The organism is Leucogemmata humicola, from assembly GCF_055379415.1.
On record NZ_AP040875.1, the window covers coordinates 575,557 to 633,227 of the forward strand.

The following is a 57,671-nucleotide window of genomic DNA, read 5'->3' on the forward strand; positions in this document are numbered from 1 at the left end:
ACACGATCGAAACGTCGGGTCTCACCGGTTCGTGCGGACTCGGCATCGAGCTTGACACGTTCCTGTCCATATCGTCGCAAGCGGGAACGGTGATCGGTACGAACGACAATTTCTCGTCGACGAACAGCCGCTTCTGTTCGCGCTTGCAGCCGACGCTCGCCGCCGGGATCTACTACATCACGGTCACGGGCTCGAGCGCATCGGGTCTGGCGAATCACGGCCGCTATCGGTTGCAGATTCGTACCGGCACCTGAGTAGTGCGGTAGCAGGTATCTGAGAGATTGAAAACGAAAGAGCCGGATGCATCGGAAACAGCCTGATCTGGCCATTTCCGATTCATCCGGCTCTTTCGTTTCATCGACTTCCTAGATCTCTAAGCGCGCCAATACAGAGGTCGGTCGCTTGCGCTTCCTCGCGTGTCGCATTGAACGCGTGGTTTGCGCAATCAGGATACACGGGCCAGATGAAGGCGATGGGCCGAAACATCGGCCGTTCGCGCGGCGTAGAGACCGACTTGCCGTCTGGCGTTGGCTGTGGAACGCCGATTCCACGCGCGGCGGCGAAATCTGGCCGCAGATTCAGCGCGTGGACCAAATCGCAACACCCCGATTCAGGACCCCGCCGAGTGAGCCGATACTCAGTCGTGCGGGCGGAACGGGCCAATCCTAGCTACTGCAACGCTTCGGAACATCCGGGGTATCAGTAGTCGTAAGCAGATCGACGGAGGTCTCACGATGTCGAAGTTCTGTTTTTCCGTGAGTGGAACCGATTCGAGACACGAAGGTGTCATCGAAAGCGAGTCATTTCTCGCGGCTGTCGACGCTCTTGGCGATCACGTTACCGTGCGCCGAGGCGATGTTTTGGAGATCGGTGTGACTGGCTTTCCGCCGGCCCGATACGAGTGCGTCGGTGAATTGAAGAGTGTACCTGTCTGGATGCCTTCCGGCGCTCAAGCTGCCTAGGTCCGCATCCGCCTCGTGAATGACGTGAAGGGCCGCTTTCCTCGTGCAGGGAAAGCGGCCCTTCCTTTTTTCTAGCGCCGCGTCTCGATCATTCCCGCCATCTCCAACGCGTTTGTCGTCCCATAGTTCGCGTAGCAGTTGTTGAACACGACGTGCACGCGTTCAGCCTGCTCAGCCAGCTCGAGGATGACGGCGAGCCAGTCCTCGAGCTCGTCTTGGGAATACAGATACCTGTATTTCTCCACCACGGGCGCATCGCGCGCACCCCAGAGCTCGCTTCGCCGGCCGTGCAGTCTGACGATCGCCAAGTTCGGCGTGGTCACAGCTGGTACCAATGGCAGGCTCGTTGGCGTACCGGGCGGAGTGTCTGCCACCACGTACGTCATGCCGTGATCGCGAAGCTGGCTCCAGAGCCGCTCACGAAGTCGCGGTTCGAGCCAACTCGGGTGCCGAAATTCTACGGCGATCGGAAGGTCGCCCAACTGCTGACGCGCTCGCGTGAGCATTGCCGGCGTGTGGCGCGTTGGAAGAATCCATGGCGCGAACTGCAGCAGTACCGCGCCGAGTTTGCCCGCGTCGTGTAGCGGCTCCGCGGCAAGTCGGAATTGGCGCCACACCTCGTCGCGGATTTCAGGCGCGAGATCCTTCGCATAGACGCGCGGTCCGATGTCGGGCAGCGCAGAAATCTCATCGCGAATCGAACGGGGAAGCCGGGCCACTTCCGTTGGATGACCAGTCATCAACGCATGTGCCTTCACGTTGAAGACAAAGTTCGGCGGCGTGCGTTCGACCCAGCGCTCTGCAGTCTGACGATCGGGAATCGCATAGAACCCCGCGTCTGCCTCGACCATGGCGAAGCGCGACGCGTAATAGCGAAGGCGCGCCTCGGGCGTCTTGGCGTCCGCCGGATAGAAGACGCCGCGCGCCGTCATCGTACGATCCGTCCAACTCGCCGTGCCGGTGCGAATTTCTCCGCGACCGACGTGCATCGGCGCCGCGATCGCGTCGTCACTCACGCGCTTCGCTGCCGCTTCCGATCCTGGGTCGTGTTGGACGTCGGTCATCTGCGTCGCTTGTTGATCCGCCCGGAAAGTAGCATTCTGGTGCGCATGATACTCCCACCCGTCGCTCTCCGCCGGCTGCGTCGATGCGCGTTGCTGGCCGGCCTCGCGCTCTCGGGCGTGCAATCAACCGTCGGCGCGATCGTGCCGCGCTTTCAGATCACCTTCGCGTCATCGGCGCACGCGGGTCCGGTTACCGGACGTCTCGTCTTGGCCATCGCGAGGGCACGCGACCTCGAGCCGCGACTCCTGATCTCACCGCGCGGACCCGCGTTGTTCGCGATCGACCTCGATCAACTTCGCCCGGGACAGTCCGCGACCGTCGATCAGTCGTCGCTCGGCTACCCGTCGTCGCTCGTTGATCTGCCGCCGGGCGACTACTTCGCGCAGGCGGTGATCAACGTCTATGAGCAGGTGCATCGCGCGGACGGAAAGACGGTTTGGCTGCACATGAACGATGGGACGGTCGAGTTCTTCAGCAACGCGGTCGGGAATCTGTACAGCGATGTCACGCCAATTCACGTCGGCGGCGACGGTGCTATCAAGATCGACATCACGCATGTCATTCCACCCGTGCCGCGACCGCAGGACACCGAATGGCTCAAGCACGTGACCATTCAGAGTCAGAAGCTCACCAAGTTCTGGGGCCGCCCAATATTCATTCAGGCGCATGTTCTGCTTCCCAAGGGCTACGCGGAGCATCCTGATGTTCGCTATCCCACGGTCTACACGCTCGGCCACGGTCAGACGCCGCTGTCGTTCAGCACCACGCCGCCGCGGTCTGGATCACCAACGGCCGTCAACGCGGCGACCGGACTTGAGAGCGGCTACGCGACGTACCAAGCCTGGAACGGCGACGCGTTCCCTCGCGTCGTCGCGATCACCCTGGAACAGCAGACGCCGTACTTTCCCGATTCGTATTCTGTGAATTCGGCGAACAATGGTCCGTACGGCGACGTGATCGTGCAGGAAGTCATTCCGTACCTCGAGGAGCACTTTCGCCTGATTCGTCAGCCATATGCACGACAGCTCGAAGGCGCGTCGACGAGCGGTTGGCAGTCGCTGGCCATGCAGTTGCAGCATCCAGATTTCTACGGTGGCGCGTGGATCTTTCAGCCCGATCCGATCGACTTCACGCGCTATCAGATGACCAACATCTACACCGACACGAACGCCTTTGCGGTCGCGACGGGTCCATTCACGACAGTAGAGCGTGGCTTTCAGCGCACGGTCGACGGCCAGACTGTCATCAGCACGCGTGCACTGAGTCGGTTCGAGGAAGTGCTAGGCACGCGCGGGCGGGCGGGTTATCAGCTCGAGGCGTGGGAGGCCGTCTACGGTCCCGTCGGCGCCGATGGGTATCCGGTTCCACTCTGGAACAAGCTCACCGGTACGATCGACCGGAATGTCGCGAATTACATGCGTGACAACGGCTACGATCTTCGCGCCTATGCCGAGAAGCAGTGGCCGACGATTGGATCGCAGCTCGTGGGGAAGCTGCACTTCTCGGCTGGTGACATGGACGACTACTGGCTCAATCTGGCCGTTTATAAGTTCGAGGATTTTCTCAAGACCACGGCCAATCCGCACTACGAGGGTGATTTCATTTACGGTCGGCCGATGAAGGGGCACGCGTGGCATCCGACCACGTGGGCGGATTTCATTCGCAAAGTGGGCGCGTCGGTCAAGGCGGCTGCGCCGGCAGGGCAGAGCACGAACTCCTGGAATTACTGAGAACTCTCACGAGGCCTGACGTATGAATCAGCTAGAGCGCGACGTTCGATTCCTCAAGCGATACTCGATTGTGATGACGGTGATGCTGCTCGTCGTCTCGGCGGCGGCGTTCGTGCGGCCGCCGCGGCATGAGAAGTTCGGTGAGATCGATGTCGAGCGAATCAATGTCGTCGAGCCAGACGGCAAGTATCGTCTCGTCATCTCGAACACGCCTCGGTCGATCGGACCCATCTACAAGATGAAGCCGTTTGGCTACAAGGGTGGCAATCGCCCGGGTATGATCTTTTTCAACGACGAGGGCACCGAGAACGGTGGTCTGGCGTTCGGTGGAACCAAGAAGCCCGACGGCACCGTCGACGCTCAGACACACATGTCCTTCGACCAATTCAATCAGGATCAGGTCCTCAACTTCGACTACATCGAGCGCAACGGAAAGCGAACGGTTGGTGTCTCGATGTATGATCGCGCCGACCTCGATATCATGGATCTCGTCAAAGAGCAGGAGGAGATCATGAAGATCACGGACACAGTCGCCCGGAATGCCGCGCTGAGAAAGTGGGCCAGTCCGCGCAATGGTGTGCCGATGGCGGCGCAGCGGGTATTCATCGGTCGGGATCCGGAGAAATCGGCGATCGTCAATCTCCGTGATCCCAACGGGCGCGCCCGGCTCCGTATGCTCGTCGACTCACTGGGTGGCGCCCGAATCGAGTTCCTCGACGGCGCCGGCAAGGTGACGCACACGATCCCCTGAAGCCTTCCGGGGTGCCAGTCGTGGGTTGAAACAACCTTCTTGCCCAAACCGTTGTCCAAGCCTAAGAACCTTATGCCTAAGGTTCTTAGGCTTTGTCGCCCTTGGGAGCCACTCATGGAGCTCGACCTCGTTCGCGGCACACTCGATCTGCTCATTCTCAAGTCCCTATCCTGGGGACCGATGCACGGTCTCGCCGTGCTGCGTTGGATCGAGCAGACAACCCGAGACCAACTCCAGATCGAAGAGGGCGCGCTCTATCCCGCGCTCCATCGCATGGAAGACAAGGGTTGGCTCGACTCCGAGTGGGGACTCACCGAGCGGAATCGTAAGGCCAAGTTCTATCGCCTCTCGGCGAAGGGACGCAAACAACTCGCGTCCGAGCTGACCCGCTGGTCCCGCTACACCACGGTCGTCGGCCTGGTCGTCGCAGCGCGGAGCGGCGGCGCGGGAGCGGCGAAATGAGTTGGGCCAACGATGGTTGGGACCGCCTGCGGCGAGTGTTCCGTCTTCCGCCCACGCGTCGCCGCATTCGCGAAGAACTCGACGACGAGCTGCGCTTCCACCTCGAAGGGCGTATCGACGACCTCATGGAGCGCGAAGGTCTCTCGCGCGCCGATGCAGAGAGCGAAGCGCGTCGACGGTTCGGCGACTATCAGGCCTATCGAAGCGAAGCACGATCGATCGACGACACGATGCTCGACCGGAGAAATCGCATGGAACTGTTCGACGCTTTCCGCCGCGAGACACGCCACGCGCTTCGTTCGCTGCTACGCGCGCCCTCCTTCTCGCTGATCGTGCTCGTCACGCTGGCCCTCGGTCTCGGCGCTTCAACGACGATCTTCACTCTACTCGACCGTGTGGTTCTGCGGCCGCTGCCATATCCGAACGCCGATCGCATGATCCACATCGGCACGCTGTGGCCGAAGGTGAAAGCGGGCGAAGAATACGCCATCTCGCGTGGCCAATTCCTCTACTTCAAGAAGAACAGCGCCGCGCTGGCGAATCTTGGACTATACGACACGGGCATCCTGCCAATTCCCGGCGACGGCGACCACGCATCGGAGCGCGTGCCATTCCTCCAGGTCAGCACGAGTCTCTTCGAGATTCTTGGCATTCGTCCTGAAAAGGGGCGGCTCTTCCACGCGGAAGAAATGTTGGTCAGCCAGCCAGCCGTTGCTCTGATCACCCATGCTTATTGGGTCAGGCGCTTTGGAAGTGATCCGGCGATCATTGGAAAACGCTTGCAGCTTGGTGGCAGCTCGTCGCTGGAGATCGTCGGTGTGCTCCCCGTTGGAAGTGGCGTTCCCGATTTCAAAGGCGACGTGTGGACGCCGCATTGGCTCGATCCAAACACGCCGCCGCAAAATGAGCATACGCATCACGCGATCGGCGTACTGAATCCAGGCGTTACCGTCGCCGCTGCCGCCGCGGACATCAAGCGCTTGCAGGATTCGTTCGCCAAGGAATATCCAAATGTCTACCCGCCTGCCTTCATCGAGCGAGTCGGCTTCGCGATGAATGTGACGTCGCTGCGCGATTCGGTGCTCGGTCCAACCATCGCGCGCGCTCTCTGGATCATCTTCGCCGCCGTCGGCGTCGTGCTGCTCATCGCCGCGGCCAATGTCGCAAATCTCTTTCTCGTGCGAATCGACGCGCGGCGTCGCGAGGTGGCAGTCCGCACCGCACTTGGCGCCGGACGGTCGCAGCTCGCTGTGCACTATCTCGCCGAGAGCATGATGGTCAGTCTCGCGGCCGGCGTGTTCGCCATCGCGCTCGGCTACGGATTGCTCCACGTCGTACTCGCTTATGCTCCGCAGTCGCTGCCGCGACTCGAGGAAGTCACGTTCGACGCGACCGGCGTCGCGTTCTGTCTCACGAGCGCACTGCTCTTCGGTATCGTCTTTGGCGTGCTGCCGCTCGGGTCGACCAATGTCGATGTCGCGACGCTCCGCGAAGGCGGACGCGGGATGACCACGTCTCGTCGACGCGATTTCGCTCGGCGCGGACTCGTCATCTCACAGGTGGCCATGGCGATCGTGTTGCTCAGCGCCGCGATTCTCATGGTTCGGAGTTTTTTCAACCTCCGTAATGTGAAATCGGGCATCGACCCCGTTGGCGTGCAGACGATGACGGTTGCGCTGTCGTACTCTCGCTATAGCCAATACCAACAGGTCGAGCAGTTCTGGCGAGATCTTGCGCAGCGAGTGGAAGCGTTGCCCGGTGTGAAACGCGTCGGCTACACGAATGCCTTGCCGCTCGACGGCGGCGCAGGATGCAGCGCCGTCGGTACCGACGCTGGGCGAACGACGCCAGCGCAAGGGCAATGCATGCCGATCATCTACGTGAGCCCGGGCTACTTCGAGGCGATGGGCATTCGCGTTGCGGGCGCCTCGCCGACTTGGTCGAGTGTGGAAGGACTCGAGGGGCCCGTTGTCGTCAGCGAAGCGTTCGCTAGGCGCTTTTGGGCCGACGAAAGCGCAATCGGGCACCACGTTCTTCCGTACACCAACACCCAGTTCCCGCCCTTTCCAGTCGTTGGTGTTGCTTCCGACGTGCGCGCCGACGGTTTGCAGAAGGCGCCGATCGAGGCGGTGTATCTGCCGCTGATGCCAACGGCAGGCTCGCCCGGTTGGAATCCACCGCGCACGATGACGTTCGTTGTCCGCGCGCCGAACGTCGATCAGCGAATACTCACAGCGTCGGTCCGCCAAATCGTGGCGCAGATGGACCCGAGTGTTCCGGTCGCCGACATCGTTTCGATGGAGAACGTTGTTTCGCGGTCGATGGCGCAGATGTCGTTCACGATGCTTCTGCTTCTCATCTCGTCGTCGATCGCCGTCACGCTCAGCGCCGTCGGCATCTACGGCGTCATTGCGTATGTCGTCAGTCAACGCCGTAGCGAGATCGGCATCCGCATGGCACTCGGCGCACAAATCACCCAAGTCGCTGGAATGGTTGTCAAACAGTCCGTGACGCTCGCCATGATAGGCGCCGCGGTCGGCGTTACCGCGGCGCTGGTTACCATGCGCCTACTCCAGTCGCTGTTGTTCGAAGTGCGTCCAACAGATCCAATCACCTTCATTGGAACGTGCGCTGTCCTGATGCTCGTCGCACTTCTCGCGAGCGTCGGACCCGCGCGTCGCGCCGCCAAAGTCGACCCGGTTGAAGCGATGCGCGGATAGCGAGCTCTATCCTCGAAGCGCTTCGAGCGGATCAACACGCGTCGCGCGACGCGCTGGCAGCCAACTCGCCAATGCCGCGACGACGAGCAATCCAATCGCGACTACACCAAACGTGAGCGGATCGTTTGGCGTCACGCCATACAGCACACCCTGCATGAGTCGCGTGAGTAGTAGCGCACCAACGAGACCGATCCCGACGCCGAGCACTGCGAGCCGCAACCCACTCGATACCACCATGCGACGCACATCGCTCGGCTGCGCGCCGAGTGCGAGTCGCACGCCAATCTCGCGTGTGCGCTGCGTGACGAGATACGCGAGCACGCCATAGATGCCCAGTGCACCAAGTACGAGTCCCATGGCGCCGAAGAGTCCGAGCAGAACGGTGAGCAGTCGCGGGCGCGCAACCGCCTCACTCACGACGTCGTCGAGCGCGAACGCGCCGGTGATCGTTTGCTGCGCGTCGACCGTGCGAATCCCGTCTTCGATGCGTTTGATCATCATGGCCGGCTCTTCACGTGTGCGGACGACCATGTTGACCTTCACGCGAAAGACTTGATACACGCTCGCGTAGATCCGCGGCGCCGGCGCTTCGTCCACGGTGGTTTGACGAACGTCCCCAACCACTCCGACGATGGGGAAATGCTGGTTACCGAAACCGAGTGTCTGGCCGATCGGATTCCGGTTTGGGAAATACTGCTTCGCCATTGCTTGGTTGATCACGAGCACCGTCGGCGCATCTCCTCGATCGGTCGGTGAGAGATCGCGACCCGAGAGCAGTGGAATTCCCATGGCGGCGAAGAAGCCGTCGCTCGTGAACATCAGCGTGGCGGTCGGCAGCTGCCCGTTCGAACCGGGCGTTGCTCCCGGCGGGAGGAACGGCACGGTCTCGCCATCGCCGCGGAAGGGAAGGTCGCGAATGGCGCCGGCAGCAACCACGCCCGGCACCGTGCGCACTTTGTCCAGCATCTGCCGATACGTCGACTGCATCTCGGGGCCGGTCGCATGTCGCGTCGTGGAGATTGTGTAATTGATCGCCAGGCGATGCTCAGGAACGAAGCCGAGGTCCACGTTCATGAGCTTCACGAAACTGCGCGTCATCAATCCGGCGCCGATTACGAGAATCATCGCCAGCGCGACCTCGGTAACGACGAGCGCACTCCGCAAACCGCCGGTGATTGCCGTTGCACCGCGTGCGCCTTCGCGAAGTGACTGTTGCAGTTGGGGCGACGACGCGCGGATTGCCGGCACGAGTCCAAACACCACGCCCGTGATGATTGCTACGAGCGCGGTGAACAGGAGCACATGACTGTCCACGCCAACATCCTCGGTGCGCGGTAGTTGTCCGCCGGCGAGGTGTAGCAACAATTGCGCGCCGCTCTGCGCGATGAACATCGCGAGTACGCCGCCAACAATTGCCAGCACCATGCTTTCGGTAAAGAGCTGGCGGATGAGTCGCGACCGTCCCGCGCCGAGCGCGGCACGAATGGCCAACTCACGCTCGCGCGTGGTCGCGCGAGCAAGCAGCAGACTTGCGAGGTTGACCGCCGCGATCAACAGCACGAACGCCACGGCGCCGAGGAGCACGAGCAAGCTGCTTCGCACCTTGCCGACGATTGATTCCTGCAGCGGCGCCACAGAGGCGGCCGCGGCACCGCCGTTGTCGCCCGGATACTGCTCGGCGAGCGCTCGCGCGATCGAATTCAACTCGGCGTTCGCCTGCGTCACCGTGGCGCCTGGCTTCATGCGCGCGACCATGCTGAGAATCCGCACGGGACGAATTCGCGGAATCGAGCCGTCGGGGATCGTCGAGAAGGGGATGTAGACGTCGACATGCGCGGATGGAAAGCGAAACGATTCGGGCATCACGCCGACCACTTCGTACGATTGGCCGTCGAGGTTCACATGCTGGCCGATCAGGGACTGGGCCGCGCCGAACTGTCGTTGCCAGAAAGCGCGACTCAACACGACGAGCTTGTCGTTCGAGCCGCGAACCATTTCATCGTCGCGCGGAACACGGCCGAGCATTGGATTGACCGCGAGCGTCGTCCAGAAACCGGGAGTCACGAACGCGGCTGCGAGGCGCTGCGGCTCACCGGCCCCGACGAGATCAGTTCCGCTCTGACCGTCCGAGAACCAGTAGCCGCCGATGTCTGCGAGCACTCGGCGCTGCGCTCGCCAGTCGTCGAGATTCACGGCCGAGATGGGGCCGGGCTGGTTCGACTCCTTCGTCGTCGTGTTCTGCCACACGCGCAGCAGCCGCTCGGGCTGCCGGAAGGACAGGGGCTTGAGTAGAACCCCGTTCACGACGGTGAAGATCGCGCTGTTGGCGCCGATGCCGAGTGCGAGCGTGAGAATCGCGACGGTGGTGAAGCCGCGGTTCTTGGCCAGTGTTCGGAACGCGAAGCGAACGTCCTGCTTCAGCTCGTCGAACCGCTCAGACCAACGGCGTTCCTGAGTCGTTGCCATGCGCGCCCCCAGCTCGGTTGTGGTGAAATTTCAGCACGCCACATATTACCGAGTGCACCGCTGAGGGCAAGCCAGGATTCTGTCAGCTCTTTCGAAGTTCGATCGTGCCGTTGCCGGTCGACAGGCGCATGAGCGAGCCGCCGCTGCCGATCGTCCCACGGACGTGGCGTGAATCGAGGCGGCCGACGATGCTGATCTCGAAGTCGGAGCTGAGATTGCCGTTGCCTGTGGTCGCGTCGATTCGGCCATTGTAGTTCGACGGCAACATCACGCGGATGGAACCGGAGCCGGAGTTGAAGCGCATGTCGCCGTCGACCGGCAGCGCTTTGATGCGCACGTCGATATCGCCACTGCCGGTCGTCGCATCCACCGCGCCCTTTGACGTAGCCACGAACACTCGGCCATTTCCGGTCGTGACGTTCACTGGACCGTTGGCCCCGTCGACCTGAACGTCGCCGTTGCCGGTGGACACCTGGACGCGACCTTCGGTCTGGCCGACTGTGACACGGCCGTTCCCCGTGGAGGCCGACACGTCGGCGCCAGCGCGCTCGATGCTGATTTCGCCGTTACCCGTTGCGACCTTTAGTCGCAGCGATCGCGGAACGACGACCGTGTACTCGACGCGAACGCGCGAGTTGTTCGAGCCACCGCGGTCGCGGCACGACGACTGTCCCCCATACAGCGTGCAGATCTCGACGCCATTGGCTGTTTCGCGCACGTCGAATGACACGTCCTGAATGGATCCGCGCGATCGCGGAACTTTCAGCGCGCGGACCTCGACCTTGTCGCTCCCAGACGTCGCTTCGCGAACGGTGATGGGACCGTCGCCATTGAGGACGGTCAGCATCGAGTTCGCTGGAAGCGACTTGTTCCAAGTGAAGGTCGATTCGTCGCGCCCCTGCTGCGCCCCAAGCGGGAGCGCGGCGGCGACGAGCAGAGTGGGAACGAGACGCGAGATGCGCAGCATAGAAACGACCGGGATGCGAGTGGTTACTTCAACTACAACTCAGACAGCCCAAACGCTGCGAATGTTTGAATCGGGGAGCCCATCTAGCCTGGTCTGGCGACTCACCGCTATCGAATCCACGCCAGTGTCGTGATGAACAGCACGAATTTGAACGCGACGATCATGGGGACGATGGTCGCAGCGACCACGCCCGTGCGGATCAGTGCGGCGACGCGGCCGCTGCCGTACATCCTGCGCTGCGCGAGGAATGCATAGACGCCGATCATCGCGACGACGACCGATCCGTAGACGGCCTCGTCGTCGGGCAGCCGGATGCCGCCGACGTGGAGGGCGAGCCAGTTCACGGCGAACGAGAGAAGTCCGGCGAGAGGAATGGCCAGCAGCAGGAACGAAACGAAGTGCGTTGCGAAGACGAGATGTTCAGCGAAGAATCGTTTGGTGCCGACGAACATCGCCTGGAACAACAGCGCATAGAACGGAATCAGAATCACGACGATTAGTTTGCCGATTCCCTCGGTAGCGCCGTCGTACTTCGTCGTGACGGCCCGCTTGAGCGAGTCGCGCACCGCGGCCGGTGTCGTCGCGTCAGCAATGCGCGGATAGCGCTTTGCCAGGACGGACCGCGCGGCGTTGGAGTACGTCATCTCGTCGGCCTGCACTCTGAGCGGTGCCGTGAGCACGGTGACGTGCAGTCGGTCCACCGCCAAGAAATACAGGAGGTTGCACAGGAGAAAAACGCGAAACGGCGGAAGAAAGCGATGCCGTGCGCCGTGGAGATACTCGACCGATAGTTCGCCGGGCCGACCAAGCAGAGAGCGAAAGCTCGCAATCAAATCGGAATCAAAATCCGTGACCGCGAGCGCCGCCTCCTTTAGAAAGTGCTTTACTGAGAGATCTTGTCGTCGACCGAGCGCGCTGCCGCAACTGGCGCAGTACCGCCCGATGCCTTCCGCGCCGCAGCGGGGACACTGCAGCGGCGTGAACGACTGCGCGGCACTCTCGGTCGATCGCGTCACCCGGCCTCTTCGTCGAGCAGTTTGCGCTTGCGGTCGACACCCCACTTGTATCCGGCGAGCTCTCCGTCTTCGCGCACCACTCGGTGACAGGGAATCACGATCGCCACGCGATTCGTTGCGCACGCACGTGCGACCGCGCGCGTCGCCGTTGGCCGACCGATAGCGGCGGCCACTTCGCGATACGTTCTGCGTTCGCCGCTCGGAATGTCGCGCAGCGCCTTCCACACGAGCCATTGAAACGCCGTGCCGTCAACGTCCAGCGGAACGTCTGTGCCGCGCACGTGGTGCGGGTCGCGAATCCGATCGAGCACCGCGCGCACCCAACCGCTATGCGCTTCGTCGCTGCGTTCGATCGTCGCGTTGGGAAAATCAGTGCGCAGCGCTTGCTCCACATCCGCGTTCGTTGCGCCCAGCTCAACGGCGCACACACCGCGGTCGGTCGTTCCGACAAGCACGCGTCCGATGGGCGCGTCGGCGATGACGTACTGAATGCGTACGCCAAGCCCCCCTCGGCGGTACGACGCCGGCGTCATGCCCAGCAGTGCATCCGTGCGCTCATACACGCGACTGCTCGAGCCGAATCCGGCTTCGTATGTCGCACGGCTCACCGTATCGCCGGCGCGGAGTCGCGATTTGAAATTCTGAACGCGATGAGCGTCCTGATATTCCTTCGGCGACAGCCCGACGATTCGCTTGAACGAGCGCTGCAGGTGCGACGTGCTCAACCCCGCATGCGCCGCAAGCTCGCCGAGCGACACGGTGCGGTCCGTGTGCGCGTCGAGAAAGGTCTTTGCGCGTTCAATGGCCCGAACACCCGGCAACTCGTGTACATCGGCGCGCGGATCGCAGCGCTTGCAAGCGCGATAGCCAGCCTGTTCGGCGTCGGCTGGCAGATCGAAAAAGCTCACGTTCTCGCGCGACGGACGCCGCGACGAGCATGACGGCCGGCAATAGATGTGCGTGGAACGCACAGCGTAGACGAAGCGCCCGTCGTAGCGCGCGTCACGCGCTGCAACTGCGCGCCACGCTTCCGGGTCGGTGGGACGGGACATCGGCATCGGCGGTTCAGCTACCATGGTCGCCATGATCTGCTCTCGGTGAGGGGCGACCGCAACGTACGGGAAGCGACGACGGGCCAGCTATCCGAAAAATGCAGTCAAATCCACTCGACTGCCTAGCCCTCGTTTCAGGCGTTCTTCACTTCTGCAACGAGGCCCGTCAGCGATGTTTTGGCGTCTCCAAACAGCATGCTTGTGCGCTTGTCGTAGAAGAGCTCGTTCTCGATACCGGCGAAGCCCGCCGCCATGCCGCGCTTCAGGACGATCACGCTCTTTGCCCGATCGGCATTCAAAATCGGCATGCCGTAGATGGGCGACGACTTGTCCGTACGCGCCGCGGGATTTACGACGTCGTTCGCGCCAATTACCAGCGCGACGTCGGCGCGGTCGAATTCACCGTTGATCTCGTCCATGTCATACAGCTTATCGTACGGAACGTTCGCCTCGGCGAGGAGCACATTCATGTGGCCGGGCATGCGTCCCGCCACCGGATGTACAGCGAACTTCACTTCGCCGCCGCGCTTCTCCACCAGCTCGGCCAGTTCCCGCACCGCGTGCTGCGCCTGCGCGACGGCCATACCGTAGCCAGGAATCACGATCACGAGCTGCGCGTACGCGAGCTGGATCGCCGCGTCTTCGATACCAATTGAGCGCACCGTCAATCCAGTCGCCGACTTTCCGCCTGCGGCCACCGTCTCACTGCCGAATGCGCCGAACAAAACGTTCGTGAACGAACGGTTCATCGCCTTGCTCATCAGGATCGAAAGAATGAATCCCGATGCGCCGTCGAGCGCGCCGCTGATGATCAGAATGACGTTGCCGAGCGCAAAGCCCATCGCACACGACGCGAGCCCGGAGTACGAATTGAGCAGCGCCACGACCACTGGCATGTCTGCGCCGCCAATCGGCATGACAAGCAACACGCCGAACATCAGCGACGCTGCGATCATTCCGAAGAACGCAATCTCGTGAATCGGAGCGACGACTACGTACACGAGCAGCGCGAGAATGCCGAGGAAGATCAGGCCGTTGATGACGTTCTGCCCTTTGAACGTCACCGGTTTGGACGTGATCCACTCTTGAAGTTTTCCCGCGGCCACGATCGTTCCACCCACGGTGATCGAGCCGAGCATGACCTCGAATCCGATCGCCGCCATTTTCGCGCGACTCGGCAGATCGCCCGACGCCACGTCCGAGTGGTACTCGGCGATACCGACGAGCGTGGCGGCGAGCGCGCTGAGCGTGAGCGAGATCGCGATTCGCTGCGGCATCGCGGTCATCGGCACCCACATGCCCATCGGGTAGCCGATGACGACACCGAGAACCAATCCCAAGGCGATCCAGCGGTAATCGATGATCGTGTGGTTCAGTAGCGTGCCGGCGATGGCGAACAACATTCCGACCGCCGCCTGCTGCATGCCACGCCGCGCCTTATCGGGGCGCGTGAGACTGCGCAGTCCGAGAATGAACAGGACTGACGCTATGAGATAACTACCTTCGATGAATAAATCGCGCATCAGCGTGCCGCTTCCTTCTTCTCACTTCCCGCTTTGCCCGATTTGAACATTCGCAGCATTCGGTCGGTGATCAGGAATCCGCCGACGATGTTGCTCGTCGCACACACCACGGCGATGAACCCGAGGATCGTCGCGACGTTATTTCTCGCCGAGCCCGCCGCGATGAGCGAGCCGACGAGCGAAATGCCGGAGATCGCGTTCGTCGCCGCCATTAACGGAGTGTGAAGCAGCGGCGGCACTCGGGAGATGACCATGTAGCCGACGAACGCCGCCAGCACGAAGACGTACAATTCGAGAAGCTGCATTAGCGAAGCACCTTTCCGTCGTGGGTCATCATCATCGCGCCGGTGATTTCATCGCTCACATCGAGCTTGAGCGCTCCATCTTGTACGAGGTGTTTGAGCAACTCGACAATGTTGCGGCCGAACATCTGACTGGCGTGAAACGCTACAGTTGCTGGAAGGTTCAGCGGCGCCACGATCGTCACGTCATGTACCTGAATCGTTTCGCCAGGCTTCGAGAGCTCGCAGTTGCCGCCAGTCTCCGCGGCGAGGTCTACGATCACTGATCCCGCGCGCATCGACGCCACCATTTCCTTCGTGATCAAGCGTGGCGCGGTGCGTCCAGGAATCTGCGCCGTCGTGACGACGAGATCCTGATCCTTGATGTGGTTGGCGATTGCCGCGAGCGTGTTCGCCTGTTCGTCCTGCGTCTGCGCGCGTGCATACCCACCCGCGGCTTCCGCCGACGTGTTCACCAATTCGTTCGCCACGAACGTTGCGCCGAGGCTCAACACCTGCTCGCGTGCCGCAGGCCGAACGTCGAAGGCGGAGACAACACCGCCGAGTCGTCGCGCGGTCGCGATTGCCTGCAGCCCGGCAACGCCTGCACCGATGATGAAGACTTTCGCGGGTGAGATGTTGCCGGCCGCCGTCGTCAGCATCGGCAAGAACTTTCCGAGCGTTTCGGCGCCTATGAGTACTCCCTTATAGCCCGATACTGTACTCTGCGAGGATAGCACGTCCATGGACTGTGCACGCGTGATGCGTGGCACGAGTTCCAACGCGAGCGCGTTGACGCCGCGATCGGCCAGCGCTTTGGCGACATCGGCACTGTGACCCGGACGCAGCAGCGAGAGGAGCGTCGTTCCCGGGTCCATGCGCGCGATTTCGTCGGCGCTCGGCGGCTGCACTTTGGCGACGATGGTCGATCCGGCGAGGGCAGCGGCTGCGTCGGCGACGATCGTGGCGCCGGCGGTCTCGTAGGCGTCATCGCGGAACCCGGCTCGAAGGCCGGCTCCTCGCTGAACGACGACCTCGAGCTTTTGTTGCTTGATCAGCCGTGAGACACTGTCAGGCGCGAGGGCCACCCGCAACTCGCGCGGAGCGGTTTCCGTTGGGACGCTGATTCTCATTGAGTACCGGCTAGACTGGCGCGGCCTGCAACCTTGTCCCTGTACGCGCGCCATTTTTGGAGTGCTGGGACCGGCTAGATACTACGGCTTTCAGACCGGGCCGGCAAAGGCGGGCTGATCGCGGGTTCCCGCCGACAGCCGGACATTTTCCCGACAGTGGGTGTCCGCCAGACGGGCTATTTTTCGCCCGTACCCTTTTTGGAGCACCGCATGCCGCTTTCCGGCGTCCGCTGGCTCGTTCCCGCTGCCCTGACCACGTGGGCAACGCTGGTTTCGGCGCAAAAGGCTGAACTTCCGCTCAAACACGCCCCGCAGCCCACGACGGCCGCCATCACCGCCGCCGACCTCATGACTCGGCTATACATCTTTGCCGATGATTCCATGATGGGCAGAGAAGTGGGGACGCCCTACCACCTCAAGGCGACGGCATACATCGAGCGCGAGGTGCGCCGCCTCGGGCTCACGCCGGGGGGCGACAACGGCACCTTCTTTCAGAACATTCCGGTCTTCGACCATCCGCTCTCGCCTGGCAACACCCTGGTGGTCAACGAGAAGACCTTTTCCGCCCCCGTAGACTACGTCCCTCGAGATAACAGCGTCTTCGGAAAGGTCCGGAGCCTCGACGGCGTCGAAGCGATCTACGGCGGTGTCTACGGCGACACCAGCACCATGGTCAGGCCGGCCGCTGCCGAAGGAAAATTCGTCGTCATGTCGGTGCCGAATGGCCCCGACGGAACGCCAGTATGGGGCGGCAATCGCCAGCAACTCACCGGCTACTACCTCGGCTCCGCCGGTATCGGCGTCGTAAGTCTCGACGCGGTGGACCAAGCGACGCGCATGCAGCTGCTCGAGCCGGTTCAGACGTTCAAGGGCGACGACAGCGACGCGCCGACCGTTCCCGCATTCATGTACGTCTCCAAGGCGATGGGCGAAGCCCTGATGGGTGCGCCCATTGCTGGTCTATCGCGCGGAACCGCCGGAAAGACGATTCACGGTTCTCTAAAGTGGGACGACATTCCCGCTCCCGGGCGCAACGTCGTCGCCATCCTGCCCGGCAGCGATCCAAAGCTCAAGGGCCAGTACGTCGCACTCGGCGCGCACAATGATCACATCGGCTTCAATAGGGAGCCGGTCGATCATGATTCGCTTCGCGCGTACAACACGATCGTTCGTCCGCACGGTGAAGACGATCAGGCGCGTCCGGCCGCGCCCGCCGAGAACGCAAAGATTCGCGTCATCCTCGACAGCCTTCGAAAGATTCATCCGCCCCGTCTGGATTCGATCTACAACGGAGCCGACGACGACGGCACCGGCTCAATGGCGCTACTCGAACTCGCGGAGGCGTTTGCCAAAGGTCCGGACAAGCCGAAGCGCTCATTGGTGTTTGTCTGGCATGCCGGCGAAGAAAAAGGTCTGTGGGGCTCAGAGTATTTCACCGACCATCCGACCGTACCACGCGATTCGCTCGTGGCGCAGCTCAACATGGACATGATCGGGCGGGGCGGGCCGCAGGACGAGAAGGGCGGAGGCCCGGGGTACCTGCAACTCATTGGGTCTCGCCGGCTCTCGACCGAATTGGGCGATTTGGTGGAGGCCGTCGCCAAAACGGAACCGGTGAAATTCCACTTCGACTATCAGTACGACGCCAACGGGCACCCGCAGCAGTACTACTGCCGCAGCGACCATTACGAGTATGCGCGGTACGGCATTCCGATCACGTTCTTTTCGACCGGCGGCCATCGTGACTACCACCAAGTGACGGATGAGCCACAGTACATCGACTACGACCAGCTCACGGGCGTCGCTCGGCTCGTATATGACGTCGCGCTACGCGTTGCGAACCTCGATCATCGCGTGGTAGTCGACAAGGCGAAGCCAAATCCGAAAGCACAGTGTGTACAGTGATCTGAGTTCGCCGAACGTCGTTCGGTGGTTTACGTGCCGGGTGGATAGGTTGTATGTTGGTTTTCCCCGCCTCGAGCTCGTTCCCACCAGAGGTCACCATTCCCACCATCGCCACGCGCACACGATTTAGCCTCACATCCTCGTGGCGACGGTGGGCGCTGACCTTGGCGCTCGCCGTCCCGTTGCAGGCGTGCTCGCATCTTCAGTTGCGTAGCCCGATCACGTCGGTAGAGGGACCGCCCGCCGCATTCGTTCGCACGACGTCCGACGTACGGCTCACGCGCGTGATCGATGTGCGCGACGACGTCGTCAAGGCCGCGGCGTTCAAGGCGGCGAGTGATTTACTCTCGCAGCACTACTCGATCGACATCGAGGATCAGCGAGCGGGTTTTCTGATGACGCCGTGGCAGGCGACGCTCAATCGCAACGGCGCGCCCGATCTGCGCTATCGCACTCGAGTCGTCATTCGCTTTCTTGGCCAGGACTGGCGCCAGGTGTCGGTGCGTGCCGAGGCGAATTGGCAGCGCGGCGATGAGTGGGACACCGGCTTTGATTCGAGACTACTCGACGACGTGATCGCCGAGTTGCGCACCAAGATCGGAAAGACGGCGTAGAACGATTCTCGCGGCGCGCGATGAGCGCGGCCGCGCTTACGGAATCGTCGTCAGGTCGGCGATTTCCCAGCCGTCCTTGTGGCGTGCCAGCGTTGCCCGATATCTGAACGGTGCTGTGCCTGGCGCCTTCGAATCGTGATACGTGAAGCTGACGTTCAATGTGTACTTGAGCTCAGCTTTGTCGCCGTTGATCGTCGTCGTGCCGTATACGGGCTTGGCCGTGACGTTGTCGACCTTCGCCAGGAAGTCCTTCAGTTGGGCGAGGAGCGGGGCCGGCATATCTGGGAACGCGTCGCGAATCGCGACCTCTCCGTGTCCCATGGCGATCGCGAACTTGTCCAACGGCTGATGAACCGCCGCTTCCTCGGTCGCGACGTCTGTCGCCACCGGCGGCGGCGTGGGCGTGGAATCGACCGGAGCTGACGGTTTTTTCACCGTTGCTACCGGCGCTTTGCGAATCGGCGCGACCTTCGGCCTCAGCGACAGCGAATCCGTCGGCGGCTTCGTCAGCGGTGCAACCGTCGGCGACGCGACTGTGATCGGCGGAAGCGTCGGAATGTTCGTTGGCTGTGGTGCGACCTGCAGGGCGCTTTCGTCACGCGACCAGAGCGACCAGAGAAGTAATCCGGCGAACAACGTCCCCGAGCCGAGAATGGTTCCGACGACAATTCTCGTAACGCTCTCGCGGTGACGCTTCATGCGCACCGTCGGACGCATTGCCGGGTCCGATGCGAGTCGCGTGACCTGAGGCGTGGCTCGTGTGCTCTTCACCGACGCGCGCAACGACGACGGATCCCAACCGCTCAGCGCCAGCGCGGGATCGAGTTGCGTCGCAGCTTCTGCGGCGCTCGCCATACGATCGTCGGGCGAGCGCGCGAGCATGTGCGCGATGAGCGTGTCGAGTCGTCGCGGCAGTTCCGGGCGAAGGTCGCGAATGTGCGGCGGCGGCTCGTGCAGTCGCCGACGCAGCATGATTTCGCGCGACTCGGCCTCGAACGGACGCACGCCAGTCAGCATCTGAAAGAGCATGCAGCCGAGTGCATAGATGTCCGTGCGTGCGTCGACCGGATCACCGAGCAACTGCTCGGGGCTCATGTACTCGGGCGTACCGATCACGAGTCCGCTGCGCGTCAGCGAATCCTGCGGCGCATCGGAAACGGCCTTGGCGATTCCGAAGTCGACGACCTTTGCCGTTTCGCGACCATTGCGACGCGAGGCGACGATGACATTGTCCGGCTTGAGATCGCGGTGAATGAGCCCGAGCTCGTGCGCTGCCGAGAGTCCTTCGGCGATCTGCCGTGCGATATCGATGGCGCGACGCGGATCCAACGCACGATCTCGCTCGAGAATCGTCGACAGTGAATCGCCGTCGACGTATTCCATGACGAGGTAGACGATGCGGTCGGCTTCGCCGTAGTCGAACACTGCCGCGACGTTCGGATGAAGAATGCGCGCCGCGTTCGATGCTTCGCGGGCGAACCGCCGCGCCGACTCGCTGTCGTTCATCAGCGACGGGTTCATCACCTTGATCGCGCACTGCCGATTCATCTTCACGTGTTCGGCGACGTACACGCGGCCCATGCCGCCTTCGCCGAGCTTGGCCAGAATCAGGTAGCGATCGGCGATCACTCGGCCGATCAGTGGGTCGCTGCCGCCCTTTGGCTTGAGCGGCGCGCCGTCGCGCGGACAGAACCGGTCACCAGTCTCGTATTCTCCGCCACACTGCGGACACACCTTGGTGACCGTGATCTGCTCTTCGGCCTCCGGGGTGGGTTGCTGCGCGAGCAAGCCCGAGCCGATGCTCGCGTGCAGCATCGGCGTGTCGCTCTCGGTGTTCGAGCCCGACGATACGGAATCCGCCTTGTCTCTGGCGTCCCCGGAATCAGGTATGGGCTTATCGCGACTGGACATGCGTGATTGGAGAATTTCCAAGACTATGCGCCGAGGCGCTCGTCCGCTACCGGCCGGGCACGACTGCCGGCGTTCAGGTTCCTAGATCGTCATCCGCCGCACGCGGCCATGGTCCCGTTCCTGCCCGTGTTTCGGCCGCCATGGGCCTACGTCAGCCGACAACTGAACTCCTCAATACCCGACGATACCCCATTGGGGTGGAAGTCATTCACTCAACTGGCGGGCCGCCACGTACTCACGCCCGCGTGTGGGCCCCGGATCGTTCCAAGGTCGAGTTCGTTGATGAAGTAGGCGGCCGCTCCACCCCGCTGGAAGCGGAGGGTAACGGATACTACTCCGGATTCGTCGATCCCGTCACCACTAGCGGACTCTACCGTTTGCGTCTCGACGGGGGGGACGCCTTTCCCGATCCTGCCTCCCGGTATCAACCCGACGGACCGCACGGGCCGTCAATGGTCGTGGATTCCCAGGCGTACGCGTGGGGAGACGGTGCGTGGCGCGGGGTCCAGATCCAGGGACAGGTAATCTACGAGCTGCACATAGGGACGTTCACAAAAATTGGTTCATACCGGTCCGCCATCGACCGCCTGCCCGACCTGGTGGACCTGGGCATTACGCTGATCGAAGTCATGCCCCTAGCTGACTTTACGGGCCGCTTTGGCTGGGGTTACGACGGCGTGAATCTCTTTGCCCCGTCGCGCCTCTATGGCACTCCCGACGACTTCCGCGCCTTTGTCGATGCGGCCCACCGCCTGGAAATCGGCGTCATTCTCGATGTGGTCTACAACCACTTCGGGCCCGACGGGAACTACCTGCGCGAGTTCGCCAAGTCGTATCTGGGCGAACGTCCGACCGAGTGGGGCGACGCGCCGAACTTCGACGGCCCTGAGTCGGTCGCCGTCCGCGAGTTCATCGTCACCAACGCCCGGTACTGGATCGAGGAGTTCCACCTCGACGGACTTCGCCTGGACGCGACGCAGCAGATCTTCGACTCGTCGCCGCGCCACATCATCGAAGACGTTCGCCAAACGGTGACCGCGGCGTCCGCCGGACGCGGCACGCTCGTCGTCGGCGAAAACGAGCCGCAGGACGCTCGGCTCATTCGATCACGTGCTGATGGCGGCTACGAACTCGATGCACTCTGGAACGACGACTTCCATCACGCCGCCTGGGTGGCGGCCACGGGACGCGACGAAGCGTACTTCAGCGGCTATCGGGGCGTCGCGCAGGAATTCATATCGGCGGCGAAGTACGGCTTCTTGTACCAGGGACAGTGGTTCCGCTGGCAGCACAATCGGCGTGGCACGCCCGCGCTCGACATTCCGCCGACAAAATTCATTGGCTTCACGCAGAATCACGATCAGGTAGCCAATACGGCTGGCGGCAGACGGATGCACCAGGAGACGAGTCCCGGTCGCTGTCGCGCGCTCACGGCGCTCATGCTGCTGCTGCCGCACACGCCAATGTTGTTTCAAGGTCAGGAATTCAACGCGTCGGCGCCCTTTCTATACTTTGCCGACCACGAGTCCGAGCTCGCGGCGTCGGTACGCGAGGGGCGCACGACATTCGTCACCCAGTTTCCCAGCTTCGCCGCGCGCGATCGTGCGTCGCGCGTTGAAGATCCAACCGACGCCGCGTCGTTTGTGAACTGCAAGCTGGACTGGACGGAACGAACGACGAACGCGTGTGTGCTCGCCTTTCACAAAGCTCTAATTCTGTTGCGTCGAGAGGATCCGGTCCTTCGGCGACAGCAGGCGCGCGCCCTCGATGGCGCCGTACTCAGCGAACATGCCTTCGTGCTTCGCTTTTTCGGCGATGCGCTCGGCGACCGTCTGCTCGTCGTGAATCTCGGCGCGCGCTTGCACGCCGATCCGATCGCTGAGCCGCTGCTTGCGCCACCGCTGCATCGCGTGTGGCGAACTGTCTTCTCAACTGACGCGCCCGAATACGGTGGTTGGGGCGCGCCGCCGCTCGAAACTCCCGATGAAGGGTGGTGGATTCCCGGTGAATCCGCCGCACTACTGAGTCCATCCGATGATTCGACGTCTTCTCGATAGAGTTACTCGCCCGCTCGCGCTGCCGGCCGATCCCGAGGCGCGCGCGCGTACGCTGCTCGATACCGAGTGGCTCGTGACCAACGGTTTCGGCGGCTACGCGTCGACGTCGACTGCGGGCGTGGTCACACGGCGGTATCACGGAATTCTTGTGGCTGCGCTTCCGAATCCGGTCGGGCGGGTGGTGATGCTCAACCACCTCGGTGAGCGGTTGATCGTCGGCAATCGCGCGGCGTCGCTGAATATCGAAACGACCGTCGCCGGCCCGATCGATACGTCGGTTGCGGCTGGCGTAGCGTCGTTTCGGCTCGACGCAGGACTTCCGGTGTGGGAATTCGAGTGGGGTGATGTCCGGGTCGAGAAGCGCGTGCTCATGCCGCACAAGCAAAACACCGTTCACGTGTCGTATCGCTTGTTACGGGGCTCCAATGTCACGCTCGAGCTCATGCCGGCTCTGCATTTTCGCGGCTATGAGGATCCTGTAAACACGGCGCGTAACTCGCCGGACACGACGCGATACGTCGTCTCGACATCGGGGAACATGTATGCGATTGCGGCCGAGCGCGATTTGCCTCCGTTGCGGTTGACGTTGAACACCGGAGACGGGGCAATGCCTTCGTACCGGTTCGTGGGCGACGAGCGACGGACGAGCGAGTACGTCTTTCCTGTGGAAGAGAGTCGCGGCTACGAGTTTCGCGGTACGCTGTGGACGCCCGGCCATTTCGAGGTCGAGCTTACGCCAGAGTCGTCCACGACGTTGATCGCGTCGGTCGAGACGGAGGACGTCATGCTCGCGCTGACGCCGGATGCAGCGCTGAGCCTGGAACGCGAACGCCGCCGGCGGTTGATCGATGCGGCACAGCCGCAGGTACAGGACGAGGTGGGTGCGGAACTCGTGCTCGCCGCTGATCAGTTCATCATTACGCCGAAAGGTCGTCTGCTCGATGCGACACGAGCAGCCGCGCTAGGCAACGAAGTGCGCACCGTGATCGCGGGATATCACTGGTTCACGGACTGGGGCCGCGACACGATGATCAGTCTCGAGGGGCTGACGCTGACCACGGGACGAACGCGCGAAGCGCAGTACATCCTTCGAACGTTCTCGCACTATGTGAAATGCGGTCTCATTCCGAACATGTTCCCCGACGGGAGCAATCACGGACTGTATCACACCGCCGACGCGACACTTTGGTATTTCCACGCACTCCAGGCGTACATCCGCCGCACCGGCGACGAAGTGACGCTGCTGCATCTGCTGCCCACGATGGTGGATATCGTTGAGCACCACGTGAGAGGCACGAAGTTCGGCATCGGCGTCGATCCCAAGGATGGACTCCTCAGGCAAGGCGCCGAGGGCTATCAGCTCACCTGGATGGACGCAAAGGTCGACGGTTGGGTCGTGACGCCTCGACGCGGCAAGGCCGTGGAGATCAACGCGCTCTGGTATAACGCGCTGCGGCTGCTCGAAGGGTGGCTGGTTGGCCTGCGCGGCGAAGATGCCGCGCTCGATGTCCGCGCCCGGGCGGATCGCGTCTACGCATCATTCAATGAGCGTTTCTGGATGCCCGACCGCGGCTTTCTGTACGACGTGATCGACGGAGACGATGGCGACAGCCCACTCTGCCGGCCGAATCAACTGCTCGCAATATCGCTCGATCATCCGGTTCTCGAACGAGAGCGATGGGAGCCGGTGCTGAACGTCGTCCAGAAGAAACTGCTCACGCCTTTCGGACTGCGCTCACTCGCCCCTGACGAGAAGGACTACAAGAGCCGGTATTTTGGCGATCTGCGTGCGCGTGATGCGGCGTACCATCAGGGCACTGTCTGGGGATGGCTCATTGGGCCGTGGATCGACGCGTGGCTCAAGCTACATCCCAACGATCATGCTGGTGGCCGCGGCTTTCTCGACGGCTGCATCACGGCGCTCGACGATTTTGGAATCGGCACGATCGCCGAGGTGTTCGACGCCGAGGCTCCGTACACGCCCCGAGGCTGCATCGCGCAGGCCTGGAGCGTGGCGGAGGTGCTACGGTGCTGGGCGAAGACTGCACCCGAACAACTAGAAGGTCAGCCGCCGATCGAGTCGCGAACCTGACGACGGTCCTGACGAAGTTCGCGGCGATCCTTCTTCACGTCGCGCGTGTCGCCGCGCATGTCCTTCTTGTCGGACTGCAGGTCGCGCATGTCGCGCTTCGCTTCCTTCACGTCGCCACTCTTGACGTCCTGACGAACCTCGCGACGATCGAGGCGCACTTCTGCGGAGTCGCGCTTCACTTCGCGTCTATCGAGTCGTAGGTCCTTTCGATCGTGTCGCAGCTCCCGCACGTCCTTGTTGGTCGCAGGAGTCGTGCTCTGTGCTCCCGCCACCCCAGCCGCCGCCATCGTCACCACCGCCCCGAGCACCGCCAATCTCACGCTGACCATACATCCCTCCCAACGTTGTGAATCTGTTGACTCCAATGTCGGGCGCCCGTGCGGCGCCGCGTTCACAGGGATGACGTGCGCCAACGACGAGTGTTAAAGGCGTTCGATCAAAATGTATCAAGTGACCAATGGCGTGTGACCGGTGTCACACCCAGTTGTTCCGCGCGCGGAGATTCGCAACGTGTGCCACGTGATGCTCGCCGTGCCACGCATACATCGCGAGCAATTGATGAAGATTCATCATGCCGTTTTCCGGATGGTTCAGCTGCCGATCGAAGTCAGCCGGCGCGATCGACCGCAGCAAACGAACCCACCGGTCGTGCAGCGATTCGAGAAGTACTAACGACGTTTCGATCGGCGTTGAGCGAACGTCGTCGAGTTTGGCCCATGCGGCCTCGTCATACGGCTTGATGGTCGGAACGTCTTCGGTGAGCGCGAGCTTGAATCGAATGAACGCATTCGCATGGCTATCGGGGACGTGATGCGCGACTTGTCGCACCGTCCAACCCTCGGGACGATACGGCGTGTCGAGTTGCGCATCGTTCAATCCGCGCACGGCGGCGCGAAGTTTGGCTGGCGTGGCAGCAATGCTCTCGATCGCGGCAGCGCGCCGCGAATCGGAGAGTGATTGCGGGCGTTGGAATTTTCCAACGGGATAACGGAGGTCTTCGGACACGGCGAGCTCGGCGGCGAAGATGGATGTTGGAGTGCGGGCGAAGTTTATTGGAGCGCGGCACCCGCGTCGAATGAATTGTACTACTGCAACGAATGAGGAGCGCGCATGGGCGGTCAAGCAGAACTCACCGGGCCTGATCTCACGCAAGGCGTCGACGTCTCGTCCCTCGCGGCTGGCGACAAACTGCTCGGCCACGCCAACGGCGAAGCCGTGCTGCTCGCACGCGTCGGCGATGAATTTCTCGCCATTGGCGCCACGTGCTCGCACTACGGTGGTCCGCTCGCCGAGGGGTTGATCGACGGCGATACGGTGCGCTGTCCGTGGCATCACGCGTGTTTCAGTTTGCGCACTGGCGAAGCACTCGAAGCGCCAGCGCTCTCGCCAGTGTCGTGCTTCACGACCGAACGTCGTGGAGAGAAAGTCGTCGTCACGGACAAAGTCGATCGCGAGCCGCTGTCGCCGACATATCCGATTCGCGCAGATCGTACCGCGACGCCAAAGACGGTGGTGATCGTCGGCGCGGGTGCGGCAGGCAGCGCCGCCGCGGAAATGCTGCGTCGCTGCGGCTACGATGGACGCGTCGCGATCATCGACGACGACACCGGTTCGCCGTACGATCGGCCGAATCTTTCGAAGGACTATCTCGCCGGAAACGCACCGGAAGAATGGATTCCGCTTCGCCCCGAAGGATTCTACGCCGAGCATCGCATCGAGATCATTCGCGGCCACGCAACGCGAATTGATACTGCAGCGAAGGCAATCGAAGTCGAAGGACACGCGCCCCTGAAGTACGACGCGCTGTTGCTCGCCACCGGCGCGGAGCCGATTCGGCTCACGATTCCCGGCGCCGACGCGTCGCACGTGCATGTGCTTCGCACGCTCGCCGACAGTCGCGCGATCATCGAGGCCGCGAAAACAGCAAAGCGCGCCGTCGTCATTGGGTCGAGCTTCATTGGACTCGAGGTTGCCGCGTCGCTTCGCAAACGCGACGTCGCCGTCGATGTCGTGGCGCCCGAGGACGTTCCACTCGCACGCGTGCTCGGTGATCACCTCGGCAAATTCATCCGCTCGTTCCACGAATCGCACGGCGTCACGTTCCACCTCGGCCGCAAGCCGCAGCGGATCGAGTCGGACGCGGTCGTGCTCGACGACGACTCACGTCTCACCGCGGATCTCGTGGTGATGGGCGTTGGTGTTCGCCCGCGCCTTCAACTCGCCGAGCAGGCCGGACTCGCGATCGATCGCGGAGTGGTCGTGAACGAAAAGCTCGAGACGAGCGTCCCCGGCATTTATGCCGCAGGCGATATCGCTCGCTGGCCCGACCGCTACAGCGGCGAGCCTATCCGCGTGGAGCATTGGGTCGTCGCGCAGCGGCAGGGTCAGGCCGCAGCGCGGAACATCCTTGGCGCCGGCCAACGGTACGGTCAGGTGCCGTTCTTCTGGAGCGCGCACTATGACGTCAGCATCAACTACGTGGGGCACGCCGAGAAGTGGGACTCGGTGAAAGTTGATGGCGATGCTGCCAAACACGATGTCGCCGTGGAGCTCATCCAGAAGGGCGATGTCGAAGCGCTCGCGACGATTTTCAGAGACGACGCGAGCCTCGAATTCGAGAAGAACTTGGCGTCGAAGGCAAAGGCCTAGCGCTCGCCTCCAAGGCGGCGCTTGACAAACGACGGTCCTGAGACAAAATATTATCTCAGAGGGATAAGTTCTTATCTAGACGTCGATCATGAGCTCTCGATCCTTGAACCTGAGTCGTCGCGAACGGCAGATCATGGACGTGGTCTACACGCGCGGCCGAGCAACCGCCGCTGAGATCCACGACCGGATTCCCGAGCCGCCCTGTGCGGCTGCGGTCCGTACGCTGCTGCGAATCCTCGAGGAGAAGGGGCATCTGCGGCACGAGAAGGACGGACCGCGTCACGTCTATTTCCCGACGACGCCGCGCAGCGTTGCGCAGCAATCGGCAGTGAAGCACCTACTCGGCACATTCTTCAATGGATCGCGTGCCGCGGCCGTCGCGGCGTTGTTGGACGAATCGGATCGCCCGCTTTCTAGCGAAGAGCGCGAGCAGATCGCGACCGCTGTGAGCCGACTGCGGGCCGAGGGCAAGTAGGACATGATGCCAAGTCCGAGCGACAGCCTGCTGACCGCGTCGATGAGCGCGCGTGCGATCGCGAGCATCTACTCGGTCACGTTGCTCGCGACGTTCGTGCTTGGCGTTGCCGGTACGCTGGCCTGGTTTCTCCGTCGCTCGGGCGCCGAAGTTCGTGCGCTCGTTTGGCGATCGGCGGTCGTTGCCCTGTTGATGGTGTTCATTGGGCGACAGCTGCCGCTTCATTGGATCGCGTGGGTCGTTCCGTCGGTGTTTGCGATGCCGCTGGTAGCGCTTGGCCGAGTGCAGGTTATCGCGCCGTCAGCGCCGACCGCCGGCGTCGATGCGACGCAGCTTTCGGCATCGGCATCCGCGGCGCTCGCGTCTGTCGTCGTGGTCTACCTGGTTGGCGTCGTGCTCGTGTTGCTGCCGACCATTCTGGCGTCCGTTGCCGTGCGGCGTCGGGCGCGTGCGAGTCGCGATGCTGGACCGGAATGGATGACGCTCGTCACCGACGTGCGCGGGACGCTCGGCATCCGTCGATCGGTGCGTGTGCTCATGGCAGACGACGTCATCGTCGCGCAGACGTGGGGCTTTCTGCGACCCGTCATCATGCTGCCGACCGGCGTTGAAGCGTGGAACGATGATCAACGCCGCATGATGTTGCTGCACGAACTCGCTCACGTGCGCGCTGCCGATTGGCTGTTCGGCGTCGGTGCGCGATTCACGTCGGCACTGTTCTGGTTTCATCCGGGTGCGTGGTGGTTGGCGAACGAACTCCGCGAAACGTGCGAGTTGGCGTGCGACGAGCGCGTCATCGCGAATGGCGCTCGTCGGAGCGACTACGCGGAACTGCTCGTGCGAGCGGCCGAGCTGCTGCCTGGCGCGGATGCGTCGCGCGGTGTGGTGCTCGCTCTCGCTCGACGTCGCGGTCTTCGGGCGCGATTGGCTGCAGTGCTCGATTTCAGGTCGGTGATTCACCCGCTCGCCCGCGGGTCGTCAACGGCAACGCTCGTGATCACGGCGTGCCTCGCTGGGCCGATGAGCGTAGTCCAGCTCGCGCCAACGAGAACCGTGTTGACGACGCTGATGCTCGATGCGCAGTGGGAATCGCGCGCGTACGCAGTGCTTGGATTGGCGCAGCGCGCTGATTCCGTCGCCGTCGCTCGAAGCGCGGCAGAACTCGACCCCAGTCCACGAGTGCGTGCGTGGGCGAAGTACGCATTGGGTCGGCAGGGAAGCGTGGACGAGCTCCGCGCCATCCTTCGAGAACAGCAGTAGTCCCTCTCCCTCCGACAGCCACAAACGCATAGCAACGGTGCATCCATGAGCATTCTTGTGTCACGTTCTAAAGAGATAAAAATTTCTCTCTACGCGGCTGCCGCGGTCACGCTCATCGCGGGTTATGCGGACCTCGTGCGCGGGGGAATCACCCTGTCGGCGATCCTGCTTGCGGTCGCGTACTGCGCGTTCATTCCGCTCGCGATCTGGAGTGGCGCAGGTGAGCGAACGCCGAGCGGCGGCGAGGATGCGCCGTCGTACAAAGCAGCGGCGATCACGGCGGCAGGTGTTCTCGTTCTCTACTTGCTCACCATGGCGCCGTCGACCGCGATGTGGGACACGAGCGAGTACATCGCCGCGGCGTACACGTTTGGCCTACCACATCCACCAGGCAATCCGTTCTTCGTCATCATCGGCCGTGTGTTCTCCTTGCTGCCAATCGCATCGACGGTGGCGGCGCGGATCAACGTGCTGGCCGCGGTGTGCAGTGCGCTTTCAGCTGGCGTGTGGTTTCTCGTCGCGGAACACGTTCTTCGCGCTTGGCTGCCGGCGCGGTGGCAACGCATCACGGGCGGCGTTCTCGCGGCAGTGATTGGCGCGACGGCGTTCACGGTGTGGAATCAGTCGGTGGTGAATGAGAAGGTGTACACCGTTTCACTCGCTGGCATCGCACTGATTTCGTGGCTTGCTGTGCGTTGGTCGGATCGCACCGAGGGGCCGCGTGCCGATCGCGCGCTCGTGTTGATCGCCTATCTGTGCGGCCTTGGCTATGCGAACCACATGGCAGGAATGCTCCCCGCGCCGGCGATCGCCGCCGTGGTGCTGCTGCGACGTCCAGCGACCATTCTCCGCTGGAAGTTGCTGCTCGCCTGTGTCGTTGCGCTGTTCGTCGGTGTCACGCCGTTTGCGACGCAGCCAATTCGCGCCGCGTACTTCCCGGTAATGAACGAAGGTGAACCGACTGCGTGCCGAGTGAAGCTCGAGTGGTCGTGTACGATGTCGAAGGCGACGTATGACGCGTTCATGTACAACTTCAATCGCGGTCAGTATGGCAAACCCGATCTCGCGGAACGTCAGGCGACGTTCGGCGAACAGATCGGAATGTGGTGGCTGTATTTCCGATGGCAGTGGTTCCGCGACGCCAAGGGCGATCACGCGTTCTTCCAATCGCTGGTCGCGACGTCCTGTCTGGTGCTCGGTCTGATCGGCGGCTGGATCCACTTTCAGCGCGACCGAAAGAGCTTCTGGTATTTCGGAACGCTCATGTTCACCATGACGCTGCTGCTGATCTACTACCTGAACTTCAAGTTGGGGTGGTCGCAGGATCAGACGTCGCAGGCGGCGCGCGAAGTTAGAGATCGCGACTACTTCTTTCTCTGGAGCTTCTCGGCCTGGGGCGTTTGGGCCGCTGTAGGATTGATGTATGTGTGGGAATCCGTCGCTCAGTTGGCGCGCGCTGGGGCGGCCGGCGCGAAGGCGGCAGTGAATCCGCCAACGCGCAGTTGGTTGGTTGCGTCGCCCGTTGCGCTACTCGCGCTGATTCCGTTGTTCGGAAACGCGTCGACCGCTCCGCGATCGCGCCATCAGGCGACGCGCAACGTTGCGGCCGACATGCTCAACTCTGTCGAGCCGTATGGAGTGCTCGTCACGGTCGGGGACAACGACACCTTCCCGCTTTGGTACGCGCAGGAGGTGGAAGGCGTACGTCGCGACGTCGTCGTCGCAAATACGTCGTTGCTCAATACCGACTGGTATGTGAGGCAGCTGCTCCGCCGTCCGAACTACGACTACGACTCGGTGAAGGGCCCGGCGGTGTATCGCAACAAACATTGGGAAAAGCCGACCAAGCCCGCACTTCAGATGACCTTCGAGCAGGCCGACGCGATTCCCGATCCGTTCGCCCTGCACGAGCCGATGCAATTTCAGGCGCCGGGCATTCGCGCCATCATCGATCCGCGCAACCTTGAGTACGGCATGCTGCGGCGTGCAGACGTCTTCGTCCTCACGATGATTCGCGACTCGTGGCCGCAGCGTCCGATCTACTTCGCGCGATCGGCCGTCGGCTATCCGCACTCACTCGGACTCGGCAACAACGTTCTGACTCAAGGACTCGCGACGAAGCTGTTCGTGCCGACGGCCACGATGCCGCGCGACACGATGTTCGTACAGGGAGACGGTTGGCTCGACATCCCGCGCACGCAAGCGCTGTGGAGCGACACCTTTCACGGACATCAATCAGTTGTCGACGAAGGGCAGTGGGTCGATCGTCCGTCAGCGGGTTTGCCCGTGATGTACCTGTTTCTCGGCGTCGAGTTGACCGAAGGTCTCCGTGCGACCGGAAAGGTCGCCGAAGCAAACGCTGTGGCATCGCTGACGAGGAAGGTCGCGCAGGCGACGGATCAAACTGCGCTCCTCAGAAATCTGTCTGGCGCGTTGGCGCCGGAATCGACAGGCGACTCGGCGCAGGGCGTTCCGCTTCGCTTCGACGCGACGACGCAACCGAAGGTGCAGAGTACTGATCCAGCTGCGCGCAAACCGCGTCCGTAGGACCTACGGCTTTCGATAGAAGCGGAGACCGCTCGTTCCGCGCTTGAATCCCGCGGCGCGGAACGCCTCGAGGTATCGACTGCTTGCCGCGGGTTGACCGTCGATCGTGTCGATCGAGAGATCGCGACTCGTCTGCGCGCCGATGTGCGATGCGAGCGCGCTCGCCGCGCGCGTCACGACGGCGTCCGTCGTGTCAGGCCGGACGACGATTCGCTCGCCGCGTCGTTCGGCGATCATCACGACGACGCCTGCGACGCTGACGAGCAGCGCACCGCGACTGCGCGGCCGCACGAATGCATCGCGCGCGGGATCTTGCGGCATCGGCAGCGAATACACGTTCGCCGGATCGCCGGCGCTCATCACGACACCGGGCGCGTCGTCGTCTGTAGTCGTTGATCGGAGCATTTCGACAGCCTCCGGCAACGCGAACTGCGCGCCGGACAGACCGCGCACGAAGTATCCGCGACGCACTTCGCCGCGGAACTCGAGTCGCTTGAGTTCTCTGTAGATCGGGCGCCAACCAACCGACGGACGCTCGCGTCGCCACATTTCGCGTGCGACGATGCCATATCGCTCCAACCACTGCCGCGCGATGAGTTCGGCCAGCGCGGCTTCATCGGCCTCGGGGCCGAGCACGCGCGGAGTGCGCACGAGCGACCACCGTCCGGGCCAGTTGGTCGGTATCTCGGCGCCTTCGTGGTCGGGCCGCTTCCAGCGCGGCATGCGTCGAAGATTGGGTCGACGTTGAACGATGTGCCGATTCGCCGATGGCGAGTAGTCAGCGGGAAGCCATCGCGTTGGATCGGGCTGCGCGCGATCGCGCGGCGACACGAGCGGTCGCCACTGCACGACCTGGCGCATCGATTCCATCGTGTCGTTGGTGACGAGTCCGGCGCCGGCGAGTTCTTTCAACGCGTCGCGCAAGCCTCGACCAGTGAGTTCACTGGATGCACGCAGCTCGTCGAAGAACGACGCGCCGTCGCGCTCCAGTACAGTGAGCAGCTGCTTGGCTTGGTCGCCGAGTGCGATCGTGTCGGCGGTGGAGATCCAGGCGCGCGCGGAACCGCGGCGGACGAAACGCACCGTCGAGAGATTCGACGGCTCGTCGGGTCCCACAGCAGCACTGCCACCGACCCAGACGAGTTCACCCGCGGCGATGAGACGCGAGATGACGTCGGGGTCGTACGGATCGAGGCGCGCCGGGAGATAGTCGTTCTCCCAGCGCTCGGCGTTGCGCGCGAGCCCGTACATCTGGCGAATGACGGCTGGCGTATCGTCGCCCGAGAGCCGCGCAGATGGATCGAGGTGCTGCCAGCGCTGCATGAAATGCGAGAAGCGTCCGAGATCGACAGCCTCGATCTGCTTTCGCGCCTGTGCGAGTTCGCGCCGACGCGCCTGTTCGAGCAATCGTCGCGACACCCAGCGCGGTGTCGTCGTATCGCCGCGAAATGTTCCTCGAACGAGTTTGCCGGTACGCGTCCACTCGTCGAGTCGCTGATTGATCCATTCGCGGTCGAAGTCGTACCGTGCGAGCACGTCGTCGATCGAGATCGGAGCGTTGAGCGAAACAAAACGCGCGAGTAGTTCGCGTCGAGCTACGAGGGCCGTCACCGCGGGGCGACGCATGCTCTCCGGAATCACGCCGGCGATGGGCCGTGGATCGAACGCGAGGCCGGCATATACCGTGAGCAGATCCTCACCGAAGGCCGCGACAGCGCGCGGAAAGTTCTCGGTGAGAATGATTCGGCGCTCGGTGGTCCCGCCGTGAACAGGAACGTCGATTGCAACGGCGCGCCCGCTGGCGAGAAGTACGTCGAGCGGCTCGTCGCGTCGCCCTTCGTCGAGCGTCGCAATTCGTGCGCGCGCTTCTTCAAGCGTGACGTCTCCTGCGCGATCGATCAGCGCTGCAAGTTCGTCGGCCGTTCGCGCACGCGTACCCGGGGCGGTGCCGCGTCGGCGCGCGAGCATCGACTCGAGCATATCGAGCGTAGAATCGTCGGCGCCTTCGCCGCCCATCAACTCATCGAGCAGTGCGCGGTCGAGCGACAGAAGCGCGGCACGCTGTTCGGCGCGCGGTGCGTCGTCGGCGTACAACCAGTCCATCACGAACCCAAACTGCAACGACGCGGCGAAAGGCGATGGCAGCGACGTCTCGACCGCGCGTAGCGCGATGGTTCCGACCGAAAGCTCGTCGAGCACGCGGGCTAGCGACGTCATGTCGAAGGCGTCTTGCAGCACGTCGCGGTACGTCTCGATGAGGATTGGGAACGAGGGGAATTCCTGAACCGCCTCGAGTAGGTCGAGTGCTTTGAGTCGCTGTAGCCACAGCGGCATGCGTCGGCGTGGATTGCCGCGCGGCAGCAACAGCGCGCGAGCCGCGTTCATTCGAAAACGCGCGCCGAACAGCGACGACGCACCGACTTCGGCGAGCACGCGACGCTCCGCTTCCGATGCCGTGAGTTCGCGAAGCACGGCGACGGGCAGGTTGTCCTTGAGACTCGGCAGACGGAGCATGATGCCGTCGTCGGTCGTCTGGACCTGCAGCTCGAAGTTCGGACCGTCGCCAAGGCCGCGCCCTTGTTCCGAGAGCCATTCGCGAACCCGATTGGCGAGCGCCAATCCCCACGGTGCGTTCACTCGTCCGCCGAACGGTGCGTGAATCACCACGCGCAGTGAATTCAACTCGTCGCGGAACTGTTCGACGATGAGAACACGCTCATCGGGTACGCCGCCGGTGGCAGTGCGTTGCTGTCGGATGTACTCGACGAGCGATGACGTCGTTGCTTCGTCGGCGTTGTACCGCTCTGCGAGCGATGCCATCTGTTCGTCAGTTCGAACGGCATCGAGTTCGCGCCGGAGTTCGCCGACGCGCGGAGCGAGATGGGCCGAGCGTGCTGCGTATTCGCCGTGCCAGAAGGGCATGCGCGCGGGAGCGCCAGGCGCTGGCGTCACGACCACCCGATCGTGTTCGATGGCGTTGACGCGCCAGGTCGACGAACCGAGCTGAAAGACGTCGCCGATGCGTGTCTCGTGCACGAACTCCTCGTCGAGCTCACCAAGTCGGGTGCGATCGGGAAGATTCACCGTGTACAGACCGCGATCCGGGATGGTGCCGCCGGAGATCACCGCAACCATTCGTGAACCGCGTGCTGCCGTAAGCGAATCGGTGACGCGATCCCAACTGAGACGCGCGTCCAACTCGGCGGCGACATCCGAGGGATACTTGCCCGAGAGCATCGACAGCACTTCGTCGAACGCCGCGCGTGAGAGTTGATGGTACGGATACGCCGATCGCACGAGATCGAAGAGCGCGGCACTCGTCCAGTCGTCGTCGATCGCGACGATGGCGACGATCACCTGTGCGAGCACGTCGAGCGCGTTCTGGATGACGCGCGTCGGTTCGACGTCGCCTTCTTTCATCGCGCGGACGACGGCGAGCATCTCCATCGCGTCGTCGCGAAACGTCGGGATGAATACACCCCGACTGACCGCGTCCAGAGAGTGGCCGGCGCGGCCGACACGCTGCAGGCCGTTCGCAACGCGCTTGGGTGACTGCAGTTGGAGAACGAGATCGACCGAACCGATGTCGATGCCCAACTCGAGCGAGCTCGTACTGATCAGCGCGCGAAGCTTCCCAGCCTTGAGCGCTTGCTCGAGAATCAACCGGCGCTCGCGCGACAGCGAGCCGTGATAGGGCAGGGCCAATTCTTCGCCGGCGAGCGCGTTGATGCGCGCCGCCATTTTCTCCGCCTGACCGCGATTGTTGACGAAGACGAGCGTCGTGCGTGCGGCGCGCATTCGCTCGACGACGAGCGGAGTAACGGCCGACCAGATCGTTCCGGACACATGCGCGAGGTCGTCGACCGGCGACTTGATCGAAAGATCGAGTTCCTTGACGAGGCCGCAGTCGACGATTCGCGGCTCTTGCGTAGAGCCTTGGCCCACGAGAAAGCGGGCGACTTCGTCGAGCGGGCGCTGTGTTGCCGACAGTCCGATGCGCTGCGGCTTCGTTTCGCTGAGACGGTCGAGTCGCTCGAGTGTGAGCGCCAGATGCACGCCGCGCTTGGTCGCCGCGATCGCGTGAATCTCATCGACGATCACCGCACGCACGCCGCTGAACATCCCCCGGCCGCGCGTGCTGGTCAGCATGATGTGCAGCGACTCGGGCGTCGTGATGAGAATATGCGGCGCCTTGCGTAGCATGCGCGCGCGGGCGGACGTCGGCGTATCGCCGGTGCGAACCGCAACGCGGATTTCGGGGAACGTCTTACCGGCAGCGATGAAACGTTCGCGAAGCTCGGCGAGCGGTTTCTCGAGATTGCGCTGAATGTCGTTGTTCAGCGCCTTGAGCGGCGAGATGTAGAGAATGTGAACAGCGTTCGACAACGGCTCGCGAAGCCCGTCGACGATGAGCTGGTTCAATTCCCAGAGAAACGCCGTGAGAGTTTTCCCGGTGCCGGTAGGCGCCAGGATGAGCGTATGCGCCCCGCTTGCGATGGCGGGCCAGCCTTCGCGCTGTGGCGGGCTGGGCGCACCGAGCGTGTCGCGAAACCACGCTCGGACGATAGGGTGAAACGGCTTTAGTGCAGGGGGTACGCGCTCACGCACCCTTGAAGATTAACGTCAGGAAATGACGAGCGGCGCGTCGAGCTTGAAGCGCATGGACGCTCCGGCCGGAAGACAGGCCTCCCACTTCTCGCTCACGCGGGATGCCGCGGCGCCGGCCGCTGCACCAGCGGCCGCGCCGATCAGCGTGCCCTTGGTGTTGTGGCCAATCAGCTGACCGAGAATTGCGCCGGCAATGGCGCCACCGGCCACCTTCTTCTTCTCGGCGTTGGGATCGCCATTCGCGACCTTGCTCTGCTCGAGCGCCGTCAGCGGCGACGCCTCGGCGTTCACGTCGTACGACTTATCGTTGATGACGACCGATCGGACGCGGAACGTCAGCTCGGCGCTTGCGGCATCCTTGCCGGGGCGGGCGCTCGCGACTTCGAGAACAACCGTCGAACCGGCCGGGATCACCGCGCCGTTCGAGCCCGTCAGGGCACTACTCAACGTGGCTGTGAGTTTGTCGCCCGGCAGGTTGGAGTTCGTACAGACCTTGGCGCCGCTGGTCATGCCGGCGGCGGCACCGGCAGCGATTTCGGCCGTCGGGGCTGGCAAAGGTGCTGCCGCGACCGGCGCCGGAACGACCGCCGGCTGAGGCTGGGGCGTCGGAGCCTGGGCGACCTGCTGGGGCTTGGGTGCCGGCTTAGGTTCGGTCCGTTTGCGTACCGGGACGGGAGCGTCGGGCTTCTTGGACGGGGTAACCGCCGTGGGAGCCTGAGCCATCGCGGTATCCTTGATCGCGGCTGGCGCCTGGGTCTGAGACCCGGCAAGAGCAAGGTCGCGCGCGAGGTCAGAGTCGGCCTGGGCGTGAGTGTTCGCCGCGTTATCGCGGCAGGCGACACTGAGCAGTGCGGCGCCAAGCGCCAGCTTTGCGAGCGAGGATTTCATGGACGGAGCTCCAAGGGAAGAACGATTCGTCTGTTAGACGAATGATGGTACCCTGTGGTTAGCCCCGAGTTGCGCCGCCCCGCATTACGGAGGCCACGGGCTCGTCGCTAGGGTAGTCTGGCGACGGCGAGCTCACTCATCGAGGCGCTCGGGACCTTGAGCGGGAGATACACCGAGAACGTGCTCCCTTCGCCGTAGGTGCTCTGGACCGCCACGGATCCGCCCAGCCGTTCGAGCAGCTTGCGGGTGATGCTCAGACCCAGGCCGGTGCCGCCGAATTCTCGCGTTCTCGACTGGTCCACCTGGCGGAAATCTTCCCAGATGGCCTGAAGGTCGGCGGGTCGGATTCCGATGCCGCTGTCCACGACGTCGATGCGAATGCCCCCCGTCGCGCACTGCGCTTCTACCGCAACCTGCCCGCGGTTCGTGAACTTCACCGCGTTCGACAGGAGGTTGAGCAACACCTGTTTGACCTTCGTTCGATCGGTGTAGATCGGCGGACAGTCGGACGCGACGTCGGTCGTGAAGTCGAGCTGCTTCTTGCGCACCATTGGCTCGATCTGTTGCGTGACCTCGAGAATGACGTCGCGCAGCGAGATCTCCTCCAGATGGAGCGGCATCTTGCCCGCTTCGATCTTTGCGAGATCGAGAATGTCGTTGATGAGCGCGAGCAGGTGCTCCGCGGCGGCGCGTCCGCGCGTCAGCGCATCGCTCTGTTTCGGATTCACTTCGCCGAGCACACCGTCGAGCAGCAACGCCGAATAGCCGATTAGCGCGTTGATCGGCGTGCGCAGCTCGTGCGACATGCTCGCGAGAAATTCCGACTTGAGCTTGTTGGCTCGTTCGACTTCCTGCGACTGCCACTGGAGTCGTGCATTCTGCTCGGCGAGATCGGCAGTCGCCTCGCGAATACGCTGCTCGAGCTCACTGTTCAGTCGCTTGAGAGCGTCATAAAGCCGCTCGTTCTCGACCTGTTTGGTGAGATCGTGAAGCACGGAAACGATCGCGATCGGTTCGCCGCGTTCGTTCTTCACTTTGCCGGACACGACTTCGACGGGCAGCTCGAGACCAGTGCGCGGATACGACAGCGACATGCGCTCGCGGCGCGAGTCGTCGTCGAGCATTGCGAACTCGGAGATGAACGACGTGAACTTGGTGTCGTTGCCGCGCACCGCGGCAACTTCGCGCCGCGTCCGCGCCTCGCCCTCGCTGATTTGAAAAAGCTGTTCGGCCTGGTCGTTCATCAAAATGATGTTCGACCGCTCGTCGGTGACGAGAATCGGATCTGCGACGTTTTCGAGAATCAGGTTGAGTCGATCGCGCTCGCCGCGCACGGTGATTTCGGCCTGACGTACTCGCTGTACCTGACGCTCCAATTCATTCGCGGCGCGCCGGAGGTCGGTGACATCGCGGAGCACCGAGAGCACGGCATCCTCAGGTCCGACACGCTCGCCGAGCGGGTGTGCGAGTACTTCGAAGAGAAGATCGTTGCCTTCGTCGGGGTCGACGAGGTTGAGCTCGCGAGCACCGGAATGCTGGCCGCCTGTCATGGCAGCCTTGGACAGGAATGACGAGAAGAGCAGGTTGTTCACCTCGATGGCGCGTCGTCGTCCCGACGAGTCGCCATCGTGGCCGTGGAGCAATCGATCGGCGCGCTGGTTCTGCGCGATGATGTCGTTTGCGGCGTTGGTAATGACAACCGGATCCGGGAGCGAGTCGACCATCAGGCGCAGGCGTTCGCGCTGCTGCGTCAACGTGTCGGATACGTTGCTCGCGTGTTCGAGCGACGCGAGTCGTGCGACGACCGGACTCGCGAGCGTGACGATTTCGAGCGCGTCGGCGAGCGGGCCGTCGTCAATGTCGCCTTCGAGGAGCACGACGCCAGCCGGCACCGCCCCGAGGCGTCGTTCACCGCCCGCGAGCGCGTCGACCCTCAGTGTGGCGAAAAGCTCGTTCGCTCGTTGAGCCGAGAGTGGTTCTGGTGCGCCGCGGGACGGCGGCTGCGTCATGGGGATGGCGATCCACGACGAGAGTGGCGCGAACGCGCGCGGTCCGAGCGACGAATTTCCTCGGATCGGTGTCAGCGTGAGCGCGCTCAGGACGAGCGGATTGGACAGATCGCCGAGGGGAATGCTCGCGTCGACGAGATCACCGTCGAGTCCGACGGCGACAACGGCGGAGAGAAACTCATGTGCCGCATCGAGACGCAGCATCACCGCGCGCCGCGCTCCCGTAATCTCTCCGAGCTGCGTCAGAAGAAATGACGCAGCGCCTGGTACGTCCGGGGCCTCTGCCAGCGCGGAAAGGAGACCCGCGACGGCGCGGTCTCCGACAACTGCCATGCTAACCGTGTCCTACGATCTGAGACATTCGTTTGATCTAGACTTCTTCCTTGATCTTTCGTTGGTCCAGCTGTCGCCGGAGCTCTGCGTTCTCGCGCTGCATGCGCTCGAGCTCGTCGCTGGGGCCGATTTCACGCGGGCGCGAAACCGGTCCGGTGATACCCACTGCCTCGGAATACTTGAGGTAGGTGTCGATCGATGCGACAACGATTCGGGCTTCGACGGTCACGAGGTCAATTCCAACCAGCGAAACTCGCACCCAGGCATCGATCACGATTCCCTTGTCGAGTACGCGATCAAGTACGTCGATGAGAGAACTGCCACTGGGCGTACGTTCGACTGCCATGTTGTTCTGTCCTTGGCCTAGGGTTCCGTATACCCGAGCGGAGGTTGCTCGATCGTCAGAGTTAGCGCGGCGACTTCGGTGCGCTCGTCGTGCTAGACTCGGCGAGGCGCGTCAGCTGTGTTTCGATGCGTGCGAGGCGTGCTTCCATTTCGCTCGCCGGCAGTGAAGCGGTGTTGCTCATCGTGAGGCGTGGATCGTTGCGCCACCAGTTCAGCCCGATCTGTTCGGCCTTGTCGATCGAACAGATGAGAAGCCTGACTTGAATCGTCAGGAGCTCCACGTTGGCGAGATTGATCTTGATATCGCCGGCGATGACCAGACCCTTGTCGAGGACACGGTCGAGGATATCGACCAGTCCATGCGTCCGAGTCGGGTTTACGAGGTCAGGCAATCTGGCTCCAGTTTCGAGGGCGGAGTCGGCGCTAGCGCAGCCGGCCCAACGGTCCGAGATCGATGTTGAGATCCTCGTCCGTCAGACCGAAGACCGTCTTCAGCTCGTCCATACGTCCGTTGAGCTTGAGAAGAGCCAAACCGAGCCGTTCGATTTCCTGGTCGGAGAGTGTTCCTCCATCCATTCGACGGACTGCCTGGTGCTCTAACACCTCCCTGAGCAGTTCTATCACGGTTAGCACGAGTCGCGCAAGTCCTTGCTCAACCCGCTCAGGATCGGCGTTGATCCGATCCGGAAGTGCGCGAGCAAGAGCATGAAGTGCGGCCGTGGCCGGGTCGTCAACTTCGACGACTGGTTCCGGCGCGACGGGATCTGAATCGAGCATAGTTCAGTCCGCCAGATTCATGCCGTGGGCGCCGCCCGATTCAGAGAGTGCCGAAAAGCTGTATGGCGCACGAGGACCGATGACGAGAAAGCGGAATTCCGCCGTCTCGTGCACGGAGTCCACCGCTGCCTTGTATTTCGCCAGATCGTCACGCGAAACGAGATGCGAGATCGTACGCAACGGCAGCGGCGTTGCCGTCTGGTGAATGGTCGCGCGGCGGACGAGCGATCCGGCAGCCTCGGTGAGCTCGGTTGCGAGCTCATCCATTGCGATCTTGATTGCCGCCGTCGCCATTTCGCGTTTTCTCAACGTCTCGAGATAGCGGCGGCCAACGCCGTCGGAGTCCGGGTCCACCATTTCTGGGAGGACCGGCTCGAGGTCGTGCACCATTCGCCGCGTGGACGGCGTGATGATCAACGTCATCTCGACGAACCCCTGCACGTCGGCGACCAACGATTCAACGGTACCGGCGCGATTGGCGAGTGCGGCGCGACACGCGTCGTCGTCGTCGAACCGCTGGCCGAAACGCGCCGGCACAGGGGTGGAGCCCGTCTCGAGCGCCGCTTCGACGACGGCGTCGTGCGCACGCACGCCGTCGATCGACACGGGAACATTGCGAGCGACATCGCTGACCCAGGCAACGAGACCGTCGAAGGGGAGCGCGCGTACGCGAGCCCCGGCCAAGCCACTGAGGCCGGGCGGAATCGCGTCGCCAATGTCGTCTGGAAGCACGCAGTACAGGTGTGTCGTCATCGGCCGTCCGGCGGCGAGGCGAGTTGTGTCAACGTGCGGTTGATGCCGTGTCGCATGGAAGTCTCGATCGACGTGAGCAGCAGGCGAAGGTCGAGCATGAGTAAATCTATATCGGCAATGGAGATCGTGACCGTGCCAGAAATCACGACGCCCTTGTCCAGAACATGATTGAGCAAATCGCCGAGGATGACTTGCTCCTCGTCGATGTCATCCGGGTCATGCGCCACGATCGGCCTCGCTCGCAAAATGATACGGAGGCCACGGGCCCGTGAAATCGAAGCGCAACCCGCTCGCGGCGTGGCGTTCGACCAGCTGCGTGAGGATTCGCTGAAACTCTTCCAGCCGTGACGGCGCCACGAGAAATGCGCCGTTGAGCACCATCACACCACGCGTCGCGCTGTCGGCGTCGGCGCGCGGAATGGCAATGCGAACCGACTGCAGCGACGCTTCGTTGAGCGCCGACGCAATCTCCTCGACCAGACGTTGGGTGACCGCGCGCATCTCGGTCTTCTTTTCGCCGTCGAGCTTTCGTTCGAGCAAATACCGCTGCCCAGGCGACGCCGCCGCCGCCGTCGCGGCCATCTCGCCCAACCGCGGACTGAGGTTCGAAATCACCGAGAGCATCTCACCATCCACTCGATACACCCGCAACGCGTATTCGCGCCCTTTGGCAAGACGCGCGAGCGTCGCCGCGAGTTCGGGCTCGCGATCGCGCAGCATGGCGCAGACGGCAGGCTGCCCACTGAACAGTGAGAACATCGGCAGCGGAACCACGGGGCCGAGATCGCTCGCCCAAGTGAGAATGCGATCGTGCGCGACAGCGCGAGGGCCCAACCAGTCGACGTCACCGCTGTTCGTGTCGAGTGTGGGCGGTTCGTACTCGGACGCAGGAAGTGTCGACACAAGTGCAGCGACTTCGCCGCCGCGCTCGAGCAGAACGTCGGCATCGTCCAGCCCGGCCGGCAGCGTCGCAGGCGAAAAGCTTGCCGGAACGATGCCGTACACATACCAGACTGCATTCGATGTCGATGACGCCATTGAATCCTTCAGGAATTCGGAAGCGCGAGTCGCCAGGAGAGCGACCACTCGCGAAGTGCGCGTGCGCCGACCGGCGGTGGCTCGACTTCCTCCGCGACAAATTGGCGCGCCGCAACGGTTGCTGGAAGAGGCTCGAGCACACCTTCGATGCGATTCCAAACGATTGCGCCAACGTCCACGCCGCGCGCGCGCACCGCGGCGGCCAAGCGAGTGGTTTCGCTGCGCACGAGTGGCTCGTCGAGCGACACGAGGACGAGTCCGCATTTTGTCGCGTCGTGAAGTAGCGTGTCGAGCGCGCGCGTCCGCTTGGCGAAGTCCAATAGCTCCTGCGCAGTTTCGCCAAGCCCCACGACATCGCGATACTTGAGCATCAAGCGCATGATGCGATGCGACCAATCCAACGCGATGGCCGGCATCTCGAGCAATCGCAATAGATGGCCCGTTGGCGCGGGATCGACGATGATGCGGCGAAATCGCCCCTCGAACAGCGCATCGCCAAGAGCAGAGAGGGCAAAGAGTTCGTCGACGCCCGGGGGCGCGAGCGCGAGCAGATCGCGCACGATCGCGCGATCTGCCGCGACGTCGACGCCTCGACCGATGAGCGCCTCGAACAGCGCGTCGATGCGCGACTGATAGGTGTCACGCACCCGAGCGAACGCGGCAGTCGCGTCCATCTGTCGCACGACAACGCCCGGAAAATCCGCCAACTCGGCCTCGACGTCGGCGCGAGCCCACGGCGCGTCCGGCTGTCCGAACGCATCGGCGATGGACGGAGCAGGATCGGTGGACACGAGCAGCGTGAGTCCGTCGCCGTCGCGTGACGATGCGATGGCGAGCGCGCACGCGACTGTGCTCTTGCCCACGCCGCCCTTACCACCAACGATGGTGATTGGCCGCACCATTGTTGATGGGTCGATCGTTTTCTCGGTCGCGCGCCTGATCGGTGGCGAAGGAGTGGTCGCGGCGGCCATCGATGGCGTTCGAAGTTCTCGAACCGCAGCGGCGACGGCAGTGATTCCTGTCGGCGGGGTCGGTGCGATCGGCAGCCAGTACGGCGGAATCGATTCGTCGATGCCCTGGATCGTGCTGTCGCCCCTGGCGGCGTTGATGATACACGCGGCAACGCGAACGTGTAGCGCGCCAAGGCTTTCGACATACCGAGACGTCTCCGCCACGACGAGCGGTTCGGCACGCGTGACGACGACTGCGGCGATGGCGCTGCCGTCGGCGAGGAGCGTGCGGATGGTGTCTACGCGCGACCGCATCTCGTCGAGAAACGCGTCGGCTTGATCTCGACGATACCGGTGAGTGAGTGCGCGCACCATGAATCGGTGTTTGTCCTGCATCGCGTCGAACATCGCGAGTAGTGCGCGAAAGGTTTCCGGAAGTGCGAGCAGGCGAAGCGTGTGTCCGGTGGGCGCCGTGTCTACGACGATTCGCGCGTACGGCGAATTTTCGTCGGCGAGCAGTTCGGCGAGCGCGAGCATGGCGAAGATTTCATCGCCACCGGGGAGCGCCGCGTCGACGAGTCCGTCGATGTCTTCGCGGTCGAGATACGTGCCGCGATCGAGGATGTCGCCAATTGTGGCACGCCAACGGTTGAGAAAATCCTCACGGAGATCGTGCGCCGACAGCTGCCGCACGTGGAGGTTCGGCTGCTGCTCCACCGCCGAGGCGTTCGACGAGACCGGAACGCCGAGGGTATCGGCTAACGCCGCGGCGGGGTCGGTCGACAGGAGGAGCGTGGTTTCGCCGCGTTGAGCGCAGATAGCGGCGAGGCCTGCGGCGCAGGTCGTTTTTCCGACGCCTCCCTTGCCGACGACGAGTGATGTGCGAGGAAGACCGGCAATCAGCGCGTCGACCGCGCTCACTCTCCGCTGTCGCGCGCCATGCGAACGGGGCCGCCGCTCGTGCCCTTTCCGAGTCGTTCCCGCCAGGCGCGTACTTCGCGAAGCCGCACCATCAATTCAGCCTCGCGTTCTACGTATTGCGCGTCATCGATGTCGCCAAGCTCGAGCTGCATCTGCAGCTCCATGAGTTCCTGCTTGATCGGCGTGTCGTCGGTGAGCTCCTCCTCGACCACGTTCTGCACTTTTCCAAGCGACCACTTGATCCCGGCAACGGGACCAGCGACTGGAAAGAAGAGGAGTTTGGTGAGAAGACCCATGTCGATGGCGCGGACGAGTCGCTACGCGAGGCGCCGACGTGGCGCGGCCGGCCAGAGCTCCGTTTGCGGAAGCTCGCCGTCGAGCTGCAGCCGAACGCGCCCGGCGATTTCTTCGATCGCCGACGGCTCGTTGAACAGATCGTAGCCGCGAACGTCGATCGACAGAACGGGGCAGTGCCGGAACTGAGCGATCCACCGTTCGTATCGCCCGTGCAGCGCGGCCCAGTAGTCCATGGGCACGTCGCGCTCCTTGGGGCGTCCGCGGTTCGCGATGCGTTGCGCGATCACGTCGAGCGGGCCGTGGAGATAGATGAGCAGGCGTGGCGGACGAGCGGCCGGAGAGTGCAACAACTCCGCGTACAGTCGCCGATACAGCGACCACTCGTCGGACGTCATGAGACTTTGCTCAAACAACCCACGAGCAAAAATCTCCGCATCCTCGTACCACGTGCGATCGAGGATCCAGCTCCCGCCAAGGCCACGCATGCGTCGCATGCTGGCGAAGCGAGTCGCGAGAAAGTGAAGTTGTAGGTGCAGTCCGTACGTGCGCATCTCGTCCGGACCGCCGTAGTAGCTCTCGAGCCACGGGTTGTCGGCATCGACGCTTTCGAGCGCGATTTGCAAGCCGAAACGCGCTGAGAGCGCGTGCGAGAGAGTCGTCTTGCCCGTACCAACCATTCCAGCGACGCCAATCAACATGGATGGCAAACTACGAAGAACCTGCGCGCCGCGAAACGGTTACGTTCGCGTGACAGTCCGGCGCGCGTGATTTAAGCCACAGTCACGGTGTTCGCGACTGGGTCGAAGGTGGCGGTAAGCTGCGCGAGTGGCGCGATTTGTGGGCTGGAAATGCTTGGCCCGCGCAGCACGGAACCGCTTGCGGAGAAAAGCGATCCATGGCACGGGCACTCGAGGAGGCCGGCCCGAACCTCGGTGTCGCATCCCTGATGGGTGCAGATTCTCGAGAGGCCGAGGAACGTGGAGGGACCGGTGCGAACCAGCGCGCGCTCCGATCCGATGTCGACAATCGTTCCGACAGTCGCGAGGCCCGCATTGGCGGGACTACTGAGCTTCACGACCACCGCGGGACTTGCAGGCACGAACGGATTGCCGCCGCCCGATACGTGCGGTATGGTCGGCCCGATCTGACCATCGCCGCAGCCTTCTGCCACGACGAGGCCCACGGCGGCGATCGCCGATTTGGCGAGAAAGTCGCGACGATTGAGACAATCCTGACAGGACATCGCTGATCGGGGATGAGTGTTCCGTGATGCGTCAGACGGTGACAAAGGCGGTCTTCCACGCCGCTTCGTCTTCGTCTTCTTGATGCAGCTTGTCGAGATTCACCACGACGTTGTTGCCATCCTTGCGAACCGCATAGCGGTCGAGGCCTCGCGTAGCGCGACCGCTATCCTTGATGTAGATGCCGTCGGGCGTGAAGCGCGAGTGATGCTTGGGACACTCGAACTGCGCGTCCTTGTCGTACCAACGCAGCGCGGTGTTCTGGTGCGGACAGGCGAGTCCATACACGAACACCTTGCCCTGCCACCGCGTGATCATCGCGTCGTTGTCCTTGTCGATCTGCGTGCCGTCTTTGGCCGGGATCGCGTAGGTCTTTTCCTCGCGCGAGCCGCCGAGTGCAGCCACGAACTCCACGGGTGAGGCCGCAGCAATTGCCGGTGCCGCGCCAAGGGCCACGAGCGTACCCGCCGCCATCGCGCCGGCGGTGCGTAGAAAATCGCGGCGCGCCATCACTGCGCATCCATTGCAGGCGTCCATCTGCGACTGTGCTTCGTGCTTCATATCCGACATCGTTCGTTGATTCAGGAGAAATTCGCGAGCGCCACACCAAAGGCGGCGATCACGAGCCAGAGCGTGAGGCTGGAAACCGCCACACGATGCAGCGTCTTCCATTGCGGCGACGCATCGGCTGCGTCCTGACGCAGCGCATGTTCAGCGCGCGTCATCACATAGCCGTTAATCAGAAGTACAACCACGAGACCCATTTTGGTCCAGTACAGCCACGATCCGAAGAAGGTCTCGATGTCCGAGGTGAACAGCGCGACACCGCTGAGCACGACGATCGTGAGCCCGGTCAGGACCCAGCGATGGACGGCGGCGAGCTCGCGCAAATGTCCGTGTCGCTCCGCTGCGGCCAGGCGAAGCGCGCGCAGCGTTCCTCGGTCGGCGGCGATTGCGAGACCGCCCGCCAGCAGCAACCCGCCAATGTGCAGGAACTGAACGATCGTGATGGTCAGCTTGGAATGACTATAGAAGGCATTCCACGGCTTGAAGAATTGAACGAGTGCGTCAGGAGGCGTCATCGGTTGCGCTATCGATTCCAGAGTTTCATGGCGAGACCACTCACCACGGTCACGCCCATTGCCGACAGCGCCACGGTGCGGTGCTCACGACGTTTGTCGACGCTATTCTCGGCCTCGTCCGACAGCTTGGCACCGGCGTACGTGAACGCCGCATCCGCGCCGAGAATGGAAATAGCGTGAATCGTTCGGAGCACGCGTCCCTGAGCGGTCGATCGGGAGTCCCACCAGTTCCAGGCTCCTGTCACCGTATTCACTGTGAACATTCCAGCGAGTGTAGTTGCGCCAGCGCGGTGCATGGTCTTGGCCCACGTCGGAGCCCCATTACCCTTCTGAAACAGCTGTTCGCCGGCGGCGTACTGGAGGGCGAACACAGGAATGGTGGCGTACGCGACGTATCGATGAATTATGAGCCGGCGACCGTACCACTCGCTGACCTCTACGGCCTTGCGTCGCTTACGCACGGTGTCGCTCAGGTCGAGCGACGTTTCGAGAAGTGGAAACCCTCGCGGAGCGAGTGTCGGCGCAACGACGGGGACTGTGTCGAGGCCCGGCGGCGTGCGCGGCGTTGTATCGCGCACGGGGCCGCCAGCGCCTATTAAAACTTGTAACAGTCCAAGAACGATCATGAGTATCCTGATAGCGAGGATAGTCGTCAAAACTCGGCGACGCGTCATGCGCCTCGTCGGTCCGGTCGATACTAGACACGTGACTGCGAGACTAACCCCGAAAGGTAGGTCACTCGTTCCCAGCTGGCTCCCCTTTGGCCCGATTCGGGCCGCCTCTCCCCAATGAGCTCCATCCACGTGGCTCGCCAGCCGATCTTCGAGCTTGGCCGCGGGCTCTTCGGATATGAACTGCTATACCGCCGCGACGCCGTGGCAGATCATGCAGACGGCGAGGCGGGATATATGAGTGCCGATGTCATCGTCAGTGCCATGCTCGGGATCGGACTCCGGGCTGTCGCTGGCGGTGGCGTCGCCTTCGTGAACTTCTCGCGAAGCCAATTGCTCGGCCATACATGGGAGCTATTCGATCCATCGACCGTGGTGATCGAGTTGCTCGAGAGCGTCGAATGCGACGACGACACAGTCGCCGCGTGCCAACGCCTCGTGAAGCAGGGCTATCGTCTCGCTCTCGACGACTACGTCTACGCCGACGCATCGCGTCCGCTCCTCGAACTCGCATCGATCGTAAAGGTCGACATCCTCGGCCGCTCGGCCGAGGACCTCGAGCAGACGGTTCGCCAGCTGCAGCCAGTAGGGGCGCGTCTGCTGGCCGAGCGAGTGGAGACGACCGCGGTGCGCGACGTGTGCGTGAACCTCGGCTTCGAGCTATTCCAAGGCTATCTCTTCAGCCGCCCGGAAACGCTGAGCAAGACCGACGTGTCGGCAGGGCAGCTGGTGATCATGCGGCTTCTCAACCTGCTGCAGGACCCCAAGACCAGCGATACAGCACTCGACGCTGCGTTTCAGAGCGACGTAGCGCTCGCCTACAAGCTCCTGCGTATCGTCAACGCCGCGTCGGTTGGCGGTCGAGGCATCACGTCGATTCCGCACGCTGTGCGAATGGTCGGCCGCGATACGCTGCACCGATGGCTCGCCGTGATTCTCATCGCGTCGCTCGGCAAGGCTGGTGACGTGAGTCACGAAGTGGCGCTCACCGCAATGACCCGGGCGCGAATGTGCGAACTCCTCGCCAACAATTCGAGCGAGAATCAGCCGGCAGCGTCTGCCTTCATTGTTGGCCTGCTGTCGCTGCTCGACGTGCTGCTCGAGGTTCCGATGGAGAAGATCCTGCTGCGCCTCGAACTGAGCGACGACGTGCGCGGCGCGCTGCTCAAGCGCGGTGGTCCGCTTGCGCCGCCGCTCAAGCTCGTCGAAGCGTACGAGGGCGCGAATTGGGAAACCGCGCTGGGTCTCGCAAGCCAGACGTCGGTTCCCGAGGAAATTCTGCCCGGCTTGTACACGGATGCCCTTCATTGGGCATCCGAACGTGTGAGCCTATCCGCGTAGCGCTTCCATAGGGTCGACGCGCGCCGCTCGGCGCGCGGGCAGCCAGCTGGCGAGAACCGCGACGGCACAGAGCAAAGCGATCACTGCCACGAAGGCGATCGGGTCACTCGTGCTCACGCCGTACACCAGGTTTTTGAGGAGCCGCGCGAATAGCAGCGCGGCGACTCCGCCAATCGCGACGCCAATGCCGGCCATCGTCGCACCCTGACGGAGCACGAGCGCGAGCACGTCGTTCGAACGGGCGCCAAGCGCGAGTCGAACGCCGATCTCCTGCCGTCGCTGCGTGACGAGGTACGAGATGACGCTATAGACGCCGAGCGCCGCGAGCACGAGCGCGGCCGAACCAAAGACGGCGACGAGTACGAGCACGAACCGACGGTCGGCCACAGACGTCGACACCACCGACTCCATCGTGCGAACGACGGGTGACGCGTCTGGGCGGAGCTGCTGCACGATCGACCGGGCAGACGCGATTGCCGATGACGGATCGTCGGCGGTTTGAATGGCGATATGGAGTTGGCTCGAGGCGTGGTCGCGCTGCGGCTGATACGCGTAAAACGTGGGTTGCGCTTCAACGGCGAGGTTCTGATCGCGTACGTCGCCGACGACGCCGACCACGGTGAATGGCCGCATGTCGCCGTCCATGTTGCCGTATTGAATGAACTTTCCGATCGGATTTTCATTCGGCCACTTCGCTCGTGCCAATGACGCGCTGATCACTCCCACGTGCGGCGCGTCAGGCGTGTCTCCCGCTCCAAATACGCGGCCGCGCAACACCGGAATGTTCATTGCCGCGAAGTAGTCGCCGTCGACGACGTTGAAGTTCGCCTGGCCGCTGCGCGTCGGATCCTTCATCAGCTTGGGAATGTCCGCCATGACGAGCGGCTCATCGAGACGTGTGAGAATCAGATACGCGCCATCGTTGCCGCCGCCAACGAGCGGGAAGCCGCTCACGGCGCCAACGGCACGGACACCGGGCAGCGCACGCAGGCGCGCCATCGCATCTCTATAGAACGCCACACGACGCTGCGCTCCCTCGTTGCCTCGCTCGTACGGAAGCTCCGCCGTGAGTACGACTGCGTGATGCGTGCGATACCCAGGGTCGAGATCGAGCAAGCGAACGAAGCTGCGAATCAGCAGGCCAGCGCCAACGAGGAGCACCACCGTGAGCGCCATCTGCGACACGACAAGCGTGCGGCGAACGTTGGCGCTCGATCCTGTGCCGGCCTGTGTGCGTTGCGAAGCCGACAGCGCCTCCCGTATGTCACCGCGCGTGCCCTGCCATGCAGCTAGCAAGCCAAGTGCAATCGCCGCGGCCACTGCGACGCCGAACGCGAACAAAAGAACGGGCCAGCTGATGTGAATCTCGCCGGCGCGCGGGAGATTTCCTGTTTGCGTGGCGAGCAGCAATCGTATGCCGGCCGCTGCGAGTCCAAGACCTCCGACCGCGCCAAGCACCGAGAGTACACCTGCCTCGATGACGAGTTGTTGCACGAGCTTCAGTCGGCTTGCTCCCAGCGCAAGGCGAAGACCGATTTCTGCGCGGCGCACCGTGAGACGTGCGACGAGAAGATTGACGACATTGCCGCACGCAATGAGTAGCAGGAGCGCTGATGCGCCAAGCAGCACGAACAGTGTGTTGCGAACCTTTCCGACCAGCTGATCGCGCAGTGGCGAGAGGTCACCGTCGGACATCCACGTCTCGTCGCCATACTGCTGCTTGAGTCGTCGCGACACGCTGCTCAGATCCTGCTGCGCTTGAGCCAGCGTGACGCCGGAACGGAGCCGTGCAACGACACGCCAACCGTGCGACGTTCGACTCGGCTGCCCGGTTTCGACTTCGAGTGGCATCCAGACATCAACGCCCGCCGGATAGTTCATTTCTGGCGGCATGACGCCAACGACCGTCATGAGTGTCGACTCGATGCGAATCGTTTTACCGAGTGCGTTTTGTGCGCCGCCGAGTTGAGTGCGCCAGAACGCGTCGCTGACGACGACCGACCGCGGCGCGCCTGGACGAAGCTCTTCGTTGACGAAGGTGCGTCCTCTCGCCGGTTTAAGCCCGAACACCGAGAAGAAATCACGCGATACGACGGTTGCTTGCGCACGCACAGGCTCGGCGAGTCCGTTCACCGTAATCGACTGATTTGATTGGACCGCGGCCATCGCGTCGAATGCGCGCGTCTGCGCCTTCCAGTCGTTGAAGTTCGGCACCGAAACGCTCATTCGCTTGCCGTTCTTGTCGACCTGAAAGAGCTGCGTGATCCGTTCGGATGACGGATACGCAAGCGGTTGCAGCAACACCCCATTCACGACGCTGAAAATCGCCGTCGTCGCGCCAATGCCGAGCGCCAGCGTGAATACGGTGACGAAAAAGAAGCCGGGGCTGCGCGTGAGCGATCGAGCGACGTAGCGCAGGTCGCGTTTGAGCGATTCCATGGGCGGCGCGTGAAGGCGTAGGATGTGGTGAATGCGAGAACGGCGCGACCGTTCGGGTCACGCCGCGATCCAACATCCCTACGCGACGCCGAGCGCCGCGTTTCAGCTCTCCGTTTAGCCGCCGCTTGGGCCGCTTTTGTTAGCAGCTGCTGCCGCGGCCTCTTCTGCCGAAGGAGTCGTGAACGGCAGGAAGATCGTGATACGGCGGTTGGACGGGTCAAGCGGATTGCCTGCGTTACGCAGCTCGCGATCCGCCATGCCGCGTACTTCGACGACTCGCGCTGGGTTGAGTCCCGATCCTTCCATCACGCGTCGAGCTGCATTCGCGCGATCGGCTGACAATTCCCAGTTGCTGTAGAGACCGGCGTACTGGGCGGCATCCGTGTGTCCTTCGACGATCAGCGGATTTCGAAGCGGAGCGAGTTCCTGCGCGACGATCTCGAGGGTCTTCTTCATCGTCGGCGTCATCGTGGACGACGCCATGGCGAAGAACTCGTGTCCGGTGGGACCCTCGGCGAGCTCGATGCGCAGACCCGAATTCGTCTCGATGATCTCGATGCGATCGCCGATCGCCTTCAATCCCGCTTCCTTGAGGCGCTCCTTGATCCGACCGCCGGTCTTCTCGAGATCTTCTTCCTCCGTGCGGCGACTGACGAGCTTCATTGGCGTCGTGTGCACGTTCGCCGGCGACGTGCCCGACGACATCGGCGACTTGCCGGCGTTATAGCCCTTCTTGAAGCCGATCGGATTCGTGAAGTAGCCCTCGATGGAGTTCTTCACGTTCTGGTCCATGCCAATGATCCACATGACCATGAAGAACGCCATCATCGCGGTGACGAAGTCGGCGTACGCAACCTTCCACGCACCGCCATGGTGACCACCATGGCCGTGCGCTTTCTTCTTGACGACAATGATTGGTCGCCCGCCGGCACCACCGCCCTTCTTCGACACCTTACGCTGCCTTACGCGTGAGCGCTTCGAGCTCGGCGAAGGTCGGACGTTCGACTGGCTCGATGTTGCGGCGTGCGAACTCCACGCAGGTCATCGGTGAGTCGCCGCGTGCGAACGCGAGCAGCGCGGTGCGAATGCAGCTCATGTAGTCGTGCTCCGCACGGAGGCGCGCTTCGAGCGCACTCGCCGTTGGATTCACGAGACCGTACGAGAGCAAGATTCCAAGGAACGTTCCGACGAGAGCCGCGGCAACCTTCTCACCGATCTCGGCCGCAGTACCGCCGATCGAACCCATGGTGATGACGACGCCGAGTACGGCGGCGACGATGCCGAAGCCTGGAAGCGCGTCACCGATCTTCGAGAGCGCCGCAGGAATCGCGCGCGCCTCTTCGCCCTGACGCTCCAGGTCGAGATCGAGGATTTCTGCCAGGTGGTGATCTTCGACGGCGCCCGTGAGCAACACCTTTAGCGTGTCGCAGAGAAAGGGCAGCGCGTGATGATCGTGCAAGAAGAATGGATACTTCTTGAAGATGTCGCTCTTCTCGGGCTCTTCGATGTGAGCTTCGAGTCCGACGAGACCATCCTTGCGAGCCTTCTGAAAGACGTCGTAGAGTACTTTCAGGAGTTCGGAGTAGGCCTTCTCGTTATAGGGATTAGGTTTGAGCAATCCGAGGACGCTCTTCACGCTTCCCTTCACAACGCTCATCGGATTGCTCACCACGAAGGCGCCGATTGCGGCACCACCGATGATGATGAATTCGGACCACTGAACCAGCACGCCGACGTGGCCGTGGTCCATGGTGAATCCGAACAGAATGCTTCCGAAGACGACTACAAGTCCGACGATGAAAAACACGGGAACCTCGGTAGGGGTCGCAGGACATCCGTTTCCAGCGAACGACCGTACACATGCAGTATCGGGCCGATGGGCGACGATCTGTAACCAGGCTTTTGGGGCCGCCTAAGTGACAGCGACAAGCGCACCGACCGAGGGAATCGCGGAGTGGGTCGAACTCGTCGACCTAGCCCTCCAAGGCCTCCACCATGCCCTCAATAACCGTATCGGCTCGCTTTCCGCGTTAGTTGAGCTACATCAGCTCGGAGATTTGCCGGCCGATAATTCGAGCTTCGAGAATCTCACTGCCGATTTGACCAGGCTGTCCGATTGCAACCGGATGATCCGGCTGCTGCCACAGGACTCGGTCGCGGGTGAGGAGCCGTTGATTCTCGACGATGTGCTGGCCGACGTTTTTGCCATCCATCGCTACCTGCACGACGCACGCGATCTGCAGGTGACGGTGACGCCAACGCGCTATGTGGAACCGGTGCGTGTCGAGCGGTGGGCCCTGGTGCGCGTACTCACGCTGCTGCTACACGACGCCAAGCGTCTCGCCAAGCAGAGCGGCTCGGCCATTCGGGCCGTCACGGAATCCGACGATCACTGGGTGCGCGTCGAATTCAGGATTGGATCACCGACTGTAGACGGAACTCCGGTCTCGGGCGGAAGTCGCTACGCCGAGCTCTTGGCCGAATCGTTTGGCGGAAGGGTAGAACGCCGCGCCGGACTCGCCGAGCTGCGGCTGCCGACGCTCAAGGCTCGTCGCGCCGCGGACCGCCGATAACCTTCAGCCATTCCTTGCCGCCGTCAGTGGCACCTGCGCGCTGATTCTCGGCGGTGATGTCGCTGACGATTTCGCCACGCAGAATGGTGACGTCGCTCGGAGCTTCGATGCCCAATCGCACGCCCTTGCGGTCGCACGCGAGCACGACGACGCGAATTCCGTCGCCGATCAGGATCGTATCGCCAGCTTTCCGGCCGAGGATCAGCATCTCAGGAAATTAACGCCCGATGTTGACGAGTGTATCGGTCATGTCGCTCACGACTTGGACGAGTCGCGCGGCTGCTTGATACGCATGCTGGTGCTCGATCACCGAAATCAACTCTTCGTCCGTCGAAACGCCACTGACGCTTTCACGCCGTGTCTGGGCGTTGGACGCGAGGGTCCCTTGGACGGTCGCGTTGTCCTGGGCTTCGCGAACATCGGTGGCAAGACTGCCAACCGTCTCGTTGAAGAAGTCGCTCATCGACGCCGTCGTCGTTCCGGCGAGTGAATTGAGCGTCACCGCGCTGTTGCGCAGTCCTGCTAGCGCGGCCGCGACGTCGTTGTTTCCCGGACCAGCCGCGGTTCCGGCGGACGCCGCGACATCGTTTGCGCCAACGAGCGTGGGCGACAGCCGAATGTTGCGCGCCGTCATCAGCGGATCGACACCGGTGGGCGGCGGGTTGGTCTGGTCGAAGAAGTTTCCGGCCGGCGATCCGACCGGCGGGTTGCCGCTGTACACGGTTCCGGTAGAGTGAATCGCGTTGACGGTCTGCACCAGGCCCGATGCAAGAGCATCGAGCTTGGACATGACCATCGGAATGCGATTCGCCGAGACATCGATGTGCGCGCCGAGCGTGCCGCCAAGGCCGTCGATGGTCGCGGCGCTGCCCTGATACGTTACCGTGGGCGGCTGACCGTCGTGCATCTCGAGCTGCTTCACTGTCGTGTCGTCGACGATCATGCGTCCCGCGGCGTACACGGCAACGCTGCCGTTCGAATGCTCGATCACCTGGCCGCCGACGATCTTCGTCATCTGATCGAGCAGGAGATCGCGCTGGTCGCGGAGATCGTTCGCCGTCTGTCCGCCGGATTCGGCGGACACGATTCGGCGATTCACGTCGGCGATCTGCGAGCTCAGCTGATTCACCTGATTGACGTCGGCGTTCATCGCTTCGCGATTGCTCTGATCCACCGTGTCGAGCTGCGCCGCAAAGCGATTGAGCGTGTTCGCGACGTTGTTACCAGCCTGACGCACCACGCCCTTGGCCGAGACGTTCGTTGGGTCGCTCGCGAGGTCGCTCCACGCCGACCAGAACGCATCGAGCGACGCACTCAATCCCGTGTCGCTTGGCTCGCCAAAGATCGACTGTACCTGGCCCATCGCGTCGGCTGTCGTGCTGGCGCCCGAAGCGCCGGCGTTGTCGGTGCGATAGGTGGCGTCGAGCAACGAATCGCGCGCGCGCGTGATGCTGGCAACGGCTACACCCGTGCCGACGCTTCCATATGGAAAGACCGTCGGGAGCTGGGCAGCCAAATCAACGCGCTGTCGCGAGTATCCCTCGGTCTTCGCGTTCGCGATGTTCTGCGACGCGATCTGGACCGCGGTCTGCTGCGCGTTCATTCCCTGACGCGCCGAGTTGAGAATGCTGCCGATGCTCATCAGATCCTCCGATCGAGCAGACTGTGCGTCTGCGAGCGAACCTGCTGCGACGGTGTCGGTTTCGTGGCGTACGTCGCAGGTGCTGTCGCTTCCGCGCCGGTGAGTGTGCGAGCATACGCATCACCGCAGGCGAGCGCCTCGCGAAGGATGCGACGGTTCAGCGCGACCTCTCGCGACAGCGCGCGTGCGGCGGTGTGCAGGCCGTCGCGTGCGTCACGCAGCGCGGGCGTCATGCGGGGCCCGAGTGCTTCGTCGAGCGAGTGAATGCCGATGTCTTCGCGCTGGCCAATGAGTGTGTTCAACGCACGCCGGCGGCGTCGCGCTTCATTCAGCGTGACCAGCACTCGATGCGTAGCGAAGACGCTGTCGTCGACGCGCTGTAGGTCGTCGTCGCCGACGGCAGAGCGCTGGCGTCGCATCACACCAATCAACTCGTCGAGCAGGCGTCGCTCGGTGACGAGTGCGTCGGTGAGCGAATCGACCGGCGAAACGACGGTGCGTGCGGTCGGAACGAGGTCGAACTTCTGATCGGTCGTCATCATCTCGGTTCCGATCCGGTTGAATCCGTAGCCTGCGATCCAAGTCGCTGGCTCAATTGGCGGTACAGTGCCGCGGCGAGCGAGTGCTGCCCATTCCATTGTTTCGGCACTTGTTCAGAAAACTTCTCATCTAGCATCTGAGTGAACGTGCTTTCGCCGCTGCTTTGTGACATAAGTCCGTCATTCGGCACCGTGTCGCGCATGGCTGCAAATAAACGTTGCACAAACACTCCCTCGAGCTGGAGCGCCGTCTTTTTCAGGCGCTCTGCAGGTGACGGCATTGGTCCCTTGTTCGGAGGCAGGCCGGCGATCTGACTCATCGAACGACAACCTCTGCGGCGATCGCTCCGATGGCTCGAAGTGATTCGAAGATTGCTGCGATTTCCGACGCTGGTGCTTGTGCTGCGTGAAGCGCTGCAGCAACGCGCGTGACAGGTGTGCCTGCGGCAAGTCGCAGGTTGCCGGCTGGCGCAGCGGTGGTGTCGTTCGCACCAACCGTGATCGTGATTCCGCCGTGGCTCACAGTTGCTTCGCCGATCGTGAGATCACCGCCGGCGATGATGGTTCCATCGCGACCGTCGATGATCAGTCGCGCGATGCGTTGAGGCTGCACGCGAAGATCTTGAATGCGGGCGATCGCGAGCGCCTGACCTTCTTTCTGATCTTTCAGCGAGAGTGCGACGGAACCTGGGTCTTCAACGGTCGCCGTATTCTCGCCCATTTCCTTGTTGATTGCCGTCGCGATGCGTGTTGCCATCGTGATGTCGGGCTCGCGGAGCAACAGCTTGTTGCTCGACGCAAACTGCGGCCGCGGCAAGTCTGCTTCGAGGAGGCCGCCCGTCGGAATGCGCGACGAGTTTTCGATGACCGAGCTTCCGCGTCCACCGCCGAGGTCGGCCATCAGCACCGCGCCCTGCGCCGTGGCGACCGGATCACCACCGACTTCAGAGAGCATTGGCGTCATCCACAGCACGCCGCCGCGCAGCGAACGCGCGTCGCCGACCGACGAGACGTGCACTTCGAATCGACCGCCGGCGCGCAGATAGGGCGAGACTTCCGCCGTGACGAGCACCGCGGCGACGTTCTTTGTCTTCATTGCTTCAACCGGCAGCTGTACGCCGAATCGGCGAAGCAGGTTGACGATCGAGTTGACCGTCATGCCGCCCTGCTTACCGCCACTCGCGCGGTCGCCCGTTCCATCGAGACCGATGACGAGGCCGTAGCCGAGCAGGCGAACGGGAATCGCTTTGTCTTCGATCGCGAGATCGCGGATGCGAAGCATTTCCTGAGCTCGCAGGTTCGAGGTCTGAGGATTCACGACGACGGAGAACGCTGCCGCGACGATGATTCCCCTGAGACCAGAGACCAGTGACCACAGACCTGTCTTCTTCATGGCCAGAACACCGTGATGAGGCGGCCGATGAGTCCACCGCGCGTTTTGCCAATGTCGCCGTTCAGCGTGTACGTCATGTTGACGTCGGCCACGCGTTCGCTCGTCACGTAGTTCGCCGTTGAGATGTCCTCGGGGCGCACCCAGCCAGTGAGGTTGAGCGCCTGCTTGTTCTTGTCGACGTCCACCATCTTCG

General features: G+C 62.9%; 51 protein-coding genes (2 of these 51 only partly in view). 15 read left to right on the forward strand and 36 right to left on the reverse strand.

Annotated features, from left to right (window positions below; translation table 11 throughout):
• Positions 1-254, forward strand: the 3' portion of a protein-coding gene (locus AC6H4Z_RS02255) for a S8 family serine peptidase (RefSeq protein WP_497545109.1). The gene continues 2,344 nt to the left of window position 1, outside the view; 254 of the gene's 2,598 nt are visible here — the last part of the coding sequence; its start codon lies beyond the left edge, outside the window; the stop codon is at positions 252-254.
• Between the two features lie 779 nt (positions 255-1,033).
• Here the strand turns inward: AC6H4Z_RS02255 and AC6H4Z_RS02260 are convergent.
• The gene (locus tag AC6H4Z_RS02260; RefSeq protein ID WP_497545110.1) at positions 1,034-2,026 is read right to left on the reverse strand and encodes a DUF72 domain-containing protein; all 993 of its coding nucleotides are present in this window, start codon (positions 2,024-2,026) and stop codon (positions 1,034-1,036) included.
• Positions 2,027-2,071: 45 nt separating this feature from the next.
• Between AC6H4Z_RS02260 and AC6H4Z_RS02265 the strand changes: the two genes are divergently transcribed.
• From AC6H4Z_RS02265 to AC6H4Z_RS02280, 4 genes are all read left to right on the forward strand, one after another.
• On the forward strand, positions 2,072-3,757 hold the full coding sequence (locus AC6H4Z_RS02265) for an alpha/beta hydrolase-fold protein (protein ID WP_497545111.1): 1,686 nt from the start codon (positions 2,072-2,074) through the stop codon (positions 3,755-3,757).
• A gap of 22 nt (positions 3,758-3,779) precedes the next feature.
• On the forward strand, positions 3,780-4,508 hold the full coding sequence (locus AC6H4Z_RS02270; protein WP_497545112.1) for a hypothetical protein: 729 nt from the start codon (positions 3,780-3,782) through the stop codon (positions 4,506-4,508).
• A gap of 114 nt (positions 4,509-4,622) precedes the next feature.
• Complete coding sequence (locus AC6H4Z_RS02275) at positions 4,623-4,970, forward strand: PadR family transcriptional regulator (protein ID WP_497545113.1); 348 nt, start codon at positions 4,623-4,625, stop codon at positions 4,968-4,970.
• On the forward strand, positions 4,967-7,690 hold the full coding sequence (locus tag AC6H4Z_RS02280) for an ABC transporter permease (RefSeq protein WP_497545114.1): 2,724 nt from the start codon (positions 4,967-4,969) through the stop codon (positions 7,688-7,690). The genes AC6H4Z_RS02275 and AC6H4Z_RS02280 overlap by 4 nt, the downstream gene beginning before the upstream one ends.
• 6 nt (positions 7,691-7,696) lie before the next feature.
• On the opposite strand, the gene AC6H4Z_RS02285 is transcribed toward AC6H4Z_RS02280, so the two are convergent.
• The 7 genes from AC6H4Z_RS02285 to AC6H4Z_RS02315 all read right to left on the reverse strand — a co-directional run bounded on the left by AC6H4Z_RS02285 (position 7,697) and on the right by AC6H4Z_RS02315 (position 16,128).
• Positions 7,697-10,156 carry an ABC transporter permease gene (locus AC6H4Z_RS02285; RefSeq protein ID WP_497545115.1) on the reverse strand — a complete coding sequence of 820 codons (2,460 nt, stop codon included), beginning with the start codon at positions 10,154-10,156 and terminating at the stop codon, positions 7,697-7,699.
• 82 nt (positions 10,157-10,238) lie between these two features.
• On the reverse strand, positions 10,239-11,123 hold the full coding sequence (locus tag AC6H4Z_RS02290; protein WP_497545116.1) for a DUF4097 family beta strand repeat-containing protein: 885 nt from the start codon (positions 11,121-11,123) through the stop codon (positions 10,239-10,241).
• Between the two features lie 107 nt (positions 11,124-11,230).
• Positions 11,231-12,139: a DUF3667 domain-containing protein gene (locus AC6H4Z_RS02295; RefSeq protein WP_497545117.1), complete on the reverse strand. Its 909-nt coding sequence runs from the start codon at positions 12,137-12,139 to the stop codon at positions 11,231-11,233.
• Entirely contained in the window at positions 12,136-13,224 is a 1,089-nt protein-coding gene (ada, locus tag AC6H4Z_RS02300) for a bifunctional DNA-binding transcriptional regulator/O6-methylguanine-DNA methyltransferase Ada (protein WP_497545118.1), read from the reverse strand. Before ada ends, AC6H4Z_RS02295 begins: the two co-directional genes overlap by 4 nt.
• A gap of 101 nt (positions 13,225-13,325) precedes the next feature.
• Positions 13,326-14,714, reverse strand: a complete 1,389-nt coding sequence (locus AC6H4Z_RS02305; protein ID WP_497545119.1) for an NAD(P)(+) transhydrogenase (Re/Si-specific) subunit beta — start codon at positions 14,712-14,714, stop codon at positions 13,326-13,328.
• Positions 14,714-15,019, reverse strand: coding sequence for an NAD(P) transhydrogenase subunit alpha part 2 (locus AC6H4Z_RS02310; RefSeq protein ID WP_497545120.1), 306 nt, complete (start codon positions 15,017-15,019; stop codon positions 14,714-14,716). Before AC6H4Z_RS02310 ends, AC6H4Z_RS02305 begins: the two co-directional genes overlap by 1 nt.
• Positions 15,019-16,128 (reverse strand): Re/Si-specific NAD(P)(+) transhydrogenase subunit alpha, encoded by a 1,110-nt coding sequence (locus AC6H4Z_RS02315; RefSeq protein WP_497545121.1) that lies wholly within the window; start codon positions 16,126-16,128, stop codon positions 15,019-15,021. The genes AC6H4Z_RS02310 and AC6H4Z_RS02315 overlap by 1 nt, the downstream gene beginning before the upstream one ends.
• Before the next feature lie 210 nt (positions 16,129-16,338).
• On the opposite strand from AC6H4Z_RS02315, the gene AC6H4Z_RS02320 reads away from it, so the two are divergent.
• Together AC6H4Z_RS02320 and AC6H4Z_RS02325 are read left to right on the forward strand one after the other, a co-directional pair.
• Complete coding sequence (locus AC6H4Z_RS02320; RefSeq protein ID WP_497545122.1) at positions 16,339-18,033, forward strand: M28 family metallopeptidase; 1,695 nt, start codon at positions 16,339-16,341, stop codon at positions 18,031-18,033.
• 53 nt (positions 18,034-18,086) lie between these two features.
• Entirely contained in the window at positions 18,087-18,647 is a 561-nt protein-coding gene (locus AC6H4Z_RS02325; RefSeq protein WP_497545123.1) for a hypothetical protein, read from the forward strand.
• A 36-nt stretch (positions 18,648-18,683) separates the two neighbouring features.
• Here AC6H4Z_RS02325 and AC6H4Z_RS02330 read toward each other — a convergent pair whose 3' ends face one another.
• The gene (locus AC6H4Z_RS02330) at positions 18,684-20,558 is read right to left on the reverse strand and encodes a protein kinase domain-containing protein (RefSeq protein ID WP_497545124.1); all 1,875 of its coding nucleotides are present in this window, start codon (positions 20,556-20,558) and stop codon (positions 18,684-18,686) included.
• 140 nt (positions 20,559-20,698) lie between these two features.
• Here AC6H4Z_RS02330 and treZ point away from each other — a divergent pair, with 140 nt between their 5' ends.
• Both treZ and AC6H4Z_RS02340 read left to right on the forward strand, forming a co-directional pair.
• Positions 20,699-22,615, forward strand: coding sequence for a malto-oligosyltrehalose trehalohydrolase (gene treZ / locus AC6H4Z_RS02335; RefSeq protein WP_497545125.1), 1,917 nt, complete (start codon positions 20,699-20,701; stop codon positions 22,613-22,615).
• Positions 22,593-24,707 carry an amylo-alpha-1,6-glucosidase gene (locus tag AC6H4Z_RS02340; protein ID WP_497545126.1) on the forward strand — a complete coding sequence of 705 codons (2,115 nt, stop codon included), beginning with the start codon at positions 22,593-22,595 and terminating at the stop codon, positions 24,705-24,707. The genes treZ and AC6H4Z_RS02340 overlap by 23 nt, the downstream gene beginning before the upstream one ends.
• Here the strand turns inward: AC6H4Z_RS02340 and AC6H4Z_RS02345 are convergent.
• Both AC6H4Z_RS02345 and AC6H4Z_RS02350 read right to left on the reverse strand, forming a co-directional pair.
• Positions 24,680-25,036, reverse strand: a complete 357-nt coding sequence (locus tag AC6H4Z_RS02345; protein ID WP_497545127.1) for a hypothetical protein — start codon at positions 25,034-25,036, stop codon at positions 24,680-24,682. The two genes, AC6H4Z_RS02340 and AC6H4Z_RS02345, sit on opposite strands and share 28 nt — an antisense overlap.
• A gap of 145 nt (positions 25,037-25,181) precedes the next feature.
• A complete protein-coding gene (locus AC6H4Z_RS02350) occupies positions 25,182-25,712 on the reverse strand; it encodes a YfiT family bacillithiol transferase (RefSeq protein ID WP_497545128.1) in 531 nt (176 codons plus the stop codon).
• Positions 25,713-25,817: 105 nt separating this feature from the next.
• Here AC6H4Z_RS02350 and AC6H4Z_RS02355 point away from each other — a divergent pair, with 105 nt between their 5' ends.
• From AC6H4Z_RS02355 to AC6H4Z_RS02370, 4 genes are all read left to right on the forward strand, one after another.
• Positions 25,818-27,356: an FAD-dependent oxidoreductase gene (locus AC6H4Z_RS02355; RefSeq protein ID WP_497545129.1), complete on the forward strand. Its 1,539-nt coding sequence runs from the start codon at positions 25,818-25,820 to the stop codon at positions 27,354-27,356.
• 88 nt (positions 27,357-27,444) lie between these two features.
• On the forward strand, positions 27,445-27,831 hold the full coding sequence (locus AC6H4Z_RS02360; RefSeq protein ID WP_497545130.1) for a BlaI/MecI/CopY family transcriptional regulator: 387 nt from the start codon (positions 27,445-27,447) through the stop codon (positions 27,829-27,831).
• Positions 27,832-27,837: 6 nt separating this feature from the next.
• Positions 27,838-29,091: a M56 family metallopeptidase gene (locus tag AC6H4Z_RS02365; RefSeq protein ID WP_497545131.1), complete on the forward strand. Its 1,254-nt coding sequence runs from the start codon at positions 27,838-27,840 to the stop codon at positions 29,089-29,091.
• Positions 29,092-29,136: 45 nt separating this feature from the next.
• On the forward strand, positions 29,137-31,638 hold the full coding sequence (locus tag AC6H4Z_RS02370) for a glycosyltransferase family 117 protein (RefSeq protein WP_497545132.1): 2,502 nt from the start codon (positions 29,137-29,139) through the stop codon (positions 31,636-31,638).
• Positions 31,639-31,641: 3 nt separating this feature from the next.
• On the opposite strand, the gene AC6H4Z_RS02375 is transcribed toward AC6H4Z_RS02370, so the two are convergent.
• The 16 genes from AC6H4Z_RS02375 to AC6H4Z_RS02450 all read right to left on the reverse strand — a co-directional run bounded on the left by AC6H4Z_RS02375 (position 31,642) and on the right by AC6H4Z_RS02450 (position 47,458).
• Complete coding sequence (locus tag AC6H4Z_RS02375; protein WP_497545133.1) at positions 31,642-36,246, reverse strand: DEAD/DEAH box helicase; 4,605 nt, start codon at positions 36,244-36,246, stop codon at positions 31,642-31,644.
• A gap of 15 nt (positions 36,247-36,261) precedes the next feature.
• Positions 36,262-37,134, reverse strand: a complete 873-nt coding sequence (locus AC6H4Z_RS02380) for a YMGG-like glycine zipper-containing protein (protein ID WP_497545134.1) — start codon at positions 37,132-37,134, stop codon at positions 36,262-36,264.
• 107 nt (positions 37,135-37,241) lie between these two features.
• Positions 37,242-39,476, reverse strand: a complete 2,235-nt coding sequence (locus tag AC6H4Z_RS02385; protein WP_497545135.1) for a sensor histidine kinase — start codon at positions 39,474-39,476, stop codon at positions 37,242-37,244.
• Between the two features lie 37 nt (positions 39,477-39,513).
• Positions 39,514-39,822, reverse strand: a complete 309-nt coding sequence (gvpA, locus tag AC6H4Z_RS02390) for a gas vesicle structural protein GvpA (protein WP_497545136.1) — start codon at positions 39,820-39,822, stop codon at positions 39,514-39,516.
• 61 nt (positions 39,823-39,883) lie between these two features.
• On the reverse strand, positions 39,884-40,213 hold the full coding sequence (locus AC6H4Z_RS02395) for a gas vesicle protein (protein ID WP_497545137.1): 330 nt from the start codon (positions 40,211-40,213) through the stop codon (positions 39,884-39,886).
• Between the two features lie 31 nt (positions 40,214-40,244).
• Positions 40,245-40,598 (reverse strand): gas vesicle protein K, encoded by a 354-nt coding sequence (locus tag AC6H4Z_RS02400; RefSeq protein WP_497545138.1) that lies wholly within the window; start codon positions 40,596-40,598, stop codon positions 40,245-40,247.
• 3 nt (positions 40,599-40,601) lie between these two features.
• Positions 40,602-41,351, reverse strand: a complete 750-nt coding sequence (locus AC6H4Z_RS02405; protein WP_497545139.1) for a GvpL/GvpF family gas vesicle protein — start codon at positions 41,349-41,351, stop codon at positions 40,602-40,604.
• A complete protein-coding gene (gvpJ, locus tag AC6H4Z_RS02410) occupies positions 41,348-41,578 on the reverse strand; it encodes a gas vesicle protein GvpJ (RefSeq protein WP_497545140.1) in 231 nt (76 codons plus the stop codon). The genes AC6H4Z_RS02405 and gvpJ overlap by 4 nt, the downstream gene beginning before the upstream one ends.
• Complete coding sequence (locus AC6H4Z_RS02415) at positions 41,568-42,389, reverse strand: GvpL/GvpF family gas vesicle protein (RefSeq protein ID WP_497545141.1); 822 nt, start codon at positions 42,387-42,389, stop codon at positions 41,568-41,570. Before AC6H4Z_RS02415 ends, gvpJ begins: the two co-directional genes overlap by 11 nt.
• Positions 42,390-42,397: 8 nt before the next feature.
• Positions 42,398-44,260, reverse strand: a complete 1,863-nt coding sequence (locus AC6H4Z_RS02420; RefSeq protein WP_497545142.1) for an ArsA family ATPase — start codon at positions 44,258-44,260, stop codon at positions 42,398-42,400.
• The gene (locus tag AC6H4Z_RS02425; protein ID WP_497545143.1) at positions 44,257-44,556 is read right to left on the reverse strand and encodes a gas vesicle protein GvpG; all 300 of its coding nucleotides are present in this window, start codon (positions 44,554-44,556) and stop codon (positions 44,257-44,259) included. Before AC6H4Z_RS02425 ends, AC6H4Z_RS02420 begins: the two co-directional genes overlap by 4 nt.
• 21 nt (positions 44,557-44,577) lie before the next feature.
• The gene (locus tag AC6H4Z_RS02430) at positions 44,578-45,255 is read right to left on the reverse strand and encodes a deoxynucleoside kinase (RefSeq protein WP_497545144.1); all 678 of its coding nucleotides are present in this window, start codon (positions 45,253-45,255) and stop codon (positions 44,578-44,580) included.
• A gap of 71 nt (positions 45,256-45,326) precedes the next feature.
• Positions 45,327-45,800 (reverse strand): QcrA and Rieske domain-containing protein, encoded by a 474-nt coding sequence (locus AC6H4Z_RS02435; protein ID WP_497545145.1) that lies wholly within the window; start codon positions 45,798-45,800, stop codon positions 45,327-45,329.
• A gap of 31 nt (positions 45,801-45,831) precedes the next feature.
• Complete coding sequence (locus AC6H4Z_RS02440) at positions 45,832-46,359, reverse strand: QcrA and Rieske domain-containing protein (RefSeq protein ID WP_497545146.1); 528 nt, start codon at positions 46,357-46,359, stop codon at positions 45,832-45,834.
• Positions 46,360-46,379: 20 nt separating this feature from the next.
• A complete protein-coding gene (locus tag AC6H4Z_RS02445; RefSeq protein ID WP_497545147.1) occupies positions 46,380-46,880 on the reverse strand; it encodes a hypothetical protein in 501 nt (166 codons plus the stop codon).
• Between the two features lie 8 nt (positions 46,881-46,888).
• Positions 46,889-47,458 carry a hypothetical protein gene (locus AC6H4Z_RS02450; RefSeq protein ID WP_497545148.1) on the reverse strand — a complete coding sequence of 190 codons (570 nt, stop codon included), beginning with the start codon at positions 47,456-47,458 and terminating at the stop codon, positions 46,889-46,891.
• A 210-nt stretch (positions 47,459-47,668) separates the two neighbouring features.
• Here AC6H4Z_RS02450 and AC6H4Z_RS02455 point away from each other — a divergent pair, with 210 nt between their 5' ends.
• A complete protein-coding gene (locus AC6H4Z_RS02455; protein ID WP_497545149.1) occupies positions 47,669-48,892 on the forward strand; it encodes an EAL and HDOD domain-containing protein in 1,224 nt (407 codons plus the stop codon).
• On the opposite strand, the gene AC6H4Z_RS02460 is transcribed toward AC6H4Z_RS02455, so the two are convergent.
• From AC6H4Z_RS02460 to motA, 3 genes are all read right to left on the reverse strand, one after another.
• Positions 48,881-51,331, reverse strand: a complete 2,451-nt coding sequence (locus AC6H4Z_RS02460) for an ABC transporter permease (protein ID WP_497545150.1) — start codon at positions 51,329-51,331, stop codon at positions 48,881-48,883. The genes AC6H4Z_RS02455 and AC6H4Z_RS02460 overlap by 12 nt on opposite strands.
• Positions 51,332-51,445: 114 nt before the next feature.
• Positions 51,446-52,282 carry a flagellar motor protein MotB gene (locus AC6H4Z_RS02465; RefSeq protein WP_497545151.1) on the reverse strand — a complete coding sequence of 279 codons (837 nt, stop codon included), beginning with the start codon at positions 52,280-52,282 and terminating at the stop codon, positions 51,446-51,448.
• A gap of 1 nt (position 52,283) precedes the next feature.
• Positions 52,284-53,138, reverse strand: coding sequence for a flagellar motor stator protein MotA (gene motA / locus AC6H4Z_RS02470; RefSeq protein ID WP_497545152.1), 855 nt, complete (start codon positions 53,136-53,138; stop codon positions 52,284-52,286).
• Between the two features lie 109 nt (positions 53,139-53,247).
• On the opposite strand from motA, the gene AC6H4Z_RS02475 reads away from it, so the two are divergent.
• Entirely contained in the window at positions 53,248-53,904 is a 657-nt protein-coding gene (locus AC6H4Z_RS02475; RefSeq protein ID WP_497545153.1) for an ATP-binding protein, read from the forward strand.
• Here the strand turns inward: AC6H4Z_RS02475 and csrA are convergent.
• The 6 genes in view from csrA to AC6H4Z_RS02505 are tightly spaced (at most 9 nt apart) and all read right to left on the reverse strand, a layout consistent with a single transcriptional unit that may run on beyond the window.
• Positions 53,873-54,112, reverse strand: coding sequence for a carbon storage regulator CsrA (gene csrA / locus AC6H4Z_RS02480; RefSeq protein ID WP_497545154.1), 240 nt, complete (start codon positions 54,110-54,112; stop codon positions 53,873-53,875). The two genes, AC6H4Z_RS02475 and csrA, sit on opposite strands and share 32 nt — an antisense overlap.
• 9 nt (positions 54,113-54,121) lie before the next feature.
• Positions 54,122-55,546 carry a flagellar hook-associated protein FlgK gene (flgK, locus tag AC6H4Z_RS02485; protein ID WP_497545155.1) on the reverse strand — a complete coding sequence of 475 codons (1,425 nt, stop codon included), beginning with the start codon at positions 55,544-55,546 and terminating at the stop codon, positions 54,122-54,124.
• Positions 55,546-56,088: a flagellar export chaperone FlgN gene (flgN, locus tag AC6H4Z_RS02490; protein ID WP_497545156.1), complete on the reverse strand. Its 543-nt coding sequence runs from the start codon at positions 56,086-56,088 to the stop codon at positions 55,546-55,548. The genes flgK and flgN overlap by 1 nt, the downstream gene beginning before the upstream one ends.
• Positions 56,085-56,405: a rod-binding protein gene (locus AC6H4Z_RS02495; protein WP_497545157.1), complete on the reverse strand. Its 321-nt coding sequence runs from the start codon at positions 56,403-56,405 to the stop codon at positions 56,085-56,087. The genes flgN and AC6H4Z_RS02495 overlap by 4 nt, the downstream gene beginning before the upstream one ends.
• The gene (locus AC6H4Z_RS02500) at positions 56,402-57,478 is read right to left on the reverse strand and encodes a flagellar basal body P-ring protein FlgI (protein ID WP_497545158.1); all 1,077 of its coding nucleotides are present in this window, start codon (positions 57,476-57,478) and stop codon (positions 56,402-56,404) included. Before AC6H4Z_RS02500 ends, AC6H4Z_RS02495 begins: the two co-directional genes overlap by 4 nt.
• Positions 57,475-57,671, reverse strand: the end of a protein-coding gene (locus AC6H4Z_RS02505; RefSeq protein ID WP_497545159.1) for a flagellar basal body L-ring protein FlgH. It continues 418 nt past the right edge of the window; the window shows 197 of its 615 coding nt (coding positions 419-615); the start codon falls outside the window, past its right edge — the gene reads right to left on this strand; its stop codon occupies positions 57,475-57,477. The genes AC6H4Z_RS02500 and AC6H4Z_RS02505 overlap by 4 nt, the downstream gene beginning before the upstream one ends.

Excerpts from the sequence above, each read along its gene's own strand:
- flgN (WP_497545156.1), bottom strand. The coding sequence starts at position 56,088 with ATGATGACGACCGATCAGAAGTTCGACCTCGTTCCGACCGCACGCACC.
- AC6H4Z_RS02405 (WP_497545139.1), bottom strand. The coding sequence starts at position 41,351 with ATGACGACACACCTGTACTGCGTGCTTCCAGACGACATTGGCGACGCG.
- AC6H4Z_RS02285 (WP_497545115.1), bottom strand. The coding sequence starts at position 10,156 with ATGGCAACGACTCAGGAACGCCGTTGGTCTGAGCGGTTCGACGAGCTG.
- AC6H4Z_RS02385 (WP_497545135.1), bottom strand. The coding sequence starts at position 39,476 with ATGGCAGTTGTCGGAGACCGCGCCGTCGCGGGTCTCCTTTCCGCGCTG.
- AC6H4Z_RS02425 (WP_497545143.1), bottom strand. The coding sequence starts at position 44,556 with ATGGGTCTTCTCACCAAACTCCTCTTCTTTCCAGTCGCTGGTCCCGTT.
- AC6H4Z_RS02500 (WP_497545158.1), bottom strand. The coding sequence starts at position 57,478 with ATGAAGAAGACAGGTCTGTGGTCACTGGTCTCTGGTCTCAGGGGAATC.
- AC6H4Z_RS02310 (WP_497545120.1), bottom strand. The coding sequence starts at position 15,019 with ATGCAGCTTCTCGAATTGTACGTCTTCGTGCTGGCGGCGTTCGTCGGC.
- ada (WP_497545118.1), bottom strand. The coding sequence starts at position 13,224 with ATGGCGACCATGGTAGCTGAACCGCCGATGCCGATGTCCCGTCCCACC.
- AC6H4Z_RS02340 (WP_497545126.1), top strand. The coding sequence starts at position 22,593 with ATGATTCGACGTCTTCTCGATAGAGTTACTCGCCCGCTCGCGCTGCCG.
- flgK (WP_497545155.1), bottom strand. The coding sequence starts at position 55,546 with ATGAGCATCGGCAGCATTCTCAACTCGGCGCGTCAGGGAATGAACGCG.
- AC6H4Z_RS02460 (WP_497545150.1), bottom strand. The coding sequence starts at position 51,331 with ATGGAATCGCTCAAACGCGACCTGCGCTACGTCGCTCGATCGCTCACG.
- AC6H4Z_RS02365 (WP_497545131.1), top strand. The coding sequence starts at position 27,838 with ATGCCAAGTCCGAGCGACAGCCTGCTGACCGCGTCGATGAGCGCGCGT.
- AC6H4Z_RS02315 (WP_497545121.1), bottom strand. The coding sequence starts at position 16,128 with ATGAGAATCAGCGTCCCAACGGAAACCGCTCCGCGCGAGTTGCGGGTG.
- AC6H4Z_RS02455 (WP_497545149.1), top strand. The coding sequence starts at position 47,669 with ATGAGCTCCATCCACGTGGCTCGCCAGCCGATCTTCGAGCTTGGCCGC.
- AC6H4Z_RS02495 (WP_497545157.1), bottom strand. The coding sequence starts at position 56,405 with ATGAGTCAGATCGCCGGCCTGCCTCCGAACAAGGGACCAATGCCGTCA.
- AC6H4Z_RS02325 (WP_497545123.1), top strand. The coding sequence starts at position 18,087 with ATGTTGGTTTTCCCCGCCTCGAGCTCGTTCCCACCAGAGGTCACCATT.
- AC6H4Z_RS02265 (WP_497545111.1), top strand. The coding sequence starts at position 2,072 with ATGATACTCCCACCCGTCGCTCTCCGCCGGCTGCGTCGATGCGCGTTG.
- AC6H4Z_RS02355 (WP_497545129.1), top strand. The coding sequence starts at position 25,818 with ATGGGCGGTCAAGCAGAACTCACCGGGCCTGATCTCACGCAAGGCGTC.
- AC6H4Z_RS02260 (WP_497545110.1), bottom strand. The coding sequence starts at position 2,026 with ATGACCGACGTCCAACACGACCCAGGATCGGAAGCGGCAGCGAAGCGC.
- gvpA (WP_497545136.1), bottom strand. The coding sequence starts at position 39,822 with ATGGCAGTCGAACGTACGCCCAGTGGCAGTTCTCTCATCGACGTACTT.
- csrA (WP_497545154.1), bottom strand. The coding sequence starts at position 54,112 with ATGCTGATCCTCGGCCGGAAAGCTGGCGATACGATCCTGATCGGCGAC.
- AC6H4Z_RS02440 (WP_497545146.1), bottom strand. The coding sequence starts at position 46,359 with ATGAAGCACGAAGCACAGTCGCAGATGGACGCCTGCAATGGATGCGCA.
- AC6H4Z_RS02360 (WP_497545130.1), top strand. The coding sequence starts at position 27,445 with ATGAGCTCTCGATCCTTGAACCTGAGTCGTCGCGAACGGCAGATCATG.
- AC6H4Z_RS02280 (WP_497545114.1), top strand. The coding sequence starts at position 4,967 with ATGAGTTGGGCCAACGATGGTTGGGACCGCCTGCGGCGAGTGTTCCGT.
- AC6H4Z_RS02415 (WP_497545141.1), bottom strand. The coding sequence starts at position 42,389 with ATGGCGTCATCGACATCGAATGCAGTCTGGTATGTGTACGGCATCGTT.
- AC6H4Z_RS02445 (WP_497545147.1), bottom strand. The coding sequence starts at position 46,880 with ATGACGCCTCCTGACGCACTCGTTCAATTCTTCAAGCCGTGGAATGCC.
- AC6H4Z_RS02380 (WP_497545134.1), bottom strand. The coding sequence starts at position 37,134 with ATGAAATCCTCGCTCGCAAAGCTGGCGCTTGGCGCCGCACTGCTCAGT.
- AC6H4Z_RS02400 (WP_497545138.1), bottom strand. The coding sequence starts at position 40,598 with ATGCTCGATTCAGATCCCGTCGCGCCGGAACCAGTCGTCGAAGTTGAC.
- AC6H4Z_RS02270 (WP_497545112.1), top strand. The coding sequence starts at position 3,780 with ATGAATCAGCTAGAGCGCGACGTTCGATTCCTCAAGCGATACTCGATT.
- treZ (WP_497545125.1), top strand. The coding sequence starts at position 20,699 with ATGGGCCTACGTCAGCCGACAACTGAACTCCTCAATACCCGACGATAC.
- AC6H4Z_RS02345 (WP_497545127.1), bottom strand. The coding sequence starts at position 25,036 with ATGGTCAGCGTGAGATTGGCGGTGCTCGGGGCGGTGGTGACGATGGCG.
- AC6H4Z_RS02370 (WP_497545132.1), top strand. The coding sequence starts at position 29,137 with ATGAGCATTCTTGTGTCACGTTCTAAAGAGATAAAAATTTCTCTCTAC.
- AC6H4Z_RS02330 (WP_497545124.1), bottom strand. The coding sequence starts at position 20,558 with ATGTCCAGTCGCGATAAGCCCATACCTGATTCCGGGGACGCCAGAGAC.
- AC6H4Z_RS02290 (WP_497545116.1), bottom strand. The coding sequence starts at position 11,123 with ATGCTGCGCATCTCGCGTCTCGTTCCCACTCTGCTCGTCGCCGCCGCG.
- AC6H4Z_RS02435 (WP_497545145.1), bottom strand. The coding sequence starts at position 45,800 with ATGTCCTGTCAGGATTGTCTCAATCGTCGCGACTTTCTCGCCAAATCG.
- AC6H4Z_RS02275 (WP_497545113.1), top strand. The coding sequence starts at position 4,623 with ATGGAGCTCGACCTCGTTCGCGGCACACTCGATCTGCTCATTCTCAAG.
- AC6H4Z_RS02320 (WP_497545122.1), top strand. The coding sequence starts at position 16,339 with ATGCCGCTTTCCGGCGTCCGCTGGCTCGTTCCCGCTGCCCTGACCACG.
- AC6H4Z_RS02305 (WP_497545119.1), bottom strand. The coding sequence starts at position 14,714 with ATGCGCGATTTATTCATCGAAGGTAGTTATCTCATAGCGTCAGTCCTG.
- AC6H4Z_RS02430 (WP_497545144.1), bottom strand. The coding sequence starts at position 45,255 with ATGTTGATTGGCGTCGCTGGAATGGTTGGTACGGGCAAGACGACTCTC.